This is a genomic window from Paenibacillus sp. FSL H8-0282 (assembly GCF_037963825.1).
Taxonomy (GTDB): domain Bacteria; phylum Bacillota; class Bacilli; order Paenibacillales; family Paenibacillaceae; genus Paenibacillus_AQ; species Paenibacillus_AQ odorifer.
Genome location: NZ_CP150146.1, coordinates 3,690,970 through 3,748,640, shown reverse-complemented (window position 1 = coordinate 3,748,640; position 57,671 = coordinate 3,690,970). Strand labels below are relative to the sequence as shown.

61 protein-coding genes and 2 riboswitches (2 of these 63 only partly in view) are annotated in these 57,671 nt (G+C 43.3%); of the genes, 49 read left to right on the top strand and 12 right to left on the bottom strand.

Annotated features, from left to right (window positions below; genetic code table 11):
* Positions 1-53: the 5' portion of a hypothetical protein gene (locus tag NST94_RS16105; protein WP_175618918.1), read on the bottom strand. It extends 115 nt beyond the left edge of the window; the window shows 53 of its 168 coding nt (coding positions 1-53); the start codon lies at positions 51-53; its stop codon lies beyond the left edge, outside the window.
* Positions 54-273: 220 nt separating this feature from the next.
* Positions 274-732 carry an Hsp20/alpha crystallin family protein gene (locus NST94_RS16100; protein ID WP_076126722.1) on the bottom strand — a complete coding sequence of 153 codons (459 nt, stop codon included), beginning with the start codon at positions 730-732 and terminating at the stop codon, positions 274-276.
* Between the two features lie 114 nt (positions 733-846).
* Here NST94_RS16100 and NST94_RS16095 point away from each other — a divergent pair, with 114 nt between their 5' ends.
* Genes NST94_RS16095 through NST94_RS16075 form a run of 5 tightly spaced genes read left to right on the top strand, consistent with a single transcriptional unit; the run spans position 847 to position 2,510 of the window.
* Positions 847-1,071 (top strand): spore germination protein, encoded by a 225-nt coding sequence (locus NST94_RS16095; RefSeq protein WP_036687577.1) that lies wholly within the window; start codon positions 847-849, stop codon positions 1,069-1,071.
* 13 nt (positions 1,072-1,084) lie between these two features.
* Complete coding sequence (locus NST94_RS16090; RefSeq protein ID WP_076126721.1) at positions 1,085-1,312, top strand: spore germination protein GerPB; 228 nt, start codon at positions 1,085-1,087, stop codon at positions 1,310-1,312.
* A 42-nt stretch (positions 1,313-1,354) separates the two neighbouring features.
* The gene (gene gerPC / locus NST94_RS16085; protein WP_339281076.1) at positions 1,355-1,969 is read left to right on the top strand and encodes a spore germination protein GerPC; all 615 of its coding nucleotides are present in this window, start codon (positions 1,355-1,357) and stop codon (positions 1,967-1,969) included.
* Positions 1,947-2,123, top strand: a complete 177-nt coding sequence (locus NST94_RS16080) for a spore gernimation protein GerPD (protein WP_111504304.1) — start codon at positions 1,947-1,949, stop codon at positions 2,121-2,123. Before gerPC ends, NST94_RS16080 begins: the two co-directional genes overlap by 23 nt.
* 3 nt (positions 2,124-2,126) lie before the next feature.
* Complete coding sequence (locus NST94_RS16075; RefSeq protein WP_076126717.1) at positions 2,127-2,510, top strand: hypothetical protein; 384 nt, start codon at positions 2,127-2,129, stop codon at positions 2,508-2,510.
* A 6-nt stretch (positions 2,511-2,516) separates the two neighbouring features.
* Here NST94_RS16075 and NST94_RS16070 read toward each other — a convergent pair whose 3' ends face one another.
* The 3 genes from NST94_RS16070 to NST94_RS16060 all read right to left on the bottom strand — a co-directional run bounded on the left by NST94_RS16070 (position 2,517) and on the right by NST94_RS16060 (position 6,497).
* Positions 2,517-3,830: a PQQ-binding-like beta-propeller repeat protein gene (locus NST94_RS16070; protein WP_339281075.1), complete on the bottom strand. Its 1,314-nt coding sequence runs from the start codon at positions 3,828-3,830 to the stop codon at positions 2,517-2,519.
* Positions 3,831-4,019: 189 nt separating this feature from the next.
* Positions 4,020-4,976 (bottom strand): alpha/beta hydrolase, encoded by a 957-nt coding sequence (locus NST94_RS16065; protein WP_339281074.1) that lies wholly within the window; start codon positions 4,974-4,976, stop codon positions 4,020-4,022.
* A gap of 198 nt (positions 4,977-5,174) precedes the next feature.
* Complete coding sequence (locus tag NST94_RS16060) at positions 5,175-6,497, bottom strand: amino acid permease (protein ID WP_339281073.1); 1,323 nt, start codon at positions 6,495-6,497, stop codon at positions 5,175-5,177.
* Between the two features lie 128 nt (positions 6,498-6,625).
* Here NST94_RS16060 and NST94_RS16055 point away from each other — a divergent pair, with 128 nt between their 5' ends.
* The 3 genes from NST94_RS16055 (at position 6,626) to NST94_RS16045 (ending at position 9,546) form a co-directional block, all read left to right on the top strand.
* Complete coding sequence (locus NST94_RS16055) at positions 6,626-7,528, top strand: LysR family transcriptional regulator (RefSeq protein WP_339281072.1); 903 nt, start codon at positions 6,626-6,628, stop codon at positions 7,526-7,528.
* A gap of 28 nt (positions 7,529-7,556) precedes the next feature.
* Entirely contained in the window at positions 7,557-8,462 is a 906-nt protein-coding gene (locus tag NST94_RS16050; protein WP_339281071.1) for a tyrosine-type recombinase/integrase, read from the top strand.
* Positions 8,463-8,574: 112 nt separating this feature from the next.
* Entirely contained in the window at positions 8,575-9,546 is a 972-nt protein-coding gene (locus NST94_RS16045; RefSeq protein WP_339281070.1) for a glycosyl hydrolase family 53, read from the top strand.
* Between the two features lie 191 nt (positions 9,547-9,737).
* Here the strand turns inward: NST94_RS16045 and NST94_RS16040 are convergent, their stop codons facing one another.
* Positions 9,738-10,661 carry an L-lactate dehydrogenase gene (locus NST94_RS16040; RefSeq protein WP_036687562.1) on the bottom strand — a complete coding sequence of 308 codons (924 nt, stop codon included), beginning with the start codon at positions 10,659-10,661 and terminating at the stop codon, positions 9,738-9,740.
* A 172-nt stretch (positions 10,662-10,833) separates the two neighbouring features.
* On the opposite strand from NST94_RS16040, the gene NST94_RS16035 reads away from it, so the two are divergent.
* From NST94_RS16035 to murB, 15 genes are all read left to right on the top strand, one after another.
* Positions 10,834-12,216, top strand: coding sequence for an amino acid permease (locus NST94_RS16035; RefSeq protein WP_076190230.1), 1,383 nt, complete (start codon positions 10,834-10,836; stop codon positions 12,214-12,216).
* Between the two features lie 30 nt (positions 12,217-12,246).
* Positions 12,247-13,536: a hypothetical protein gene (locus tag NST94_RS16030; RefSeq protein ID WP_081387523.1), complete on the top strand. Its 1,290-nt coding sequence runs from the start codon at positions 12,247-12,249 to the stop codon at positions 13,534-13,536.
* Between the two features lie 223 nt (positions 13,537-13,759).
* Positions 13,760-13,936 carry a hypothetical protein gene (locus tag NST94_RS16025; protein WP_169744776.1) on the top strand — a complete coding sequence of 59 codons (177 nt, stop codon included), beginning with the start codon at positions 13,760-13,762 and terminating at the stop codon, positions 13,934-13,936.
* Between the two features lie 193 nt (positions 13,937-14,129).
* Complete coding sequence (locus NST94_RS16020) at positions 14,130-14,522, top strand: DUF2500 domain-containing protein (protein WP_076190442.1); 393 nt, start codon at positions 14,130-14,132, stop codon at positions 14,520-14,522.
* Between the two features lie 835 nt (positions 14,523-15,357).
* A complete protein-coding gene (locus tag NST94_RS16015) occupies positions 15,358-15,789 on the top strand; it encodes a cell wall hydrolase (RefSeq protein ID WP_076126705.1) in 432 nt (143 codons plus the stop codon).
* 144 nt (positions 15,790-15,933) lie between these two features.
* Entirely contained in the window at positions 15,934-16,398 is a 465-nt protein-coding gene (gene gerQ / locus NST94_RS16010; RefSeq protein WP_036687556.1) for a spore coat protein GerQ, read from the top strand.
* Positions 16,399-16,711: 313 nt separating this feature from the next.
* On the top strand, positions 16,712-18,028 hold the full coding sequence (locus NST94_RS16005; RefSeq protein ID WP_036687555.1) for a hemolysin family protein: 1,317 nt from the start codon (positions 16,712-16,714) through the stop codon (positions 18,026-18,028).
* Positions 18,029-18,225: 197 nt separating this feature from the next.
* The gene (locus tag NST94_RS16000) at positions 18,226-18,942 is read left to right on the top strand and encodes a DsbA family protein (RefSeq protein ID WP_076302645.1); all 717 of its coding nucleotides are present in this window, start codon (positions 18,226-18,228) and stop codon (positions 18,940-18,942) included.
* The gene (locus NST94_RS15995) at positions 18,939-19,403 is read left to right on the top strand and encodes a disulfide oxidoreductase (RefSeq protein WP_076126701.1); all 465 of its coding nucleotides are present in this window, start codon (positions 18,939-18,941) and stop codon (positions 19,401-19,403) included. The genes NST94_RS16000 and NST94_RS15995 overlap by 4 nt, the downstream gene beginning before the upstream one ends.
* A 194-nt stretch (positions 19,404-19,597) precedes the next feature.
* A riboswitch (cyclic di-AMP (ydaO/yuaA leader) is annotated at positions 19,598-19,757 on the top strand.
* Positions 19,758-19,881: 124 nt separating this feature from the next.
* The gene (locus tag NST94_RS15990) at positions 19,882-21,699 is read left to right on the top strand and encodes an APC family permease (RefSeq protein WP_076126699.1); all 1,818 of its coding nucleotides are present in this window, start codon (positions 19,882-19,884) and stop codon (positions 21,697-21,699) included.
* A 203-nt stretch (positions 21,700-21,902) separates the two neighbouring features.
* Entirely contained in the window at positions 21,903-22,910 is a 1,008-nt protein-coding gene (locus NST94_RS15985; RefSeq protein WP_081383366.1) for an iron-hydroxamate ABC transporter substrate-binding protein, read from the top strand.
* Positions 22,911-23,130: 220 nt separating this feature from the next.
* Complete coding sequence (locus tag NST94_RS15980) at positions 23,131-24,186, top strand: iron ABC transporter permease (protein ID WP_076217749.1); 1,056 nt, start codon at positions 23,131-23,133, stop codon at positions 24,184-24,186.
* Positions 24,186-25,220 (top strand): iron ABC transporter permease, encoded by a 1,035-nt coding sequence (locus NST94_RS15975; RefSeq protein WP_076302575.1) that lies wholly within the window; start codon positions 24,186-24,188, stop codon positions 25,218-25,220. The genes NST94_RS15980 and NST94_RS15975 overlap by 1 nt, the downstream gene beginning before the upstream one ends.
* A 55-nt stretch (positions 25,221-25,275) precedes the next feature.
* Positions 25,276-26,076, top strand: coding sequence for an ABC transporter ATP-binding protein (locus NST94_RS15970; RefSeq protein WP_280753136.1), 801 nt, complete (start codon positions 25,276-25,278; stop codon positions 26,074-26,076).
* Positions 26,077-26,226: 150 nt separating this feature from the next.
* Positions 26,227-27,138, top strand: a complete 912-nt coding sequence (gene murB / locus NST94_RS15965) for a UDP-N-acetylmuramate dehydrogenase (protein WP_036687548.1) — start codon at positions 26,227-26,229, stop codon at positions 27,136-27,138.
* A 64-nt stretch (positions 27,139-27,202) separates the two neighbouring features.
* On the opposite strand, the gene NST94_RS15960 is transcribed toward murB, so the two are convergent.
* Positions 27,203-27,538: a hypothetical protein gene (locus NST94_RS15960; protein WP_036687547.1), complete on the bottom strand. Its 336-nt coding sequence runs from the start codon at positions 27,536-27,538 to the stop codon at positions 27,203-27,205.
* 312 nt (positions 27,539-27,850) lie between these two features.
* Positions 27,851-27,894: riboswitch (PreQ1 riboswitch) on the top strand.
* A gap of 163 nt (positions 27,895-28,057) precedes the next feature.
* On the opposite strand from NST94_RS15960, the gene queF reads away from it, so the two are divergent.
* The 15 genes from queF to NST94_RS15885 all read left to right on the top strand — a co-directional run bounded on the left by queF (position 28,058) and on the right by NST94_RS15885 (position 43,298).
* Positions 28,058-28,531: a preQ(1) synthase gene (queF, locus tag NST94_RS15955; RefSeq protein WP_036687775.1), complete on the top strand. Its 474-nt coding sequence runs from the start codon at positions 28,058-28,060 to the stop codon at positions 28,529-28,531.
* A gap of 29 nt (positions 28,532-28,560) precedes the next feature.
* A complete protein-coding gene (gene queC / locus NST94_RS15950; RefSeq protein ID WP_280753137.1) occupies positions 28,561-29,223 on the top strand; it encodes a 7-cyano-7-deazaguanine synthase QueC in 663 nt (220 codons plus the stop codon).
* Complete coding sequence (locus tag NST94_RS15945; protein ID WP_280753138.1) at positions 29,223-29,705, top strand: 6-carboxytetrahydropterin synthase; 483 nt, start codon at positions 29,223-29,225, stop codon at positions 29,703-29,705. Before queC ends, NST94_RS15945 begins: the two co-directional genes overlap by 1 nt.
* Positions 29,698-30,420 carry a 7-carboxy-7-deazaguanine synthase QueE gene (gene queE, locus NST94_RS15940; RefSeq protein WP_280753139.1) on the top strand — a complete coding sequence of 241 codons (723 nt, stop codon included), beginning with the start codon at positions 29,698-29,700 and terminating at the stop codon, positions 30,418-30,420. Before NST94_RS15945 ends, queE begins: the two co-directional genes overlap by 8 nt.
* Before the next feature lie 135 nt (positions 30,421-30,555).
* Positions 30,556-31,077, top strand: coding sequence for a cysteine hydrolase family protein (locus NST94_RS15935; RefSeq protein WP_076184376.1), 522 nt, complete (start codon positions 30,556-30,558; stop codon positions 31,075-31,077).
* A complete protein-coding gene (locus NST94_RS15930) occupies positions 31,078-31,896 on the top strand; it encodes a VanW family protein (RefSeq protein WP_339281068.1) in 819 nt (272 codons plus the stop codon).
* An 81-nt stretch (positions 31,897-31,977) separates the two neighbouring features.
* The gene (locus NST94_RS15925; RefSeq protein ID WP_076274581.1) at positions 31,978-33,114 is read left to right on the top strand and encodes a zinc-dependent alcohol dehydrogenase; all 1,137 of its coding nucleotides are present in this window, start codon (positions 31,978-31,980) and stop codon (positions 33,112-33,114) included.
* 142 nt (positions 33,115-33,256) lie between these two features.
* The gene (locus NST94_RS15920) at positions 33,257-34,171 is read left to right on the top strand and encodes a DMT family transporter (RefSeq protein ID WP_175618917.1); all 915 of its coding nucleotides are present in this window, start codon (positions 33,257-33,259) and stop codon (positions 34,169-34,171) included.
* Positions 34,172-34,203: 32 nt separating this feature from the next.
* Positions 34,204-35,049: a class I SAM-dependent methyltransferase gene (locus NST94_RS15915; RefSeq protein WP_076217755.1), complete on the top strand. Its 846-nt coding sequence runs from the start codon at positions 34,204-34,206 to the stop codon at positions 35,047-35,049.
* Positions 35,050-35,274: 225 nt separating this feature from the next.
* Positions 35,275-36,774 carry a sugar ABC transporter ATP-binding protein gene (locus NST94_RS15910; protein WP_280753141.1) on the top strand — a complete coding sequence of 500 codons (1,500 nt, stop codon included), beginning with the start codon at positions 35,275-35,277 and terminating at the stop codon, positions 36,772-36,774.
* Between the two features lie 71 nt (positions 36,775-36,845).
* Entirely contained in the window at positions 36,846-37,799 is a 954-nt protein-coding gene (locus NST94_RS15905) for an ABC transporter permease (RefSeq protein WP_143762388.1), read from the top strand.
* Between the two features lie 60 nt (positions 37,800-37,859).
* A complete protein-coding gene (locus NST94_RS15900; protein ID WP_076184371.1) occupies positions 37,860-38,840 on the top strand; it encodes an ABC transporter substrate-binding protein in 981 nt (326 codons plus the stop codon).
* Positions 38,841-38,920: 80 nt separating this feature from the next.
* Positions 38,921-40,531, top strand: coding sequence for a response regulator (locus tag NST94_RS15895; protein ID WP_339281067.1), 1,611 nt, complete (start codon positions 38,921-38,923; stop codon positions 40,529-40,531).
* The gene (locus NST94_RS15890) at positions 40,528-42,312 is read left to right on the top strand and encodes a sensor histidine kinase (RefSeq protein WP_339281066.1); all 1,785 of its coding nucleotides are present in this window, start codon (positions 40,528-40,530) and stop codon (positions 42,310-42,312) included. The genes NST94_RS15895 and NST94_RS15890 overlap by 4 nt, the downstream gene beginning before the upstream one ends.
* Positions 42,309-43,298 carry a substrate-binding domain-containing protein gene (locus NST94_RS15885; protein WP_339281065.1) on the top strand — a complete coding sequence of 330 codons (990 nt, stop codon included), beginning with the start codon at positions 42,309-42,311 and terminating at the stop codon, positions 43,296-43,298. The genes NST94_RS15890 and NST94_RS15885 overlap by 4 nt, the downstream gene beginning before the upstream one ends.
* A gap of 54 nt (positions 43,299-43,352) precedes the next feature.
* On the opposite strand, the gene NST94_RS15880 is transcribed toward NST94_RS15885, so the two are convergent.
* Positions 43,353-44,243, bottom strand: a complete 891-nt coding sequence (locus NST94_RS15880; protein ID WP_076306014.1) for a LysR family transcriptional regulator — start codon at positions 44,241-44,243, stop codon at positions 43,353-43,355.
* A gap of 328 nt (positions 44,244-44,571) precedes the next feature.
* Between NST94_RS15880 and NST94_RS15875 the strand changes: the two genes are divergently transcribed.
* The 10 genes from NST94_RS15875 (at position 44,572) to NST94_RS15830 (ending at position 53,330) form a co-directional block, all read left to right on the top strand.
* On the top strand, positions 44,572-45,507 hold the full coding sequence (locus tag NST94_RS15875) for a phosphate ABC transporter substrate-binding protein PstS family protein (RefSeq protein ID WP_076126671.1): 936 nt from the start codon (positions 44,572-44,574) through the stop codon (positions 45,505-45,507).
* A 90-nt stretch (positions 45,508-45,597) separates the two neighbouring features.
* Complete coding sequence (pstC, locus tag NST94_RS15870) at positions 45,598-46,500, top strand: phosphate ABC transporter permease subunit PstC (RefSeq protein WP_036687519.1); 903 nt, start codon at positions 45,598-45,600, stop codon at positions 46,498-46,500.
* On the top strand, positions 46,497-47,393 hold the full coding sequence (pstA, locus tag NST94_RS15865) for a phosphate ABC transporter permease PstA (RefSeq protein WP_076184366.1): 897 nt from the start codon (positions 46,497-46,499) through the stop codon (positions 47,391-47,393). Before pstC ends, pstA begins: the two co-directional genes overlap by 4 nt.
* 38 nt (positions 47,394-47,431) lie before the next feature.
* Positions 47,432-48,208: a phosphate ABC transporter ATP-binding protein PstB gene (pstB, locus tag NST94_RS15860; protein ID WP_036687516.1), complete on the top strand. Its 777-nt coding sequence runs from the start codon at positions 47,432-47,434 to the stop codon at positions 48,206-48,208.
* Positions 48,209-48,431: 223 nt separating this feature from the next.
* Positions 48,432-49,034: a nitroreductase gene (locus tag NST94_RS15855; RefSeq protein WP_076099095.1), complete on the top strand. Its 603-nt coding sequence runs from the start codon at positions 48,432-48,434 to the stop codon at positions 49,032-49,034.
* 1,516 nt (positions 49,035-50,550) lie between these two features.
* The gene (locus tag NST94_RS15850; RefSeq protein WP_036676881.1) at positions 50,551-50,754 is read left to right on the top strand and encodes a helix-turn-helix transcriptional regulator; all 204 of its coding nucleotides are present in this window, start codon (positions 50,551-50,553) and stop codon (positions 50,752-50,754) included.
* A gap of 2 nt (positions 50,755-50,756) precedes the next feature.
* Positions 50,757-51,224, top strand: a complete 468-nt coding sequence (locus NST94_RS15845; protein WP_339168009.1) for a DUF6773 family protein — start codon at positions 50,757-50,759, stop codon at positions 51,222-51,224.
* Positions 51,225-51,322: 98 nt separating this feature from the next.
* A complete protein-coding gene (locus tag NST94_RS15840; protein WP_339168008.1) occupies positions 51,323-52,039 on the top strand; it encodes an MBL fold metallo-hydrolase in 717 nt (238 codons plus the stop codon).
* Positions 52,040-52,612 (top strand): TetR/AcrR family transcriptional regulator, encoded by a 573-nt coding sequence (locus NST94_RS15835; RefSeq protein WP_076190237.1) that lies wholly within the window; start codon positions 52,040-52,042, stop codon positions 52,610-52,612.
* Between the two features lie 25 nt (positions 52,613-52,637).
* Positions 52,638-53,330, top strand: a complete 693-nt coding sequence (locus tag NST94_RS15830) for a hypothetical protein (protein ID WP_339281064.1) — start codon at positions 52,638-52,640, stop codon at positions 53,328-53,330.
* Between the two features lie 74 nt (positions 53,331-53,404).
* Here the strand turns inward: NST94_RS15830 and NST94_RS15825 are convergent, their stop codons facing one another.
* From NST94_RS15825 to NST94_RS15815, 3 genes are all read right to left on the bottom strand, one after another.
* Entirely contained in the window at positions 53,405-53,587 is a 183-nt protein-coding gene (locus NST94_RS15825; RefSeq protein ID WP_076126661.1) for a hypothetical protein, read from the bottom strand.
* Between the two features lie 227 nt (positions 53,588-53,814).
* On the bottom strand, positions 53,815-55,044 hold the full coding sequence (locus NST94_RS15820; protein WP_076126659.1) for an aminopeptidase: 1,230 nt from the start codon (positions 55,042-55,044) through the stop codon (positions 53,815-53,817).
* A gap of 44 nt (positions 55,045-55,088) precedes the next feature.
* A complete protein-coding gene (locus NST94_RS15815; protein ID WP_036676902.1) occupies positions 55,089-56,321 on the bottom strand; it encodes an aminopeptidase in 1,233 nt (410 codons plus the stop codon).
* A gap of 178 nt (positions 56,322-56,499) precedes the next feature.
* Between NST94_RS15815 and NST94_RS15810 the strand changes: the two genes are divergently transcribed.
* On the top strand, positions 56,500-56,775 hold the full coding sequence (locus tag NST94_RS15810; protein WP_076280402.1) for a hypothetical protein: 276 nt from the start codon (positions 56,500-56,502) through the stop codon (positions 56,773-56,775).
* Between the two features lie 57 nt (positions 56,776-56,832).
* Here NST94_RS15810 and NST94_RS15805 read toward each other — a convergent pair whose 3' ends face one another.
* On the bottom strand, positions 56,833-57,671 hold the 3' portion of the coding sequence (locus NST94_RS15805) for a TrkH family potassium uptake protein (RefSeq protein ID WP_076184980.1). Its footprint extends 478 nt past the window's final position; 839 of the gene's 1,317 nt are visible here — the last part of the coding sequence; its start codon lies off the right edge, out of view — the gene reads right to left on this strand; it ends in the stop codon at positions 56,833-56,835.

Here is a 57,671-nt window from a genome sequence, read left to right as displayed (position 1 = left end):
CTGGCCCGGGATGGAATGCGCCAAAGTGCTTTGCCACGTTTGTTTTTAGACATGATTTGCCCCCACCTTTACTCTGGATACTCCATCTTATGACCAAGAGGAACTTAAAGTTCGAAGAGCGAAAAGAATAGAAAATCGGATGAAAAAGGGGCAAAAAACACCCTCAAAAAACAGCGTATAACTTAAATTATACGCTGTTTTGATTTTAAGACGTTTTTTTAGGGGGAATGGGGCACTTGGACGAGTAAAACAGGTGGATTTTAAAGGAATATTTTATAAATATCGGATGTCGATATCTTTGAATCTTCCCGCTGACATTTTAGGCATTCTGAATTGCAGGGAACCTTGTTTATAAGTGCCTCTGCTCTGATCTGGAATGACGGGAACTGGCAACTGAATAATCTCGCTATGATCTTTTCCTAAACCTGTTAATTTAATTTGTGTGCGATTGATTTGTGCCCATATACTTTCGGGGTGAATTCCGTTCGGAATACGAATTTTGGTAATCAGGTGATTATGAGTGTCGATATGCTCAAAACTTAAACTTGTGGTTTCGTTCATAAATGAAGAGGAGGTCGCTGCAGTTGCTTCACGGATTACTTTTTCGACATACCCGTCAATTTGGTTAGGATCCAACTTCCACTGTTCTTCAAGAGCTTTCAAGGATAACTTTTTCTTAAAAAAGGGATCTTCATTCATCCAATCTAAAGGGTTCGTCTTATTGGGACTCATAGCTCTGCGCCTCCTACGGTTTTTATCCATTGTATGGGCGTTTGACTTATTCAGTGACATCTGGGCGAATATCTACATAGAATAGCTTATCATTCCGAAAGGAGGAGTGGTTTGGTGGTTTCAATCATCGGCAATATTAAAATCAATAGCGTAGGCCCCAGCTCCACAGTCTTAGTAGGAAATACGGCATCCGTTATCCTGAGCAGCAACTCTAAAATTTATGCCGGTGCCAACTCCTTCTCCATAGGTGACTCCATAGGTACGAATATAACGAATAATGCGGCCAGCAGTACAAATACGATGGATTCAGATGTGGTGGATCAAGTATCACCTCCTTAAGGGTGGGGTTTAAATGAACATTACGGTATATCAATGCATATCGATCTATAATCTAAAAATCGGCACTATCTCTAATTCCTCGGTACTTCAGATTGGTACATCGGGACGAATCAATACTTTGTCTCATAATTATGAGACCTCTGGAGCTCCATCATCGGCTCCAACGACTCCAGTGGAAAAAATGGCTTCACCCCTTGTATCCTTACCGCCAGCGGCGGAACTATATGCACATCTGAATTAGGCTCTTTGTCCCCGCATACAATAAACCATAGGAGGGGGTTGTATGCATCCGTATTACGCTCAGCAGGTTTTTAATACACTCAGATTGCAAGCGGAGAAGATTCAACAGTTAGAGAAGCAGCTTCGCGATTTGCAAGGCGATGTAGACAGCATAAAGAACAATAAATCTGCAAGTATAGGACCTATCAATTATCATTTTGAACAATTAAAAATCGAAAAGCTGGAAGGCACTTTAAATATAGGTATTACACCGAATGAGGGAAACAATCTGGATGAAGCGATGATCAACGGTAAACCTATTGGGGAGCGGGAGGTAGGTACAACTGATTTATCGGATCAGATTCGCCCACAGATTTTGAAGTATGTGCAAGAAGAGGTTCCCTCGCAATTTTCACGTTTAGAAAAAGAGAAGAATTTAAGCATTGATGAGCAATATATCCAAATGGTGACTCAGGATCTGCTGAATCAAATGGATGGACGGATTAACGAGTATGTAAACCAACTCCCTGCCACAGAAGAAGGGCGTGGATACACTGATGAGGAATGCGCTTCTATTGTAGAGCAAATCAAACGAGATATCGTTATGGCAGTAGAGCGGCATTTGGAAATAAATATAACCGGAAGGCGGGAGACGAATGAAGATAACGGTGATCAATAGAGATATTAGTGTCAATGCAGTGAAAGTCGTTTCGATCTCAGGTTCATCAGTATTTTTAGTAGGGGATACTCAATCCATTCATTGCTCCTCGGCGTTTGACAGCGTAATAGAATATACTCAGAGCGCTCCAGATCAAGTCAAAAAAGGCAGTTAACCCATGCACACCTCACGCATACAAGATGTTTATATCAATAATCTGTCCGACAGTTCTATTTTTATTTGTGGATCTGTAGACCGGGTTCAATCTAAATTCCTGGGAAGCAAGGAGAATTATCTTTTTAACATAAGGGAGATTAATAATCACCCGAAAGATACTACACTCATAGACATCCCTATCCCTGTATGGACAAAGCAAGGGAATGAAGCGGATGAATTTGTGATATTAAAGGATTCCGCAGAATCAATGATTAATATACAATATATAAAAATTCTGTCGATTGGGTCTGGCACGACCTTCCAGATTGGAAACAGCGGGTCAGTTCATCTGGAGAGTCGAACCAGTGAGTTTAAACGAGAAGTGGCTGCAAAAGATGAGGAGTAACAACAACTATTTTAATTCTTTTGGCAGGGAAATCGCGAATATATCATGCTCCGTCTGGATGTAGAGAATACCATTCGCACTAAATAGTGTGCCGTATTGTTGTGCTCCGGTCTTTACTTTGCCAAGCGCTTTGCCTGTTTCTGCATTTATGATATAGAAGTAGCCATTCTCATAGCCAGTGTAAATCCCCTTACCGATCAATTGAACACTAAGCGCTGGACTGTCCGGTCCGTTGAAGCTTATAATGCGATTATCGTTCATTTGAACGCCAGTGATCTGTGCACCCTTTTGGAAAAAAGCCATGTTATTTACTGGTCCAGCCACCCAATTTCCGTACTCCTGATAACTTTTGGGTTCACTCGTTGTTTCTTGACCTAAGGTAAAGCGGTATAGTGGATGACCACCCCATTGGTCTAAACCTCCATCGACTGTATATAGATACGAGCCTTGAAGTGATGTGAAATAATTACCGAGTCTACTGACATCTTCGAGCGGTTTATAGTTCTTTTTGGTCTTCGCTTTTCCAGTTTTAACATCAACATGTACCAGGGTCAACTGATAGCCTTTAAGAGGCACGTTAGAGGCATCATTTGCAGCATTGGCTTGTTCGCGGAGTAATAATTCACCATCCCGGTAAGCAACAAAGCTATAAAATCCCTGAATTCTCCATAACTTCTTGCCTGTAGCCGGATCGAGACCGAAAAACTGTGTGCGTCTATTATCAACGGTACTGGATACTACCAATACCCCGTTATAAAGGCCGTCGATACTTCCTACATACATAGGGATGTCTTTATTCTCCCAGATCTTTTTACCAGTGACCGGATGATAAGCTGCAATTCCACCATGCTCGTTCCGGAAGTATATCACTCCGTTAACTAACTCCGCGAAAGCACCGATCTCGATCGGATCTTTGGCAGCCTTAACCTTCCAAAGCAATTTCCCCGTTTGAGCCTTAACTTTTACAAGATAACCCTCATAAGTGATAAAGAAAACCGAGTTATTCGTTATAATCTCAGGATTTGTTCCGTTTTTGTAGGACCATTTAACTTTGCCTGTAGTGAGATCGGCGGCCTTTAGTGTCCCGCCTGATGAATAATAGAATAATCCATTTGCAATAGGAGCCAGTTGGCTATAAATTCCTTGACCATCTGCCTTGTCGTGCCATAAGGGTTTAATTGTGGTGATAGAGTCGACGGTTGTTGAAGAGGAGGCAGGAGTTGTTACTGCTGCTTGAGCACTAGACAAATATATACCAGCTCCAGATACGAGCAAGGAGGAAGATATAACGGTCTTTAGGATAAACGGTACATATTTCACGATTTTTGCTCCTTATACATCATTTATAATATATTGACGCAGAGAATGGATATTTGTTTCTCAATTGTAAAAATACACTTGTTAACATAATAAATATTATGTTAACAATAAAAGGCGAATCAGTTTCGCACAAGAATTCTTGTGGGAACCAATTCGCCTAGTAAAGGAATATGTCAATAGTTGATTTGTTTAGAAACCTTCACGAAGCCATGTTGTCGCTAACTTGATAGCTCCTTTTTTAGCATGAGTCTCGGCTAAAGGATTCAGCATGACAAAATCATGAATGATGCCTTGGAAGCGGACAGCCGTAACATTCACGCCAGCTTCCCGCAATTTGGCGGCATAAGCTTCACCCTCATCCCGTAGCACATCTGCTTCACCAGTAATGACCAGTGCATCTGGTAAATTCCGTAGCTGTTCTAGGCTAGCCCGAAGAGGGGAGGCCGTGATTTGATTACGTTCCTCAGGGTCAGTAGTATATTGATCCCAGAACCATTTCATGCCGTCCCGCTGCAAGAAATAGCCTTTGGCGAACTCATGATAGGATTCAGTATCAAACGAGGCATCCGTTACCGGATAGAATAATAGTTGTTTCGCTATCTTCGGCCCACTCCGTTCTTTAGCCATTAGAGTAATAGCAGCGGCCATATTCCCACCAACACTGTCTCCGGCTATAGAAAGCTTGCTAGTATCTAATCCGTGCTCGCTTCCTTTTTCAGCTGTCCACTGGAGTACTGCATAGATTTCTTCAATAGCTGTAGGATATTTAGCTTCTGGAGAGAGGCTGTAATTTGGGAAAATAATTGCTGCCTCCGCTCCGACAGCTAGTTCACGGATCAGGCGATCATGGGTATGAGCATTCCCAAACACCCAGCCTGCGCCATGAATGTACAGGATAACAGGCAGCGACGCTGATGAGGAGCTTGGGGGACGAACGATTCTTATGGAAACATCACCGTTAGGTCCACCTGGCACCATTAGATCTTCAATATCAACTTCAGGTTTATATATCTCACTGGATTGTACGCTATCTACCGTTTCACGGCCTTTTTCTGGCCCAAGGTCAGGTAGAAAGGGAGGTTTCGCATTATCATCAGCAAATTTTTGAGCAGCTGGCTCAAGAATGATCTTAGTTTTGTTTGGCATGATTTATCGTCTCCTTTGACTGGTCATAGTCTAGTATACCCTCTTCATTCCATAACCATCTAAGCAGCTGCTGAAACGAATGCCAGTTTAGGAGTAGTTAGAGATTTGACGCTATTTGCACATTTATCGCCTATTGAGCACGGTTTCGGACACTAGTACAACTATTCCTTAGGGAGAGGTTCAAACGCAGTTAGAGCCTTACAACACCTTTTGTTGTTCCTCATGCATTTCAGGACCAATCTCTTCAGTGACACGCATCCTCTGTTTACGCTTATTACGGATAATCCAAACGAATACCAAAGTAATGAGTAGCGGATAGCCTATTGCCCAGCCCGTAAAAGGAAACACAGCAGCTGTTGCTAAAAAGGAAATCCAACTTATCGTCACACCTAAGCGACTTCCTTTGAGCAGACGTATTCCTGCAGCACAACCTCCGATATAAGTCAGGATAAAAGTAGCATTCGGAAACTGGATCAGAGTGGTGATGGAGAGGGACCCGCTGCCATACAGCGTCATCACCGATACAAAACAGAGCAGAAGAAAAGCTATGCCACCGATAGGGGTATGATACTGTTTGGATATTTTACCCATCCATTTCGGCGCAGAGCCTTGGCGGGATAAAGCATAAGCCACACGTGAGGCAGCTCCTGCATAGGCAATAATTGTGGCTGTACAGATGAACAGACCGGTAAGTCCGGCAATAAATCCTCCCCAGCGCCCAAGAGGCTGACTAATAATCCAGACGAGTGAAGTGCTTGATCCACCTTTGAGGTAGCTTTGTGTACCAACAGTTGCTAGTGCGGAGAGAAAATATAGAATCCCTACTATAATAGCGGCGATAGTTACTCCTTTAACGGCGGCACGCTGTGGGTCCTTGAACTCCTCAGATAGGTGTGAGACAGCCTCCCAGCCAATAAAACACCAGAATAAGATTGCAGCAGCCTGGCCAATGCTCATCCATCCATGTGGGATAAAGGGAGTGAAGTGTTCGACTTCCATACGGGGCAGTGCAGTAGCAAAGGAGAAGACCAGCACAGCAACAATCGCTATAACTACCGCTATTTGTACCTTTCCAGCCACCTGCATACCAATCCAGTTCGTAATCAGGCCAATGACCAACATAATAGCGGCAATAGTAATTCTTGCAGATTCTTCCCAACCCATAGCGGCGGTCATATAACCAGCTCCAGTCAGTGCAGCAACAGGTGCGCCAATCGGAACGGACATCAGAAAGAACCATCCTACCAGTGAGCCAGCTTTTGGACCAAAAGCAAGCGTTACAAAATGGGACACGCCTCCAGCGTTAGGGAATTTAGCAGAGAGCAGACCCATTGATAAGGCCATCGGCAAAATCAGCAACGACATAAATCCCCACGCCAGTAATGAAGCGGGACCCGCCATTTCTGCAGCTAAACCAGGAACAATTAAGACCCCAGAACCCAACACAGCCCCGATGTAAAGGGCAATAGCCTGAGGCATGCCAATGTTTTTTTGTAAAGTGTTTGAACCGGATTCCTTCATGTTTTTTTATCCTGCTTTCCTTGTCTTTTGTTCTAGAGTAGCAGATAATAGATCCATTGGAAAAACAGAATTTTTGAATAGTATCCATTCGATATTCCGATGGTTCATTTTCATTTAGGGGGAAATTCATGGAGTCACGTCATCTTTTTACCTTTTTAGTGGTAGTGGAGACGGGCAGTTTTACTAGAGCAGCACAGAAGCTTGATTATGCACAGTCCAGTATTACTGCACAAATCCAAGCACTAGAGTCTGAAATTGGCCAGCCATTGTTTGATCGGATCAGTAAAAAGATTATCCTAACCGACGCAGGGCGTCGGTTGCTCCCGTTCGCTCAAGAAATATCCAGAATGCACACTTTAGCAGAGGACGCGTTACGCTCGGATAGTGAGCTTACGGGTTCTTTACGGATTGGGGCTCCTGAATCTCTCGCTGCTTTTCGCTTACCAGGTATTATTAAGGAGTTTCGCGCTAAATATCCGAAGGTGCAAATTCTTCTGAAGCCTGGAGCTTGCTGGGAACTATCAGATTTTGTCCGTTCGGGTGAACTGGATTTAGCGTTCTTGTTGCAACCTGAGACGGAAGATAAAGATTTAAATATAGAAACATTAATACATGAGCCGATGACGCTGATCGCAGCGCCAGATCATCCCTTATTAAACCTTGCTGAGGTAGAACCCCTTCATTTAAAAGGAGTGACCATACTTCATACCGAAACGGGCTGTTCCTACCGGACTTTATTTGAACGGCATTTGAACAGTTACGGTGTTTTTCCTGACCCCACGTTAGAGTTTTGGAGCATCGAGGCGATAAAGCAATGTGTGATGGCTGATCTTGGCATTGCCTTTCTTCCATTAATTACTGTGAAAAATGAACTCTCCGAAGGCAAACTTGCCAGGTTGAATTGGAATGATGAATCACAGCGTGTGGCGACGCAGATCGCCTATCATCATAAGAAATGGAAATCGCCCGTACTGACGGAGTTCTTACTTGCGATACAAAAACATGCTGAGCAATGGAGAAGTCTAATATAGATCAACGTTAACAAGGAGGCTCTAAGGCATGAATGAGTGGTGTGAAGACTACGAAGAAGGGCTGGAGGCCTTTCTCATCTGGATGAAGGATGCCGGGTACACTCCCTATACGCAAAAATCCTATTTAGTAGATGTGAAACAATTTTTAGACAGCCTGAATGGTAAAAAGCTTGAGACGGTGAAGAAGCTGCATGTCATTTCTTTTTTGACCTCTGTCCGCGAACGTGGAGTGAGTGATGCGACCCGTAACCGGAAGCATGCTGCGATTAACTGTTTTTTCAAGGCATTGATCGAGCTGGAATTACTTCAGAACAACCCGGCAGCCGGGATTAAGAAATCCAAAACGGAGATCAATCGTGAGCCGGTCTACTTAGATGAAAGTGATCTGGGGCGGTTTTTATCTTCTATAGATGGTAAATACAAAAAGCGCAATTTAGCAGTTTTTTTGTTGATGTCCTATATGGGGCTTCGGGTGGGGGAAGTCCACACACTGAATTTGAGTGATTATAATGTAGAAAGACATTCCCTCCGTGTGTTTGGGAAGGGGCGTAAATGGCGTAATGTGCCGGTTCCCGAGGATGTAGTGCCTTTTCTGGACTCTGCGTTAGCAGAAAGGTTAGATCCTTGGCGCAGTAAAGAGGAAGCGATGTTCATTTCACAAAAAGGACGCAGGTTGTCGATCCGCGGCATTCAGCAAATTGCAGCAGATACCTTTGATCGTTTCCAAAGGGATGTGCCAGTAGCACAGCGACGTCCGTATTCAAGTCATAAGCTCCGACATTCCTTTGCAACCATGCTGCTGAGAAAAGGGGCAGATCTGCGCACTGTACAGGAACTGCTTGGTCACTCCTCGATCCAGACTACAACCGTATACACACATATTACCAGTCGTGAGAAGGAAGAGGCTATGTCTAAATTGCAAATCCAGCTGTGATAGAAAAGAAAGAAACCTCCTCAGAAAATTGATAACAAAAAATAACTTGTTATTATAACGGTATTGATTTATTCTAACAGTTATTAAGAGTTTTTTATAGGAGGTCCTAATCGTGAAGGATGTATTTCTAAAAGGGATGACTTATGGCTGGGGATCAAAACGAGGTGAATACCGTACAGAATATGCAGAAGATTCGATGAGAAAGCTGGCGGAGACAGGAAGTGAATGGATCGCCTTATCTTTTTGGACATGGCAAGACACAGTGCATTCAACAGAAATTCATTATGATTACGGTTACACGGTGACAGATCGTGATCTCGCACATGCGGTACAACAGGCAAAACAGCTTGGTCTTAAAGTTTGTCTTAAACCTGTTGTGAATTCGAGGGATGGCATTTGGAGAGCTAGGATTGGATTTCCGGAAGAGGGAGAGGTTTATTGGGCTGCATGGTTCCGTTCTTATACAAATTTCATTAAACACTATGCAGAGTTGGCGGAAGAGCTTGAATGTGAGATGTTCTGTATCGGCTGCGAAATGGTAGGCACAGAGTCTAGAACTGCGGAATGGAGACAATTAATTCAAGAGGTCACCAATCTTTATACAGGGCCGATCATTTATAATGCCAATCATGGCAAAGAAGAAGGAATCGAGTGGCTGGATGAGGTGGATTTTATCGGAACCAGCGCTTATTATCCGGTAGCTTCCGTGCCGGGAGATTCTTATGAGAATATGCTGGCTGGTTGGGAGCGGCAGAAACCGCGGCTTAAGTCACTTTCTGAGCGATTTGGCAAGCCTCTCGTATTCATCGAGATTGGATGCCGAAGTGCGCATGGATGTGCCACCATGCCATGGGACTTTACATACACAGACTTACCGTATTCAGAAGATGAACAAGCCAACTTCTATCGGTCAGCGCTGGAAGCATTCTGGAATGAACCTTGGTTTGCCGGTTACTTCTGGTGGGACTGGAGCACGAAATTATATGCCTTGGAAGAGGCTTCCATTGACCGTGGTTTTGATATTTATGGCAAAAAAGCCGAACAAGTTCTCAAAGAATATTACAAGCAACCTATCACTAAATAAATTGATAAAAAAGATCCGGAATTTCAGGTGAGCCTGATCTGCTATAGGATCTTTTTGTCATTGGCAGGCTAAGTTAATTCGTGTTATATTAAAAACCGTCCTTTTCATAGTGGAGGCAACGCTCCACGTATAAAAAGGACGGTTTCTTGTGTCTTTTGTAGTCAAAAAAGGCTGAATCCAGCCATATACGCTTACAATTCTAGCTTAGCTATTTCTGCTTTTAGCTTCTCAGCGGATTTCTGGAATAAAGCCTGTTCGGTTTCATTGAGTGGGAGGTCCAGTACCTGTCGAACACCCGAGCGATCTACTACGCAAGGTGCACCGAGATAGACATCCGAAACCCCGTTATAGTTATTTAATAAAGTAGAAACATTCAACACGGCGCCTTCATTATGAAGAATGGAGACTACAATTCGGTCCAGTGCAAGAGCTATTGCATAAGAGGTTGAGCCTTTGGCATCAATAATTTCATAGGCTGCATTCTTGGTATCTTGGAAGATTTCTTCGCGTTCTGCTTCGTCAAAACCAAGATCAATCCCAGCTACATTCGCAAGACTCCAAACCGGAAGCTCTGAATCTCCATGTTCACCGATGATCTGTCCGTGAATACTGCGAGGATCGATTTCTTTGTGAAGACCGATCAAATAACGAAAACGAGCACTATCAAGTACCGTACCAGAACCAATTACACGTCTGCGGTCAAACCCACTTATTTTCAAAGTCGCGTAAGACAGAATATCTACAGGGTTAGTTGCAATAAGTAGAATGGCATGTTGGTTATACTTTGTTATTTTTTCAATGATATCTTTAAAAATCGAAATATTTTTACGAAGCAGATCTATCCGGGTTTCTCCCGGTTTTTGTGATGCACCGGCAGTGACTATAATGATATCTGCTTCACGGCAGTCTTCATAAGTACCAGCCCATAACTTCACACCGCCGACAAAAGGCATGCCGTGATTCATATCCAGTGCTTCGCCAAGTGCTTTCTGATGATTAACGTCAATAAGTACGAGTTCGGGCATACGTCTACGTAACAATAATGTATAGGCTGTAGTTGTACCAACTGCTCCAGTACCGATAACTACGACCCGATTGGGTTTTGGGGGGGCCATGTCTCCATCTCCTTAATATTTCAAATTTTTGGTTTCAATCTTGTCCATCATAATCGTTAACGGTAGTGTTTTCAAGCTGATCTTATTTAATGCATTACCCTAATTAAGGCCATACTAAAATGTGATTTTTATTTCATTATCTTAGCAAGACTAGACAGGAGAGAATGTACGGATGGATTTATTTCGTAAAAAGGCTCTACACATACCCACAATTTCTGAGGGGACGCAGTTAAACAAGACGTTGGGTGCCCTGGATCTAACAATGCTTGGGGTAGGAGCCATTATCGGCACAGGTATTTTTGTAATGACAGGAGTTGCCGCAGCAGAACATGCAGGTCCTGGTCTTATAATTTCTTTTTTACTAGCGGCGTTTGCCTGTGTGCTCTCGGCATTATGTTATTCGGAATTTGCTTCGACCATTCCTGTTTCCGGGAGTGCTTATGCTTATAGTTATGTAGCCTTTGGAGAACTATTAGCTTGGATCTTAGGCTGGGATCTTGTCTTGGAATACGGAGTTGCCGCAGCGGCTGTAAGCAGTGGCTGGTCAGGGTATTTTCAGGGGTTATTAGAGGGCTTTGGGATACATCTCCCAACCGCACTATCGGGGGCTTATAATGCACAAGCGGGTACAATAATAAATCTGCCTGCAGTAATTATCATTTTGTTGATTTCCTATTTACTGACTCGGGGAACCAAGGAAACGGCACGCTTTAACGCAATCATGGTTTTTATCAAAATAGCAGTGGTGCTTCTATTTATCGTAACAGGATTTTTCTATGTGAAGCCAGAGAACTGGACTCCGTTTCTCCCTTTTGGGTACCATGGCGTGATCAATGGCGCGGCCACAGTGTTTTTTGCCTACATAGGTTTTGATGCGCTAGCAACCGCTGCTGAAGAGGTGAAAAGACCCCAACGCGATTTGCCGATTGGAATTATTTCATCCCTTGCTATCTGTACTGTCTTGTACGTTCTTGTCTCACTCGTATTAACGGGTATTGTTCCATATACTGATCTCAATGTTAGTGATCCTGTATCTTATGCGCTTCGCTTTGTAAATCAGGATATGATTGCCGGTCTGATCTCTGTTGGAGCCATTGCGGGAATGACTACGGTACTGCTCGTGATGTTATTCGGTCAAACTCGGCTGTTATTTGCCATCTCACGTGATGGCCTACTGCCCATAAGTTTATCTAAGATTAATGCTAAAACACAGGTACCTGTACGAAGCACATGGATGGTAGGTATCTTAATAGCTGTGTTAACGGGTTTCATCCCACTGGACCGGTTGGCAAATCTGACAAGCATAGGAACATTGTTTGCCTTTTTTGTAGTGTCTTTAGGGGTAATCGCGCTTAGATATATTCATCCGGATTTAAAAAGAGGGTTCAGAGTTCCTTGGGTACCTTTCATTCCGCTGTTAAGTGCGGCAACTTGTGGTATTTTGATGTATAATCTAGGAAGTGAGACTTGGATTGGTTTTCTAATTTGGACAGTTGTTGGACTTCTAATCTATGCACTATATGGCTATCGTAATAGTAATTTGAATCATAAATAAGATTCAATCCATCCGAGAGGAGAGAGGTTATTGGCATCTAAGATTGCTGGATTGAAGGGAATAAGATTAATATTGATGCTGATTTTGTTAGCGTGGGTGGTCACGGCTTGTTCATCTCCTCCCCCTGAACCTACTCAGCAGCCCCAGCCGACAGAGGCACCTGAAGAAGGACAGACGATAACCCTGATTACTCCAGACGCCAATCATATTGACAATGATAGCGCTCCGAAATATCAAATTCAGACTCGTCTTACAGATTTTCAGCTGCTTAGTGAAAGTGAGGGTCTGGCCTGGGGGGTTACCAAAAACGAACTCCGGTTGTACTTGACCCGGGATAACGGAGCAACTTGGGCTAATATTTCACCAGCACCAAATGTGCAGTTCCTCTCCAATCCTGTGTATGGGAAGGGGATTTTCTTCACGGATCCATCTCATGGTTGGATTATAAGAAGTGCTTTTGGCTCGACAGAAACGATTGTGCTGCGAACCACAGATGGTGGCCAAAGCTGGAAAATCTCATCTTTAGGAGATGTGAATACAGTATCCTCTGTATATTTCAACTCACCCAGAAAGGGTTGGCTGATGACCTCATGGAACGCTTCTTCCAATAAAGAGAACAAGGCACTTTTTTCAACGACAGACGGTGGGGCCACTTGGGAAGAAGTGATGCAGAATGAGCAATACAATCCGAATTTCCCAAATGATTCGATACCGTTTGCCGGGGTCACCACTGGAATGATTTTTCGCAATAGTACACATGGATTTGTGACACTACAGACAGGTGCTCTTCCCAAAATCTTTATGACAAAAGATGGCGGTAAGAGCTGGAGCCTCGGGCCAGCTTTTCTAGTTAACGAACGTTTAGAAGATTGTGACCGAGTAATTACTGGCAAACCGGAGTTCTTCGATGCTAGTAAGTCTACTGGTTGGATGTCTGTTGGCTGTCAAAAGGATAAAGAAAAAACGATCACTTACCATGGATATTTTACAGCTAACGGCGGTGCTAATTGGAAATTCGCTTCCTTTGGATTGAACGCACAAGCTGGTGTTAATCGTCTAATTGCTCCGACTTTTTTGAATTCACAGATCGGTTGGACCATACTCGGCGACACCCTTTACCATACGATTGATCAAGGAGCGACCTGGTTACCTCTTAAAGAGAGCAGTGTACTGCGATCTAAGCTTTTGGAATATCCGGAGATTGTAAAGCTACAGTTTTTTTCCACTGAGGTGGGGTGGCTTTTGATTGAGAAAAAAGAGGACAAGCGCTCGATACTGTTACAGACTACGAATGGTGGTATCAGCTGGCGCGTAATGTAATAAGGAATAAGAACCTGCCTGATGGTAGGTTCTTTTGTTGTTAGCAGAGTGGGGGTTTATTGTTGTTTGTGAATGATTGAATATAAGGAAAAAACTTATTTAAAATTTTCTTTATAAATGTGAAAAAAATCACATGACATTTAAAGAATCCTGTGATATATTTAACACATAGAAAACAAGTTCAAATTTTCACAAACTCAGACATCGAATAGGAGAGATTACAATGAAAACATTCGAAACAGATTATATGACAAGAAACCTTTTGCAACTTTGCTACAACTGTGATGACGCTCATCTTTGTGAAACTGAAGAACAATGCAGAGCTTGCTGGGCTGAAAATGGAATGTTAGATGATCAGACAGACGAAACTAAGAAATTGCTAGACCTAGTTCATGCTTAATTTAATAACTGAAAACTCTGTATAGAGACCACTCGAATTCTTGATTTCTAAGAAAACGAAGTGGTCTTTTTTGCATCTAGTCTCACTTATTTAATGCTTTCTGGACTAGATGAGGCATATACATGTACAGAAGTACCCAGAACGCAGCAATTAGGCTGAATTCAAGAGGAAGAAGGGGGAAACTGTCATGGGAATGGGCCCGGATCTTTCATGGATGTTTGATTTTGCCGGAACGGTGATGCCGATCTTTATCGTTGTTATGATTGGTATTCTTGCTATATCAGCAGGCAGGGGCTTGCTTCAATGGGGCAGGAACAATGGCTCCCCCATACTAACAATCCCTGCACATATCGTTAGCAAACGGACTGAAGTACGACAGCAGCAGCTTCAGGAAGAGAATGGCTCAACTCGTACAAGTACAACTTACTATTTAACGTACGAGCTGGAGGGCGGTAGTCGCATGGAATTTAAAGTAGATGGCCATGAATATGGCTTGAGTGCAGAAGGCGATAGAGGAATGCTTACTTATCAAGGAACCAGATATCATGGATTCCAACGACAGGCACAATACTCAACTGCGGAGTAGTCATTTGTATTAAATCAAAACAGCGATCCTCATGCTCATGGTGGATCGCTGTTTTGCGTTTTGGTTATGTACCATTCAAGCTCATTGATCCTGTAGCTCTCAAAGCTCACTGATCCCGTAGCTCTCAAAGCTAACTGTAGGTGCGATCATCTATTAAGTGTCAGATCTTCATTACCCTCTCACCTTGCGGACCCAGATGACGTTATTTGCAAATTCACAGTCTTTTGAGCCTAGTTTCGGACTCCAATGCAGCTATTCATTAGAAAGAGGCTTATAATCGGTGCTTTGCGGGCCAATAGGGGCTTTAGGGTCCGATAGAATCTCAAAAGTGGATTAATATCGCGAATAAGGTCAGCTGTGTCCGATAGCGCCTTTTGAGCGGGTGCTGACATTGACATCGATATCAGCACCGATTCGACGCTGCCACCGACGTGGACTCTGATGCTAAAGCTGTCGTTAACAAGAACATCGATGCTGACGTAGATAATTGTGGCTAGCACCGACACCGATGCTAAAGCTGTTGTTAACAAGGACATCGACGCTGACGTTGACAATTGTGACTAACACTGACACCGATGCCAGCACTGATTCGACGCTAACCTCGACGTCGACTCTGATGCTGCCACCGACCCCGACTCAGACGCTGCAGCGCAAATGTAATTGGACATACGCAGCTTAGAGTGTAGATAATGGGGATTTGCTGAGTGGTTAAAAGGAAAGATCCCTACTCTAAAAAATAGGCGGGAACTGTCACCTCTTAGGCGAATGCACATACTATACAGCATGCAGTTAAGAACGAGGTTGCTACAAGAAGTGACCCCAAGGAGGAGACAGCGTGGCCGTCATCAAAACGAACTCGGAAGATGTGAAGGTGCTGGCGCGGTTGATGAGAGCGGAAGCTGAGGAAGATGGAGATCTCGGCATGCTCATGGTCGGCAATGTTGGCGTCAACCGGATTCTTGGCAATTGCTTGGACTTTAATAACATTCGGAATGTGAATGATATGGTCTATCAAAGTCCTGGAGGTTTCGAAGCGCCGCAGAAGGGATACTTCTACCAGCGAGCCAGAGAAGCAGATATCCGTCTAGCCAAACGTGTAATTGCTGGTGAAAGAACCTGGCCAGCTACCAATGCTTTGTGGTTCTTCAGACCCGCAGGTGATTGTCCTGCAACCTGGTATAACCAACAAAACACAGGCCGCTTTAAAGCCCATTGCTTCTTTACTCCGACCGGAGAAGATTGCCCGACTGTATTTATCGGCAATTAGCATGGTAACTGTGCAAAGAGAATTACTCAATAAAATGAGTAATTCTCACAGAAAGTTAGTGTGATTTCAATTGTGTCCAAATGTAAGTTTCATTAGTGTCCAAAGGAGCTCATGCTCTGATAAACATTTAGGAGGTTTCAGTAAATGATCGTTCAACCTTACCGCCCCGTAACTTATACCATCGGTAGTGTCTCTTCTTCAGGTATGCCAATGTCTTCCGGAATGCCGATGTCATCAGGAATGCAAGGCATGGGCAGCATGCCACCCCAAGTAAGCAGTGGTAGTCCAATGACTCCAGGGGGAGTAGTAGTTCAGAATCCACCACAAACGTTCGAACAATCCTACATTGAGAATATTTTCCGCCTGAATTTAGGAAAAGTAGGTACGTTTTATTTTACTTATGAGAACAATAAAGACTGGAATGCCAAAGTTTACAAGGGTGTGCTGGAAGCGGCAGGCCGTGACCACATTATTATCAGTGACCCTGCGACTGGCCAACGCACCGTCTTACTTATGATTTATTTTGATTATGCTACCTTCGATGAGCCCCTTACTTACCAATACCCAGGTGTAATTGGCAATCCTCCAACGATGAGAAATTGTCGCTAAATTTAACCTATCTTCGATGAGAAGAACTCCAACGCCAAACGGTTAGGAGTTCTTTTTTTTGTGATGAATTTATGGAATAATCTTGATAATCATCGCCCATTTTTTTTCAAAAGGACACGCATGCTTGCGGTTTGCCCCAATATATTAATATAATAAAGTATATATTCAAAAACGTGATTCTAGACTGGAGATGAAACCATTGGGAAATTGATACTGAAAGGAACAACCGGCAAGCATTTTGCCAATACTCTGAAAAAACGAAGGAGGTGGGCCTATCCATCCATGTACGGAAAATGGTGGATAGGAGTATAAATTGAGCGACCCTTTACCCGGTATATTACATGTTGGTCTTATTATTTTGTTGGTATTGTTAAACGGATTTTTTGTTTCAGTCGAATATGCAATGGTGAAAGTACGAAGTGGTAGAATTGATACCCTGATTGAAGAAGGTAGTAAAAAAGCTTTTAATGCAAAAAGCATTGTCAGCAACCTGGATGGCTATCTCTCAGCCTGTCAGCTCGGCATTACATTGGCTTCGCTTGCATTAGGCTGGCTGGGTCAACCAGCTATAGCTAATCTTATCGGGCCTTTATTAGGAAGCATAGGTTTAGGAGAAACTGCTGTTAATGTTGTATCTTTGGTTATTGCTCTTATGTTCATTACTATCTTGCATATCGTATTAGGTGAGCTTGCACCTAAGACCATTGCTGTTAACAAGGCTGAATCTGTCCTTTTACTAACAGCAGGACCGATGAATGTATTTTACAAAATCATGTATCCAGTGATATGGATCGTTAATGGGCTGGCGCGTGGTTTACTGCAAATTTTCCGATTAGCCCCGGCTTCAGAGCTGGGAACGGCGCATACGGAAGAAGAAATTCGTATTATCATGCAGGAAAGTAACAAAAGCGGCTTTATCGATAATACTGAAATGGCGTTAGTTGACAATATTTTTGAATTTGTGGATACCATGGCTCGGGAGATCATGATTCCGCGGACAGAGATGATCTGTCTGAATAATCATGTTTCTGCTGAGGAGAACCTTGAGATTGCCTATGATGGCATGAGGACACGTTATCCCGTCTGTGACGGTGATAAGGATCATATTTTAGGCTTCATCCATATAAAGGACTTAATTAAGGATCGTCCACAAAGTTATCAGAAATTAATTCGTCCAATATTGACCGTGCCGGAATCCATTCAGATTAGTGCTTTGCTGAAAGTTATGCAGCGTGCGAAGACACAAATCGCCATATTGATCGATGAGTATGGGGGTACTTCAGGAATGGTGACACTGGAAGATATCATGGAGGAAATTGTTGGAGAAATTCAGGATGAATTTGATGAGGAACGTCCCGGTGTTGAGAAGCTTGGCGAGGATGAACACTCCATTGACGGTTTGATGCTTATTGAAGAGATTAATGATCTTTTAGGTCTTCATATGGAGACTGAGGATTACGATACGATAGGCGGCTGGCTGTATTCTAAATTGGAGGTTAATCCACCTCAAAAAGGGCAATCCGTAGAATTTGATGATCATCTATTTATTGTAGAAGAGACTGAGAATAAGCGAATTTCTCGAATTAAGCTATTGCGGTTACAGTTATTGAATGAAGAAGCTGGAGCTTGATGGAATTTTATATTTTTAAAATAAGAGCAGCGTTTCTCCTTTTGGAGTCACGCTGTTTTTTTTGACCATACTGTTTGCCAAAAAGAGATTAATAATTATATAATTTTAAATGTATATGATAAAAACTACATTAGTCCCTAGAGGACAGAAAGGAATTCTCCTTGAGTAAACCTAAAAAAAGTCCAAATGTTCCCCAGTTGAGCAAACAAGAGAAACGACGGGTAGAACAGGAGCAACAGAAGCAGAAAACGAGAATTTTAGTTATTAGTTCAATAGCTGTAGTAGTTATCATTTTTGTTGGATTGTTTATGTTAGCTTCGAAAGATGCAGCAAAGAATGTCTCTACAGGAGAACCGGTAGAATTCAATTACAGTGAGCTACCTAGGATTGGTAATGAGGATGCACCTGTTAAGCTTGTTGAATTTGGTGATTTCAAATGTCCAGCTTGTTCCCAGTTTGCTGGCTCCATGAAACCGAAAATTGTTCAAGATTTTGTCAACGAGGGAAAAGCAGCTCTTTACTTTGTAAATATGGCTTTCGTTGGTCCTGACTCTGAGACAGCTTCACTAGCTGCATTGTCTGTATACCATCAGAATAAGGATGAATTCTGGAAGTTCTATGATGCTGTGTATGCGCAGCAAGGGGATGAGAGCGTGGAATGGGCGACTGAGGATTTCTTGGTAAGCCTTGCTGAAAAAGAGAAATTAGCGATCGATTACGATCTGTTGCGTAAAGACATCCAAGAGAAAACTTATGCAGATGAGCTGAAGAAAGACATTCAGTTGGCAACTGACTCAGGCGTGACAACTACGCCTTCGCTCTACATTAATGGAGTGAAAACGGCTGAACCTTTCGATATTGAAGCGATTACATCTGAAATTAACGCCGCCGCAAAAGCAGTGGAGGCAAAGTGACAAAATTCCTATCTTTTTGCAAGCGTAACTGCCTCTATCTGGCCTGGTTCGTCTCTTTGGTTGCTGTAGCTGGTAGCTTGTATTTAAGTGAAGTCTTGAAGTATGAACCTTGTAAGCTTTGCTGGTTTCAGCGGATTTTTATGTATCCGCAGTTATTTTTGTTGGGAATTGCCACTTTCCGTGGAGATAAGCGCATCATTCCTTATGTGCTTCCATTAAGTTTGATTGGTGGCAGTATCTCAATCTATCATTATGCGGAACAGAAGATTCCAGCGTTAAGTAAAGTTCTACCTTGTACAGTTGGTGTTCCTTGTAATAAAGATTACTTGAACTACTTCGGATTTATAACGATTCCTTTGTTAGCTTTAATAGCGTTTGCTCTAATAAGTCTCCTTCTTTGGTATGGACGTAGGGAAGAAGAAGTGATTGAAGTAGATGCTGAGGAGAGCTTAGGATTTTAGTTTTTACTTTGGAAGGTACAAAAAAGCTGAAAAGGTATTAAAATCACGGGCTAGAGGGATAATTGAAGATAATGAAAGAGAGCATCCAATAAGACGCTATATTTGAGCTTATTGGATGTTTTTTCATTCTTTTTTCATTTTTTTCAACGCTTTACTGTAGGCACTTTGTAGACTAATATTAGACCTTGTGAGAAGTTGAATATGCGCTGAATTTTCTTAGGAAAAACGGGGGAACCAAACTTGGCATTCATGCCAATGGGGTGAATCGGAACCGGGTCGAACAGACCTCTACCGTAGGGCTATAACCACAGCCCGAATCCGCCAGCTAACCTCGTAAGCAAGGTGGGAAAATGACCATGCATAAGCATGCGGATCATTTCCGTATGCTTATTTTTGTGTCTGCATTTATGAAATCCACCGATGAAAACAGCGCACGGAAATTCCGTTTCAGCTCCCAAAGAAAGGAACTGTATCCACCATGGTAAGCAAGGTAAAACGACTATTGATCGGACGTCCGATGAAGTCGAATGAACTCGATCATGAAAAGTTATCCAAGGTTAAAGCACTGGCTGTTCTGTCTTCTGATGCGCTCTCGTCTGTAGCCTACGGAACGGAACAAATTCTGATTGTACTAGTGGCTGCCGGGTTTACTGCCATCTGGTATTCCCTGCCAATTGCATTAGCCGTATTGGGCCTGCTGGCCATCCTGATTTTATCCTATCGGCAGACGATTTTTGCTTATCCGCAAGGAGGCGGAGCTTATATCGTAGCCAAGAGTAATCTTGGTATTCCGACAGGGCTGCTCGCTGGGGGTTCATTATTGGTGGATTACATTCTTACCGTAGCGGTTAGTGCCTCGGCAGGGACGGATGCGATCACATCGGCTTTTCCAAGTCTTCATAATCATACTGTTCTCATCGCTGTATCTGTTATCGTTTTATTAACAATCATTAATCTTCGCGGAGTGACTGAATCGGCTTCATTTATCGCAATTCCAGTGTATTTGTTTGTGGTTTCGATTGTTGTTCTGATTATCTCCGGTATCGTTAAATATGCAATGGGTGGCGCGCATGCGAATGTTCCTGAAATAGGCAGCGCCGTATCTAATGTAAGTTTGTTTCTACTATTAAAAGCGTTTAGCTCTGGTTGTTCAGCCCTAACGGGGGTTGAGGCCGTATCTAATGCGATCCCAAACTTTAAGGCACCGGCTGAGAAAAATGCAGCCAAGACGCTAATGATCATGGGACTTATCCTTGGCTTTATGTTTACCGGAATCACTGTGCTGGCATATTGGTATGGTATTGTGCCAGATGAAAAGGCTACGGTTGTCTCTCAGATCGCTGAATCGACCTTTGGCCGTGGCGGATTGTACTTTTTCATTCAAGGGATTACAGCAGTGATTTTGTTCTTGGCAGCTAATACAGCATATTCAGCGTTTCCGCTGCTCGCCTTTATGTTTGCAAAAGATAAATATCTGCCACATGCATTTATGGTCCGTGGTGACCGCCTGGGCTTCTCAAACGGCATTATTTTTCTAGGAGTTATGTCTATCATACTTGTGACTGCATTCCATGGGAATACGGAAGGTTTGATTCCACTATATGCGGTAGGCGTGTTCATTCCTTTTACCTTATCCCAACTGGGGATGATGGTGCATTGGATCAAAACAAGACCCGCTGGATGGGTGAAAAGATTTGTAGTAAATACCATCGGTATGCTGACTACATTGACGATTACGCTTATATTTATCATTACTAAATTCTCGAGCGTATGGATGGCATTCATTTTCTTACCTGCTGTAATGTTCGTGTTCCACCGTATTCATAAGCATTATTTGAATACTGCGGATCAACTGCGTATATGTCCGGCTACTGATAAACCTGTAATTAAAGGAAGTACTGTAGTTGTTCCTGTTGCAGGGGTTACACGTGCTGTATTACATTCCATCAGCTATGCGAAGTCTCTAACAGATAATGTTGTTGCTGTGTATGTAGGCTTTGATGAAGAAGACATTCATAAGATGGAGCAACGGTGGGAGGAATGGAATCCAGGTGTACGCCTGATTGTTCTTCGTTCCAGATATCGTAGTATCATTCGTCCGTTAGTGAAGTTTATCGATACGGTAGAGTGGAAGACCGCTGCGACGGATCACATCACGATTTTGATTCCACAGTTTATTACCAAACATTGGTGGCAAGCCGTGCTTCATAATCAGACCAGCTTTTTAATCCGCTCGTATCTAATGAATCAAAAGGACGTTGTAGTAGCGACTGTCCCGTATCATTTAAATAAATAAGTAGAAGATTAAAGATGAGGTTATATCCGGAACGTTCGGAATATAACCTCTTTTGTATTTTATATGAAGGAAATTGTTGCAAATCCACAGAATTTGAAATTTATATGTTGACACAGAGAATGAGAATCAATATCATTTAAAAGTGAAGCAGAGGTAAAGGTCACCTTTGAATATCAAAGCAGTTACATATAGGAGGGTTTTTAATGTTTTGGCTTAACAGAAAAAGATCAGGAAGCATGAAAGTGACGATGAGCGGACTAATAGTGATGACGCTAATACTTTCCGCTTGTGGTAATAATAATGCTGAAAGCTCATCAAATGCAGGAACAGCGCCTACAACAGCGCCTACAGCAGAATCTACAGAGGCACCTGCTGCACCTAAGACGTTAACAGATGCAATGGGTCATAAAGTAACGATTCCGGCTAATCCACAGCGCGTTCTGGGTTCATATTTGGAAGACTCTTTGGTAACTCTGGGTGTAACTCCAGTAGCTCAATGGTCAGTTACAAACGGCGTTCAGGATTATCTGGCCACTGAATTGAAGGATGTTCCTACAATTAGTTACGACCTTCCGTTAGAGGCTGTAACCAGTTTTGCTCCGGATCTTATTATCATCCCATCGGAGTCTTCTGTTCAGAACGGGATTTACGATCAGTTGAATAAGATTGCACCCACTTATGTAATTGGGGATGAACTAAATCAAGATTGGCGCAAATCGTTGCTCAAGATGGGTGAGATTTTGAACAAAACCCCTGAAGCAGAAAAAGCCATTAAAGATTATGATGTTAAAGCAGCGGCTGCGAAAGAACAGCTTGCAGGAGCTATTGGACAAGAGTCCGCGGCTATTTTATGGTTGGTGCAAAAAAACTTCTATATTGTAGACGAAACCCGCAGCAGTGGAGCTGTATTATATACAGACCTTGGCGTAACGCTGCCTAACTTAGTAACAGAGATCCCAGTAGGAACAAGAGCAACTTGGAATCCGATCTCACTAGAGAAGCTTTCTGAGCTGACCGCAGATCATATTTTCCTTGTAAATAGTGATAAGACTGAGGGTTCGGAGATCCTAGATAGTGCAATCTGGAAGGGCATCCCAGCTGTAAAAGCTGGAAATGTGCATGAAATGAGCTCAACAAGCAGCTGGCTTTACAGTGGTGCGAACGCTGGCAGAAAAATCATTGACGATGTGCTAAAAAGTCTTGTGAAATAAAAGTCGTAATTCACCATGAATGAGACTGATCATTTCGGTGGGGAAGGGCGTGCAGATCAAGTATCTCGGGATACAAAGATCTGCACCATTTTTTTATAAACCAATCCCATAGTACGGAAAAATCGTTCCTGCAATTGTACAACATAAATATTTTTGCGATAATGAGAATGATTGTTGTTATCATATAAACCATTGTAACTATTGAATAAGGAGACGACTCATGGTTTCACCCTCAGATTTCGCAAATCGTATTAAAAATGAACCCAAAAAAGCTCTACATACCCGACCGGCAGCTGCCATTGGTATTCTTATTTTTGGACTTGCTGCTATTGCCTTCGGATTGGCACTTTCGGTCTCAGTGGGGGCGGCAGATATCAAGTTAGCTACGGTATGGGAAGCTATATTTCATTTCAATCCAGATTTACAAAAACATCAGGTGATTAGAGAACTGCGATTTCCACGTGCTATTGCTGGCGCCTTAGTTGGTGCTTGCTTCGCAGTAGCAGGGGCTATCATGCAGGGGATGACAAGAAACCCGCTTGCGGATTCAGGGCTGTTAGGCTTGAATGCAGGAGCAGGGGTAGCGCTGGCCATAGTATTTGCTTTTGCACCCTCACTCTCATTCACTTCACTAATGTTGTATTGCTTTATCGGTGCCGCTGTGGCCTCTTTTATCGTATTCGGAATCGGTTCGCTTTCTTTTAATGGCCTGACCCCCTTGCGATTGACATTAGCAGGTTCGGCAGTTAGTGCTTTATTGGTTGCTATTAGTCAGGGAGTAGCTATTCTTTTCAACTTATCTCAGGACATAGCCTTCTGGTTAGCTGGTGGGATGGGTGGAGCTAGCTGGACTCAGATCAAGATTATATTCCCTTGGGTGGCCGTAGCCTTAATTGCAGCAATGATGTTATCACGATCCGTCACATTGCTCAGCTTAGGAAGAGAAGTTGCGGTTGGCCTGGGGCAGCGGACAAGGTTAGTTCAATTGGCATGTATGATTGTTGTGGTTATCTTAGCTGGAAGTGCGGTTTCAACGGTTGGCCCGATTGCTTTTATAGGACTAATTATTCCACATGTTACTCGTTATTTCGTTGGAGTGGACTACCGCTGGATTATCCCTTGCTCCGCAGTTCTAGGGAGCTTATTGATTATCTTTGCAGATATTGCCGCAAGAATGATAAATGCACCGTATGAGACACCGCTAGGAGCCTTAATTGCCATCATCGGCGTACCGTTCTTTATTTATTTAGCGAGTAAGCGGAAGGGGGAGCTGTAATGCCCAAATTAACCCTTACTCCAGATGAAAAAGAACGCCGCACACGCGCCTTAACGGTGTTAGTGCTCCTTGCTATACTGATCGTCGTTGTGTTTATAGTCAGTATGAATACAGGGTTTATGCGTCTATCCCCACTAGAGGTATTACATACACTCATGGGTGATGGAACACATCAGCAAAAGCTTATTTTATTTGATTTCAGATTACCCCGCATCGTAATTTCATTGTTAGTTGGAGCGGGCTTTGCAGTATCGGGCTGTATTCTACAAAGTCTCGCACGTAATGCACTCGCAGAACCGGCTACGCTGGGCATAAGTGCTGGTGCAGGTTTTGCGGTAATCATTTTTATCTCGTTTTTTCCGGCTACAACAGCAGCTCCGGTATTTGTCTTGCCTCTCCTAGCGCTTGGTGGGGCTGGCCTGACCGCAGCTTTAATCTATATTCTTGCCTACCGGAAGGCAGATGGTCTGTCTCCTACAAGGCTGATCCTTATCGGGATTGCGGTCGCTGCAGGAATCAATGCTTGCCAGCTTGTATTGGCACTTAGGCTTGATCCTAATAATTATCAATTTGTAGCTACTTGGATCGCCGGGAAAATATGGGGTGGGGATTGGAGATTCGTCCTTGCTTTGCTGCCTTGGATCGCGATTCTGTTACCGTTCGCCTTCTATAAAGCCCGGGTTCTAAATGTATTGAATCTAGGGGACCACACTTCATTAGGTCTAGGAATGCGTGTGGAGAAGGAACGTATTCTCCTTCTGGTAACAGCCGTAGCGCTTGCCGGCTCCTGCGTCGCGGTAAGCGGAGGTATTGGCTTCGTCGGCCTGATAGCACCACACCTGGCTCGCAGGCTCGTGGGACCCCGCCATCAAGTGTTATTACCTGCTAGTGCTTTGACAGGGGCGCTTCTTATGATTACCGCTGATACCATCGGCAGATGGGTGCTGCAACCTGCGGAAGTTCCGACTGGCATTGTGGTTGCGATTATTGGCGCACCTTACTTTTTATATTTACTCGCCAAGTCTAAAGCGTAAATTAGTTCATACTTAGGAGCATAGCTCCATAAAACTTTTAAGGGAGTTGTAGATCATGTCAGAACGTTTGAATACAGAAGAATTAAGTATTGGGTATGCAGAGGCTACTATAGTTAAAGGATTGAACTTATCTATCCCTACGGGAAAAATCACCGCACTAGTGGGCGCTAACGGCTCCGGTAAATCTACAATCCTCAAAACGATGGCCCGGATTATGAAGCCGAAGAGTGGCACCGTAATGCTGGACGGCAAATCGATTCATAACTTTTCAACTAAAGAGGTTGCTCGTCAGTTAGCGATTCTACCGCAGAACCCAACGGCTCCTGACGGTCTGACGGTATCTGAGCTGGTCAGTTACGGTCGTTTCCCTCATCAAAAGGGATTTGGCACGATGACCGCAGAGGATCGCAACATCATCTCCAACGCCATCGCTGTTACGGGCATGGAATCTTTTCATGATCGCCCTATTGACCGTCTCTCTGGTGGACAACGTCAACGCGCTTGGATCGCTATGGCGTTAGCTCAAGAAACAGATATTTTATTCCTTGACGAGCCTACAACGTTCCTAGATATGGCGCATCAGCTCGAAGTTCTTCAGCTTTTGCAAAAGCTGAATGAGGAAGAAGGCCGTACCATCATCATGGTCGTGCATGATTTGAATCATGCTACTCGTTATGCGCAGCATATGGTAGCGATTAAGTCCGGTACTGTAGTTAGCGAAGGCTCACCTACTGAGGTTATGACACCAGATGTATTGCGGGAAGTGTTTGGAATTGAAGCGGATATCGTTCCGGATCCACGTACGGGTGTGCCACTGTGTCTTCCTTACGAGCTTGCTGCCTATAAAGCTGTGTAATTATCATCTAAAATCATACAACGAACAGGCTCCCGTCATTGACAAGGGAGCCTGTTCGTTGTTACAGTTGTGGTTGCCTACAATTTCATAATAACTCTTTAAAATAGATCAAGGACCATCATTTATACATGGTTAAAGGAGCATGAAAACATGAATATTGACAAAATTCAAGATGACCTAGAGCAGCTAATGACTGCAGGAAAAGTGAAAAGTCATGAGAATTTAAAAGATCACGTGTACACTAAAATGGGCGGCAAAGCTGATATTTTGGCTGCACCAGCTACTTATGATGAAATTCAAAAGATCGTTACATATGCAGAACAAAATGGGATAACCCTTACGGTACTTGGGAATGGCTCCAATGTGATTATCCGTGATGGAGGTGTACGTGGGATCGTTCTGCAAACGGCAGGACTGACCGAAATGGGGATTCGCGACAATCTCTTATATGCACAATGTGGTGCCAAAATAATTGATGTTTCCAGATATGCGCTTGATAAGGAGCTTACGGGTCTTGAGTTCGCCTGTGGCATTCCAGGAACAGTTGGTGGAGCGCTCTATATGAACGCAGGTGCGTATGGCGGTGAGATCAAAGATGTCCTGCATAGTGCACTAGCTATAAATAAGAACGGGCAATTGGTAACTCTGCAAGGTGATGAGCTGCAATGGGGTTACAGAAAAAGCGTGTTCGCAAGCGGTGAGTACATTGTACTTGAGGCCAAATTTGCTATGACTTCCGGTGATGTTTTAACGATCAAGGCAAAAATGGATGAACTAACTTATTTACGTGAATCGAAGCAACCGCTTGAGTATCCATCCTGTGGGAGTGTATTTAAGCGGCCTCCAGGCCGTTTTGCAGGTCAGTTAATTCAAGAGAGCGGCTTACAGGGTACAAGAATCGGCGGTGCTGAGGTATCCAAGAAGCATGCGGGATTTATTGTGAATGCAGATAATGCAACAGCCAGTGATTACATCGGGCTAATCCACCATGTAAGAGCGACTGTGAAGGATAAATTCGGTGTAGAGCTGGAAACTGAAGTGGAGATCATTGGAGAAGAATAAACGATAAGCAAAAAGAGCCCGCAGATCGCTGTGGGCTCTTTTTGCTTATCATAATCATGTTCGTTTAATCTACTGAAAGGGTGTAATTAGCTCTGTCCGTAGTTATTTCTGCCTTGCGGTCGGCTAAGTCTACGATTTGAAGACCTTCAACAGCTAAATCATAAGTGGATTGTGGCAGGGATACCAGTTCACCATCGGCGTTAAGTGTGCTGCCGAAACCTCTTAATATCAGTGCACTTCCAAGATATTCATCAATTACGTCGTCTGCACTCCGGAAATCTACGGACTCTAAATTGAAATGAACTTTATCCAAATCACGAAGTTCTTTCTTTTCAATAGCGATTGTTTCATTCAAATGATTGTTAAGCCAATCCATAAGCTGCTGTATACTTTGTTCCATAAAATGCTCCCACCCTTAGCTCGAAGATTATTATGAATAAGTTACCCCTTTCTTAGGATCTGAATCCTTTTTTTTGCCACATCTTAATTAACCATATGAATAGTTCATGTGATTAAAAAGAAATCCGCGATCAAATTGCCGTGGTTTTTGAGCTTCCTAATCTCTACATACGCAGGTCTATCCACGTTAACCTGGAGTTATTTGCTGATCTATATAAGGTAACAGTAAAGAGTAGAACTTGTCAGGAGCGGGCTACCCATGGTATAGTTCAAGACGCAATATGCTTTAAGAAGAAGTCTGCGCTAAAGTTGTGCAGGAGAGGTTCGCGAACTCCCTCTATAAAAAACTAAGAATATATTAAACAGTACAAGCGGTTGCTGTCCTTTATCCGGACGTTGCTTCCGTTTCTTCTTAGTGGAGCCAAGTTTTCGAAATCTCGTTCTTCTTTCCATTACCGGCCAAGGCCGAAGGAAAAGAGAGGGGTTTTTTGTCGTGTCAGAAGGAAGATTGAAAGAGGAAATGCAGGAAGTTACTTTGCTTGGTAATCAGGGAACACAGTACAAGTTTGGTTATGATCCAGACATTCTGGAGGTGTTTGATAACAAACATCCCGGGCGTGATTATTTTGTTAAATTCAACTGCCCTGAGTTCACTAGCTTGTGTCCTGTAACGGGTCAGCCGGATTTTGCCACGCTGTATATTTCGTATATTCCTGAACAAAAAATGGTGGAATCCAAATCATTAAAGCTGTATCTGTTTAGCTTCCGCAACCATGGTGATTTTCATGAGGACTGTGTCAACATTATTATGAATGATCTGATCTCTCTGATGGATCCGCGTTACATTGAGGTATGGGGCAAGTTCACTCCGCGCGGAGGCATTTCAATTGATCCTTATTGCAACTATGGAAGACCGGGTACGAAGTATGAGGCGATGGCGGAACACCGCTTAATCAATCACGACCTCTATCCAGAAAAAGTGGACAACCGCTAAATTCCAACTTGTGATAAGGAGAGATTCATATGAACAAAAAAGCACTCGTCGTATTCAGCGGCGGACAAGATAGCACCACTTGCCTGGTTTGGGCATTGCAGCAGTATGAGGAAGTGCAGGTAGTTACCTTCAACTATAATCAACGTCATGCGGCTGAAATCGAAGTTGCAACAGAGATAGCAGCTAAGTTTAATGTAAAACAGCATATTCTTGATCTGGGGCTGCTCAATCAGCTGGCACCCAATGCACTTACCCGTCAGGATATAGATATCGTGGCTGGTGAAGGAGATGAGCTTCCAAGTACTTTCGTCGATGGACGGAATTTGTTGTTTTTATCTTTTGCCGCAATATTAGCTAAACAACTGGGGTACTCCCATATCGTCACTGGGGTTTGCCAAACGGACTTTAGCGGTTATCCGGACTGCCGTGATGTTTTTGTGAAATCATTGAATGTTACGCTGAACTTATCTATGGACTATGAGTTTGCGATCCACACTCCCCTAATGTGGCTGGATAAAAAAGAAACGTGGAAAATGGCCGATGCACTGGGGTATTTTGATTATGTTCGCGAACACACACTGACCTGTTACAACGGTATTATTGGCAGTGGCTGCGGTACTTGTCCAGCCTGTCTATTGCGTCAGCGTGGTCTTGAGCAATATGAGGCGGAGAGAATGGAGGCCGGTTCTTAATGCTTAACGAGGTTTCAGTCTGCAAAATATTTACGTTCGATGCGGCACACCAGTTAGTGGGACACAAAGGGAAATGCAGCAATCTGCACGGACATACTTATAAGCTCGAAGTAGTGCTTAAGGGCAAACCTATGGCCGCGGAAGGCCACTCGGATGAAGGCTTCGTCATTGATTTCAGCGATATCAAAATGACAGTACAACAAAGCCTTGTAGATCGTTTAGATCACGCTTTTCTTGCCATGGGAAATGAACCTGTGTTAGAGACGTTAACGAATACGGGCTCCAAAGTAGCCTTGTTGTCTTTCCGCACCACAGTAGAGAATATGTCTTCATATATTGCCTACAAGCTTAAGCAAGCAGGGTTGCCTTTGTACTCGGTAAAGCTATGGGAGACTCCAACCTCTTGGGCAGAGGTGCTGGCTGAAGATGTTCCGTATGAAGGGCCATCCTACCGTTTGTATGGAGGCTGTGACTGTGAGTAAGATTCCTGTAATTGAAATGTTCGGTCCAACTATTCAAGGCGAAGGTGCGGTAATTGGAGTGAAGACAATGTTTGTCCGCACCTATGGCTGCGATTATCGCTGCGGCTGGTGTGACTCCGCTTTTACTTGGGATGGTACGGCTAAGAATAAGGTTCGCATGATGGAAGCAGAAGAAATCATAAATGAATTATTGGCGTTAGCTGGAGATAATTTCGACTGTGTTACGATTTCAGGCGGTAATCCTGCCTTGATTGGTGAAGGAATGGGTACCTTCATCAATCTGCTTCATGAGCGTGGAATAATAGCAGCGATAGAAACTCAGGGGAGTAAATGGCAGGATTGGTTCAATGACGTGGATGTGCTGACAATTAGTCCTAAACCCCCAAGCTCAGGAATGACAACGAATTGGGAAATGCTAGATAACATCATGAGTAAGATGGAGAAACTGGGTCGTTCTACGCATAGCTTGAAGGTCGTAGTGTTTGATGATAAGGATTTTGATTATGCGAAAAACGTTCACCAGCGATATCCGAATGTGCAGCTCTTTCTGCAGCCTGGTAATGATGATGTCACGGAAGAGGGCAACATTTCTGCTCGGCTTCTGGGAAGGCTGGAGTGGTTGTTTAATAAAGTAATCGCGGATTCGGATATGAACAAGGTTCGTGTACTTCCACAGCTGCATGCATTGATCTGGCATAATAAGCGTGGCAAATAAATGATTGATGAAATCGTCCGGGTATCTGCTTACAGATACTCGGTTTTTAGTTTTAACATTTGTAACTTCTAGTAGGTAGATAGTCTGTCCCAGTTTCTGGTATGATTTTAAAAAAAGCTCTTGGAGGTTATTCATTTGGAACAATCAACAGCATTATTAATTATCGATGTTCAAGAAGCCATGTTCTCCTATGATCTAAAGCTGTACGATGAAGAGGGTGTGATGGACAGGATTGTCTCCCTTCAGCAAAAAGCTCGATTAGCAGGTACTCCTATTGTGTATATTCAACATACCGAAGATGAGGAGTACACAAAAGGTACACCCACTTGGCAGATCAGTCACCGCATCACACCGCAGGAAGGCGAAGTTATCGTTGAGAAGCCTACTTGGGATGCTTTTCACCGAACGGAACTGCAAGATGAACTCCAAAAGCTCGGGATCACGGATCTGGTGATCTGTGGGATGCAAAGTGAATTCTGTCTGGATACGACAATAAGACGCGCATACAGCATGGGATATAAAAGTGTACTGGTCTCAGACGCTCATAGCACCTTTGATAATGGGGTTCTGAGTAGTAGGGAGATCGTTAAGCATCATAATGCGATAATTGGAGGTAGATTCGCCCAGTTACGAGCTGAAAGCGAGGTTCAGTTCTAGATGAATACACCCCAGGCTGCCATGAAGCCTATTCAGCGTTCTCGCCTTAGATTGTTTGCTGGCAAACGATATTTTATTTGGAAAAGATATTTGAAATGGTGCACTGGACGAAGCAAAATAGCGAGGCAGCGTACGGATGAAACATTATCTTATGCAGCTATGACTCATGCTACCCCGTTATTAAGAAGTCTTCGGAATGTAGATATGGTGCTTCAATACAATAAAATAACTAACTTACGGCTGGCAATTGCGAAGCTGGATGGACTTGTTGTGCAGCCGGGGGAGACTTTTTCCTACTGGAGAAGTATTGGTAAGCCCACTAAGCGAAAAGGGTATCTGGAGGGTATGGTGCTGCATTATGGTGGTTTTCATTCCGGGGTTGGAGGAGGCTTATGCCAGTTGTCTAATCTGATCTATTGGATGGCACTGCATACGCCACTTACCGTTATGGAACGGCATCGTCACAGTTATGATGTATTTCCAGATGAACAACGTACACAACCTTTTGGAAGCGGGGCGACCTGTTCTTATAACTATTTGGATCTTCAATTAAAAAATAACACCGCTCAAACGTATCAACTAAAGCTCTGGCTGGACGATAGCCATTTACACGGGGAGTGGAGATGCAATGAGCAGGCGTTTTATGATTATGAAGTATACGAAAGTGATCATAGGATTAGTCTAGAGCCTTGGGGCGGATATATACGCAGTAACAAGATCAGTCGAAAAGTATATACACGCTCTGGAGATCTAATTGGAGATGAAGCTGTAACTGATAATTACGCACTAATGATGTATTCTCCGCTTCTTCATGGATAAGAGGGTAGGGCTTAGGGATATAACATAGAAAGGCATGAAAATTATATCTCTAGACCATCTCCAAAGGAGCGGATTAACAGCATGAAAGCACTAACCTACCAAGGGAAGAAAAAAGTGAAAGTTAAAGAAGTAGCTGATCCGACGCTTGAGAAAAAAGATGACATCCTTGTTCGGATTACCACTACGGCGATTTGTGGCTCGGATCTGCACATTTATAACGGGGAAATACCAGGTATGCATGATGATTATGTTATTGGTCATGAGCCGATGGGGATTGTTGAGGAAGTGGGTCCTGACGTAACTAAAGTCAAAAAAGGTGACCGAGTCATCATCCCCTTTAATGTCGCCTGTGGGCAGTGTTTTTTCTGCCAGCATGAGATGGAGAGCCAATGCGACAATGCTAATGACGCCAAGGACACAGGCGGTTATCTTGGTTATTCCGATACTTATGGCGGTTTTGCAGGCGGACAAGCTGAATTGCTACGGGTACCTTATGGTAACTTTGGCCCTTTTGTAGTTCCGGAGGATGCAGAAATGGAAGATGAGAAAATTCTTTTCATATCTGATATTGTGCCTACTGCTTGGTGGGGAGTAGAAAGCGGCGGAGTGAAGCCAGGGGATACAGTCATTGTTCTCGGCTGCGGTCCTGTTGGACTGCTTACTCAGAAGTTTGCCTGGATCAAAGGTGCCTCAAGAGTCATTGCGGTTGATCATATTGGCTATCGTCTGCAGCATGCGAAGCTGACCAATAATGTCGAAATTTACAACTTTGAAGAGATTAAGGATATTGAAGCTCATTTGAAGGAGATAACACATGGGGGCGCAGATGTAGTTATTGACTGTGTAGGTTTAGATGCCAAAATATCTGCTTTGGAGAAAGTGGAAACCACTCTGAAGCTACAGGGAGGCTCACTCAGTGCATTTAGAATGGCCTCGGATATCGTACGTAAATTCGGAACTATTCAGCTTGTGGGAGTTTATGGGCTTAATTACAATATGTTCCCTTTGGGTCATCTATTTGAACGCAACATTACTTTAAAAATGGGACAAGCGCCGGTGATTCACTATATGCCGTTGCTGTATAAGATGATTAAAGAAAATAAATTTGATCCTACAGATATCATTACGCATCGCCTGCCAATTAGTAAAGCGGAGCATGGCTATGACGTTTTTAGTGAGAAAAAAGAGGATTGCATCAAGGTTGTTCTGAAGCCGTAGCCTTTTAAGAAGCATGAGCTTTCGTCAGAAATGACATTGCTTGTGCTTTTTTTAGTGAAATCTTATGAAAATAGATGCATTTTTTCACGGTCTGCGTTAAATTAACATAAGTGACTTAAGATATTGAAAGGACGCGTAACATGTGAAACTTAAAAAACCGCCACTTCCGATTCCACTATTAATGTTGATAGGGATTGTGGCCATCTCCTTTTCCGCCATTTTTATTAAATGGTCTGATGCACCTGCATCTATACAAGGCATGTACAGATTATTATTTACCTCACTGCTGATGCTACCTTTTGCAAGACCCTATAGTGGAGCTGCTTTTGCTCTTCGTAAAAAAGACTGGCTAATGCTCATCCTCTCAGGCGCAATGCTTGCGCTGCACTTTTTGCTATGGATGGGATCATTGAAGTATACTTCGGTAGCTAGTTCAACAATGATCATGGCGCTGGAGCCTGTATTTATTATGTTGGGTGTTTATTTTTTGTATAAGGAAAAGACAGCTCTGTCCGCTATTCTAGGGCTTGGCATTGCGATTGGCGGTGTCGTGTTTATCGGCTGGGGTGATATCGGCATCTCTGCGGATAATCTAAAAGGTGATCTATTATCGGTCGGAGGTACTGTCGCGGTAGCTGTACATATGCTGATCGGTCAAAAGCTAGTGGTGCGCATGCCCTCTTACTTATATAGCTTGATTGTCTTCTTATCAGCCGCTGGCGTGTTTGCCGTATACAATCTGTTCATGGGGATTTCCTTTTTTAATTATCCGGCCAAGGAATGGGGAATCTTTGTATTGTTAGCAGTGGTGCCAACGGTGTTTGGCCATATTTTGTTTAATTGGTTACTACAATATGTATCCGCGACTACGGTTTCAATGAACATTTTAGGAGAACCAGTGGGTGCCAGTATCTTAGCGTATTTACTCTTGGGTGAGCAGCTAACAACCTTACAATGGGCAGGTGGGCTGCTCGTTATGATTGGCCTCGCAGTATATTTGTACGCGGGAAGAAGGAAAACTATCCGGATGGCTGATGCCATTCAGAATGCTTCATAACAGATATTTTACACATAAAGGGGTAGCAATGGATGGAAGAGCAGAATCAATATTCAAATAATCAGGCAGAAAAAAACGCTGTGCCAACAAGCGAAGAGCTTTGGAACGAAGATACTTATACCGCTTGGGTAACTCGGTTTGGTACACCGTCAGAAGCAGCTGCAAAATTAATAAAGGAACCAAGTGCAAAGCTTCACCCGCTCCTTTCTTTTTTTGGAGAGGTGAAGAGTAAGAAAATGATGAATTTAATGGGCTCAAACGGGATGAAGGCCGTGGCACTCTCATTACTAGGTGCGGAAGTAACGGTTGCTGACTTCTCGGAAGCCAATGCGCGATATGCGGCTGATCTTGCCCAAGAAGCAGGGGTACCACTAACCTATATCGTCTCAGATATTCTTAAGCTGCCAGAAGACGTCCTTGATGGTTCATATGACATCGTCTTTGCAGAGTTAGGAATTGTTCATTACTTTACCAACCTTACACTATTCATGGAAACAGCTCGCCGATTGCTATCTCCTGGAGGCGTATTTGTACTCCGCGATTTTCATCCAGTAACGACCAAGCTTATTTCCTCGAAGGGATCTACTGCGAAGGTACGCAAACACAAAGTAAACGGAGATTATTTTGACTCATCATTGGAAGAGAAGAAGGTATCCTATTCCAAGTATTTGCCTTCCACAGGTAAACCAGCAGGTGAACAAGAGCATAGTGTTGTGTATTGGCGCCGCTGGACACTCGGAGAAATTGTAACCGCAGCAGCTAATAGCGGACTAGTGATCCGCCAATTAGTAGAAGAACCTAATCTATCTTCCGACGTGTATGATAAGGGAATTCCTAAGACCTTCACATTGGTGGCTGGAAATGGCGCAAGCCTTTAGGAGGGTTCGCTGACATGTGATTTTTAGGGTATAACATTTGTGCTGAACTGAGGTGCTCTCGGTTCAGCTTTTTTTGTATGTAAAACATAAAATTTTAAACTTTTTTACGGAGATTATTCCATTACAATGGCAACTTATAGGGAATAGAATGATTTTACATTCCGGATTGAAAGCGATTACTTTAAGGGTTAAGGCATTCTCAAAGAATTTGAGGTGGATATCAAAATGAACGAAGTGTTGCTTCGTATGGAGGGAATCAACAAGTTTTTCCCAGGTGTTCATGCTTTGAATGAATGTCAATTTGAGCTGAAGCGTGGGGAAGTTCATGCGTTAGTAGGAGAAAATGGCGCTGGCAAGTCTACCCTTATGAAGATTGCGACAGGTGTCTATTCCAAGGATGCTGGTCAAATGTGGTACAAGGGAAATGAAGTGGAGATTGTTAATACCCGTGAAGCACAGGAGCTTGGAATTAGTATCATCCATCAGGAATTGAATTTAATGCCTCATCTTACGGTCGCCCAGAACATTTACATTGGACGAGAGCCGCGTAAAGCTCTGAAATGGTTCGTTGATGATGTGGAGATGAATCGCAGGGTACAGGTACTGTTTGATCAAATGAATCTGAAGCTGGATCCCAGAGTTTTGGTATCAGACCTGACCGTTGCTAATCAGCAAATGGTTGAAATCGCTAAAGCCTTGTCTTTCCAAGCCGAGGTATTGATCATGGATGAACCAACCGCCGCGTTAACAGATACAGAAATTAACGAGTTATTTCGAATGATTGAGCAGCTACGAGATAAAGGTGTGGGAATTATTTATATCTCTCACCGCATGGATGAATTGAAGCGAATTACAGACCGCATTACAGTTATGCGTGATGGTTGTTATGTAGATACCGTTCGTACCGATTCAATAACGATTGATCAGATCATCAGCATGATGGTTGGACGTGAATTATATCAAACGTCGAAACCAACGATTGCAAAACAGACTCAGCAAGTTGTCTTAGAAGTTCGGAAGCTTTCTAGAGGGCATGCGTTCAAGGATATTAGCTTTCATCTGTATAAAGGTGAGATTTTGGGCTTCGCTGGTTTAATGGGAGCTGGACGTACCGAGGTTTTACGTGCCGTATTTGGTGCGGATCCCATCGATGAGGGTGAAATTATGCTCCATGGAAAATCGGTTCGGATACGTCAGCCACATCAAGCGGTACAGCATGGTATTGGGTATTTGTCCGAAGACCGCAAACGTTTCGGATTGCTTGTGGATATGGATATCAGCATGAATAATGCGATTGCCTCCTTTTATAAATTCCGTAATTCATTTGGCTGGATGAAGGAGCGGGAGATGCGAAGCTCAGCGGAGCAGCATGTTGAAGCGCTAGCCACCAAAACTCCAAGTGTAGGTCAAAAGGTTAAGTTTCTGTCCGGAGGTAATCAACAGAAAGTGGTCATCGGCAAGTGGTTGACTAGAGACTGTGATGTACTCATCTTCGATGAGCCCACACGAGGTATTGATGTAGGCGCGAAAAGTGAAATTTATAAGCTGCTGGATCAGCTTGCGAGTCAAGGGAAGGCGATCATTATCATTTCTTCAGATCTTCCTGAGATTCTAAGAATGAGCCACCGGATTATCATTATGTGTGAAGGGCGTATAACAGGAGAACTCCCCGCAGAAGAAGCATCGCAGGAGGCGATTATGAAATATGCGACGAAGCGTTCATAACTGTTCAAGAGTTAACCGGAGGTGTCAGGACTATGAAGATCGCGGATAAAGAGATTAGTCAGCCAGCGGGTATGAAGCAATCGGGAGGGCAATCCGGATTCAAACAAAAAATATTGGCATTTGCCAGTCTGATCATATTGGTCATCGTATTTTCTTTATCCTCCAGCAACTTTTTTCAATTCTCAAATCTTGTCGGAATTCTAGTTTCTACAGCTGTAATCGGAGTATTAGCGCTTGGAGCTACCTTTGTTATTATTACGGGCGGCATCGACCTTGCTCTCGGTACTGTAATGACATTCTCATCTGTTATGGTTGGAGTCATTATTACCTTCTGGGGTCTGCCCGTCCCGTTAGGCATTGTAGGTGGGATTCTGGCTGGAGCACTGTGCGGCTTTATCAGCGGTTTGATGGTGGCGAAGATGAACATTCCACCCTTCATCGCCACTCTGGCGATTATGATGGTGACCAAAGGCTTGTCGCTTGTCATCACCGGAGCCAAACCTATTTATTTCAACGATGATCCGATCTTCGCCAAGATCGCCATGGGTAAAATGATCCCTGGTATACCCAACACCATCGTTATCTTCTTATTACTCGGTATGATCGCAAGCATAATCTTGTCTAAGACGATTATTGGGCGTTACAACTTCGCGCTTGGCAGTAATGAAGAAGCTACTCGCTTATCAGGTGTGAACACAGTCAAATGGAAGATTATTATCTATTCCATTACAGGGATTTTTAGTGGAATCGCAGGTATCCTGATGGCATCACGTCTGAATTCAGCTCAGCCATCACTGGGCACTGGCTATGAACTAGAGGCTATTGCGGCAGTGGTCATTGGCGGAACTTCCTTAAGTGGAGGTGTAGGTTCTATTCTAGGCACGATTATTGGCGCACTGATTATGAGTGTGCTGACGAATGGCTTACAGATTATGTCCGTGGCTCAGGAATGGCGGACGGTCATTGTCGGTGTTGTAATCATCATTGCGGTTTACGCTGATATTCTACGCCGCCGTAAGCAATAAACTTGGTATGATCTCCATCCGGAGTGATATACAAAGCAAATGACGAGGGGGAAGATTCAAATGAAACTGCGTCGTAGAGGGTTTATTATGCTTGCCAGTCTATTGTTAGTCACTACTTTGCTGAGTGCATGTAACAACAATGATAGTAACAAGAGTGCATCCGGTTCAGACAAACCATACATTCCAGTCATATCAAAAGGGTTCCAGCATCAATTCTGGCAAGCGGTGAAGCAAGGAGCGGAGAAAGCTGCTAAGGAATTTGATGTTGAGATTACCTTCGAAGGTCCAGAAAATGAGAGTCAGGTGGATAAACAAATTGAGATGCTGCAAACCGCTCTCGACAAGAAGCCAGCTGCAATTGCGCTTGCCGCACTGGACAGCAAAGCTGCGATTCCTTATCTAGAAAAGGCAAAGGAAAATAAGATTCCGGTCATCGGCTTTGACTCTGGTGTAGACAGTGATATCCCTGTAGCAACGGCAGCGACTAACAATAAAGCAGCAGCGGCGTTGGCCGCAGATAAAATGGCTGAACTGATTGGTAAGAAAGGTAAAGTGGGTCTTGTCATACATGACCAAACAAGCAGCACGGGGCAACAGCGTCGCGATGGCTTCTTAGAACAAATGAAAGAAAAATATCCGGATATTCAAGTGTTAGAGCCGCAATATGGGGGTGGAGATCAGTTAAAGTCCACAGACCTTGCGAAAGCGATGATGCAGGCAAATCCGGATCTGAAAGGAATCTATGGCTCTAATGAAGGCTCTGCTGTAGGTGTGGCTAATGCAGTAAATGAATTGCAAATGAATGGTAAGATCGTAGTCGTCGGCTTTGACTCTGGCAAGCAGTTGATGGATGCTATCCGCAGTGGTGTTGTGGCTGGTGCTGTTACACAAGACCCCATTGGTATTGGCTATCAAGCTGTGAAGGCAGCTGTGCAAGCGATTAAAGGGGAAGCGGTTGAAAAGAACATCGACACGGGGTTCCACTGGTATGATAAAAACAATATGGATTCCGATGAGATCAAACCTCTACTATACGAATAGAGTTTAATAATAGAGGTTGCCTCCCGCAGGCGGCCTCTATTATGCTTATGCTGATAAGTTCAAAGTTGTGGAGGTGTTGGATGTATAAGATAATTCTGGTTGATGATGAAGATGAGGTTCGTGAAGGGATCAAACAAAAGATCTCATGGAGTAAATATGGGTTTGAGCTGGTTGGTGATTTTGATAATGGCAGAGATGCACTGGAAGCAATCGAGCAGCATCGTCCTGACGTAATTATTACTGATATTTGTATGCCTTTTATGGATGGACTGGGATTGGCCAGAGCTGTGATGGATAGGTACCGGGATATGAAGGTCATTATCGTCACTGGATATGAAGACTTCGAATATGCGAAGCAGGCCATAACACTGAAGGTGACTGAGTACTTATTAAAACCGATTAATGCACGTGAGTTTGCTGAATTTCTAAGTAAGATGAAGCAGGATTTAGATGAAGAGCATCTACAAAAAGCGAATTTAGTTAAGCTTCGTATGCAACTTAATCAGAGTCTTCCATTGCTGCGGGAACGATTCTTGGAGCAGCTGGTAACTACTCGAATGAAAAGCGAAGAAATCGAGAATAAATTGAGTTATTTTCATATTCCGTTGCAGGGTCAAGTGTACCTTGCGCTCGTTATAGATATAGAACTGGAGAAACGAAGCCAGGACCTAGCTTTTGATGCAGAGCTACTGCGTTTCGGCGCCTTTAACATTGTTCAAGAGCAGCTGGAGAAAGAGCAAGACGGAGTGGTATTCCAGACGAGAGATGGAAAAATCGCTGCGATATTATCCGGCAATTCAGAGACGGTAGAAGTAGCAACGCAGCATCTTGCAGAGCAAGTCCAGGGTAGCTTAAATAAATATTTGAAGCTGTCATCCACCATAGGCATCGGTAGAAAATATAATACTTTGCAACAAATTCCACAATCCTTCCAAGAAGCGATCTCCTCCATAGAATATCGTTACCTTTTAGGCATAGATAAAGTTATCTCCATACAGGATCTTGAGTTTGGGAAGGGATTGGATCAGGCGCATTTCACCTCATGGGAAAAGCAATTTATATCCGCTTTAAAGACAGGTAAAGCTTCTGCTGTATCGGAAATTCTGTTGAAGTGGTTTCAGGAGCTTAAAAGTAATACCTCCTCTATAGAAGGCTGCCGTAGCAGCATCTATCAGCTGCTGGTTTCTTTGATGAACTATGTGGTCGACATCGGCTTCCCAAATACAGTAGTTGTTTCGCATAATATGTTTGCAGAGGTTGCTGCGCTTAAGACTTTAGATGAAGCAAGGAATTATCTGGAGAGGACTTGCCATGCGCTGATATTTAAACTATCGGAACAAAGAACAACGGTTCGGACTTCTCAGATGCAAGCCGCAGAAGCTTATATTCGCGAGAATTATTGTAATGACAGCTTTTCACTCAATGAGCTGTGTAGCCATATTTTTATGAGCATCAGTTATTTCAGTGCAACTTTTAAACAGCACACCGGTGAAACATTTATAGAGTATCTGACTCGACTCCGTTTGGAAAAAGCAAAAGAACTCCTTACGGTCACACAGTTGAAGACATATGATATCGCTGCCAGAGTTGGTTATGCTGATCCACAGTATTTTAGTGTTATTTTTAAACGTAATGTAGGAAGCACACCGAAGGAATATCGACACCGGCAGAAGGAGAATCTCTCTCTATGAGATCACAGCGCTTTTTCCGCAGCCGAAGTATTCATACTAATATTGCTATCTCCTTTTCACTTCTTATCCTCTGCACAACTATTGTCCTGAGTTATACTTCCTATCGCCTGTCCTCAGCCGCGGTCAAGGGCAATTCTGTAGCCTATACTTCACAGTTAATAGAACAAGTAAAACTGAATATCGAGAATTACATTGGCAATATGGAGAGCATAGCTGCTCTGGTGTTAACTAGCAGTGATCTAGAGAAGTATATAAAAGGCTCGAATTTAGATAAAGAAGAGGCACTTAAGAATAAACTGCTTGCCAGTCATTATCTCCGGTCAGTCGTTCAGTCCCGCTCGGATATTTCCTCTATATTATATGCAGGCTCAGATGGCATGACCGTTTCGGATCGACAGCATGCTGTTTTGAAACCGCTTCCTGAACTAATAGCTCAAGATTGGTATCAAAAAGCTATGAATCAATTAGACGTTGCAGTTTCTTCTTCTCATGTGCAGCACATCTTTCAAGATGAATACCGGTGGGTAGTCTCGATCAGCCGAAAACTCTCGAATGCGAATGCTATGACGGAAGCGGATCAACAAGGTGTACTGCTCGTAGATCTCAATTACAGTGTAATTAATAATCTATGTAAACAAATCGAACTGGGAAAACGAGGTTATGTTTTTATCGTCGATCCCGCAGGTAGCCTTGTCTATCATCCACAACAGCAGTTGATCTACTCCCAGCTCAAGTTCGAACAATTAGAGACGGTCCTTGGGATCAAGAGTGGATCTGTTACGGTTAATACGGGGAATGATCAGAAACTGTACACTGTGGACACTACCAGCTTTGGCTGGAAAATAGTTGGAGTCACTTATCCGGATGATTTGGTCGCGAACAAGCAACGTATGCAAGGAACCGCCGCCTTATGGGGAGCAATTAGTTTGATTTTTGCTATGGCTATATCGATATTTCTCTCTTACGCACTGACCAAACCGCTGAAGAATTTGGAGCTGAATATGAAAAAAGCGGAACGTGGAGAGTTCGACATACGCGTGGAGATTGAGAGCACGAATGAAATCGGCAAGCTTGCTCGTACGTTTAATCTTATGATTATGAAGATTAAAGAGTTAATGGGACAGATCGTTCTGGAGCAAGAGATGAAACGTGTGAGTGAACTGAAGGCACTGCAAGCGCAGATTAAACCTCACTTTTTGTACAATACACTTGATTCGATTATTTGGATGGCAGAGACAGGAAAGATGGAGGAAGTGGTTGAGATGACTTCATCTCTATCCAAGCTGCTTCGTTCAACAATTGGTGAGGGTGAGGAATTGATTCCGCTGGCCAAAGAATTAGAGCATATTCGGCACTATTTAACGATTCAGAACATGCGTTATCGTAATAAATTCACTTATTCCATAGAGGTACAAGAAGATATCCTAACCTGCAGCATTTTAAAAATGGTACTTCAGCCTTTGGTTGAAAATGCGATCTATCACGGCATAAAACATAATCCTGAGCAAGGGTACATTCTGATCCGAGCAAGACAAGAACAGAACGATATTATCGTACAGGTCATTGATGACGGTATTGGGATGGATGAAGAGCAGATGGGTAAGGTACTGCTGCAAAAATCAGATTTCAAGACTGGCAGCGGTGTAGGTGTCGCGAATGTGAACCATCGTGTCCAGCTGTATTTCGGTGTGAAATACGGTTTGTCTTTTGCAAGCGAGATGGAGGAAGGAACGACGGCCACTTTACGAATACCTGTGATTTATGAGGAGGAGAGTCAATGAGCGCTTTACGGTCAAAAATTGGCCTGTATACTCTGCTACTGCTCTTCATTGTTACTTTGGGTTCATTAGCCTATCGTATGTTTACAAATGAGCTTGACGCAAAGGTTAGGACCATTATTTATGTGCCCAAGACTATCGATAGCAGTATTGAATTCTGGGAAGTGATGAAACAAGGTGTGGCAACTGCGGCTAAGGAGTTCGGCGCAGAGGTTCGCACGATTGGAACGGATACAGAGCTTGATGTAGATCAACAGATAGAACTGCTGGAGCAAGCAATTAAGGAAAAGCCTGACGCCATTATTTTATCTGCTACGGATTATTATCGCCTCATTCCAATCGCGGAAAAGATCAAATCAGCTGGCATTACGCTTATTACTGTAGATTCGGGCTTAAGCGGTGGTGTATCAGAGAGCTTTATTGCTACAGACAATTATGAAGCAGGACGTAAGGCAGGACAGGAGTTAAGAAAATATATCGATCCAGAGGATAAAGTCGCTATCGTTAACTTTGTACAAGGCTCTGCCACCGCAATTGAGAGGGAAAGAGGGGCTCGTGATGCCCTTTTAGAGAATGGAGTTCATGATGTGCAGCCTACATTATACAGTGATGGTTCCGTGCGAAAAGCGTACCAGTTAACTGTTGGTTTACTAAAGGACGAGCCAAATCTAAAGGGGATAATAGGTCTTAATGAACCTTCTACACTAGGTGCTGGGCAGGCGATTATGGATATGGGATTTCAAGACAAAGTGAAATTATTTGGGTTCGACAATTCTAGCAATGAGGTGAAGCTCCTCGAAAAAGGGATCTTGCTTGGCACGGTTATGCAGAAGCCTTTTAATATGGGGTACTTAGCTGTGAAGACGGCGATTGAAGCTGTTGAGGGTGAGAAAGTGGAACGGATAATAGATACAGGCTCCGTGATCATCACGAAGGAGAATATGTATTTAAGTGAAAATGAGAAATTAATGTTTCCTTTTATAGAATAAATGAACAAGGTAGCTTTTAAAACCGTTTGCGGCTTTAGAAGCTACCTTGCTTTTTTAAAGATCAAGAGTCGTTACTATATCAACAAAGGATTGCTGCAACGGTGTTAAAATATGATCTTTACGCCAGCCGAGCACAAACCCGCCGCTTTCAGGCAGAATCCCTGGCAGGTTGGCATAGCTAAGCTTGCCTAGCTCAATCTCAGCTTTAACAGCCGCTTTAGAACATATGCCAACACAGTCACTCCCGCTAACTAGCTGCTTAATCACTTCTGGAGAATTCAACTCGGATCGGTTCCATAAACGGATTTGATTGAATTGTGCCCATTGATCGGCATACCCTCGTAAACAAGATCCTTGCTCATGCTGAATCCACGGCTCATTGGCAATTAGTTCAGGTGTTAATTTCTCTAGGCCTTCAAATGGATGACCAGTTGCAAAAATTAGGACAGGTTCATCACGGACAATAAGCTGAAAATCAAAAGATTCGTCCTGCCAATCCGCAGTATGTAAAATGGCCATCTGAATATCCCGACTACGGAGACGCTCACGTAACAAAGCATCGCTTTGAACAGTCAAAGAGTTGTTAATCCCCGGATAGAGTTTCATGAATTGGATTAACACATTAGGTAAAATATAAGTTGCAGGAATAAAACTGGCTTCCAGCTCTAATATTCCTTTTGAGGGGGAAGAAAATTGTTTAACTGTGCGCTCAGCTTCTGCTGTGAGAGAGACGATTTTGAGGGCGTATTGATAAAGGGCTCGTCCAGCATCCGTAAGCAGCACTCTTCCGCTTCGGTAAAGAAATAGAGGGGTTCCGAGCTCAGCCTCCAGATTCTTCATATGAAAAGAAACAGTTGGCTGTTTAAGGCCTAATTCTGCGGCTACATCGGTTACTTTTTTATATTTTTCAATTAGAACTACGATGTTCAATTTCATAATATTCATGACTTTCCTCCACATAATGCTAAGTTGGATTATAAATTATATCTCCATTATAGATTATATCTATATAGATATACACTTTATATTGGTATTTTTTTCGTTCGCTTTACAAAGATAAGAAGTTTCTCTAACGAACGAGCTCTAGAATAAGAAGAGTCAGAGGGGCCAAGAAGTCCCGGACAACATATAACATATGCGTTTGATGAACTTTTACAGTAACCATGCATATGGGGGCCAAGCTCCACAACACCATGTTAAAGCTTTCGAAGCCAGTTTGGTATGAACTGATCAGGGAGCCATGCTAACAAACCATTTAGGAGGAGACAAAACAATGCAATTCAAAAAATCATGGATCATGACTTTGGCTTTAACAAGCGTACTGGCACTATCGGCTTGCGGTAACGGCGGGGCAAACAACACAGGAGGAAACGCTGCAGCAACTAACGAAGGAAGCGGCGGCGCTGAAATAAGTGGTTCGATTCTGGCTTCAGGTTCAACAGCATTACAACCCTTGGTTGAGCTGGTAGCAGAGAATTTCATGGATAAAAACACTGGCGTGGACATTCAAGTTCAAGGCGGTGGCAGTGGTACTGGTCTTACTCAAGTAGCTGAGAAACAAGTAGATATCGGAAACTCTGACGTATTCGCAGAAGAAAAATTAAAAGATGCAGATGCAGAAAAAGCAGCAGCACTCGTAGATCATCAAGTAGCAGTAGTAGCGATCGCAGCAGTATCTCATCCTGATGCTGGTGTGGATAGCTTGACTAAACAACAACTGGTGGACATTTTCACTGGTAAAATCACTAACTGGTCTGAAGTAGGCGGAGCGGATCAAAAAATCCAAATCATCAACCGTCCAGGCAGCTCCGGTACTCGTGCAACCTTTGAAAGCTTTGCACTTGGAACCAAAACAGAAGATATCCCAGGTTCGATTCAAGAAGATTCCTCCGGTACGGTTAAGAAAATGATCGGTGAAACTCCAGGGGCAATCGGATACCTTGCTCTTTCTTACCTGGATGATTCCATTAAAACACTTAGTCTTGACGGTGTAGAAGCATCTGTTGACAATGTTGTTTCTGGTAAATACCCAGTATGGGCTTACGAGCATATGTACACAAATGGTGAACCTAATGCAACAGTAAAAGCATTCCTCGACTTTTTCTTAACTGACGAAGTGCAAACAGGTGAAGTTGTTGAACTTGGATACATCCCAGCTGTTAAAATGCAAGTTGTTCGCGACGTTGCAGGAACTGTTACCGCTAAGTAATTTAATTCTAGGCAATGTTATTGATTAGAATCTCAAGTGATTAGAGGCGGATACATCTGCCTCTCTTTTCACTTTAGAAAGAGGGAGCAATTGAGGGTGAAACTAAAGAACTCACGATTCGAAAAACATCATATTGAAGATTTTGTTGGACGTACTTATATGTCCTTCTGTGTATTACTGTTGATAACAATCATTGTATCGATGGTATATTTTGTAGCGTCTAAAGGAATTTCAACCTTCACAAGTGGCAATGCTACAGTTTCTGAATTTCTCTTCGGTACAAAGTGGTCGCCTGAAGCGGATACGCCTTCCTTCGGAGCTTTTCCATTTATCTCGGGCTCCTTCCTGGTTACTTTGCTTGCCGCATTGATTGCTAGTCCACTTAGCTTATGCGCTGCGTTATTTATGACTGAGATTGTTCCAGGGTGGGGCAAAAAATTACTTCAACCTGTTATTGAGCTTTTGGCAGGGATTCCTTCGGTAGTATATGGTTTCATCGGATTAAGTGTAATTGTACCGTTTCTACGCAACAACCTGCCGGGCCAAGGCATCGGGGTAGCTGCAGGCGCGCTTGTGCTCTCGGTAATGATTCTTCCGACGATTACAAGCGTGGCTGCAGACGCGCTGGCTTCATTGCCGCAAAACTTAAAAGAATCTTCCTATGCGCTTGGTGCCACCCGGTGGCAGACGATTTCGCGGGTGATTATTCCAACAACCTTTCCTGCCATTATGACAGGGATTGTATTGGGAATGGCTCGTGCTTTCGGTGAAGCACTCGCTGTACAAATGGTTATCGGGAACGCGCCATTCGTACCAAAATCACTCTTTGAGTCAGCTTCTACCTTGACCAGTGTGATCACACTCGGTATGGGGAACACGACCATGGGCTCACCTCACAATAATGCACTGTGGAGTATGGCACTGGTTCTCATGCTGATGACTTTCGTATTTGTCTTCTTTGTGAGAATGCTTGAAAGGAGAAATAAAATTTGAAGCCGAGAACCGTAAATAAAATTGCCACCAGTCTTATTGTATTTTTCGCGATGCTCATCGTTGTCATTCTACTTGGACTTTTGGGATATATCCTCTTTAGAGGCTTAAGCCATATCAGTTGGGATTTTCTTTTCTCCGCACCGCAAAAGATTCGTGCAGGTGGAGGGATCGGACCGCAGCTATTTAACTCCTTATTCCTGTTAGTACTGACACTTATTATTACAGTTCCGCTTGGACTGGGTGCCGGTATTTATATGGCGGAATATGCTCGTCCCGGTAAGATTACCGGCTTTATTCGCTTGATTGTTGAAGTATTGTCATCTTTCCCTTCCATCGTAGTCGGCTTGTTTGGTCTATTGCTGATTGTTAACTATTTCAATCTAGGCTTCTCCTTAATCTCCGGTGCGCTGGCATTGACGGTCTTTAATCTACCGCTGATGGTGCGGATTACGGAGCAAGCTTTCCGTAGTGTTCCAAAACAACAAAAAGAGGCCGGTTTTGCACTAGGATTGTCCAAGTGGAAAATTGTTACCTCGGTGTTGTTTCCGGTAGCATTACCTACAATTATTACAGGTACTATCTTGTCCGCTGGTCGTGTCTTTGGGGAAGCAGCTGCGTTGATGTTCACAGCAGGGATGAGTAGTCCAAGATTGGATTTCACCAACTGGAATCCACTTAGTGCGAATTCACCACTGAATCCCTTCCGTCCAGCGGAAACGCTGGCTGTCCACATTTGGAAGGTCAACAGTGAAGGTCTAGCTCCAGACGCTGCACAAATTGCTGCGGGAGCTTCGGCGGTGCTTGTAATTATGGTGTTAATCTTCAATCTGGCAGCACGTTATTTCGGAAGATTTATTTATCGTAAGCTTACAGCTTCAAAAAGAATGAACTAATCATACAAATTAAAGTAGAGATGTAGGAGGAGTAATCGATGGGAACGTCGGCAACAGCAGTGCGTGAATCTTTTCAAACCGAAGACCTGAGTATTTTTTACGGAACATATGAGGCAGTAAAGGGGATAAGCCTTCCATTTGCTGAAAATACGGTTACTGCACTGATCGGCCCCTCCGGCTGCGGTAAATCAACCTTTCTTCGTTCTTTGAACCGGATGAATGACGAAATTTCTGGCTCAAAAACAAAAGGAAGCATCTGGATTGATGGAGTGGATATTAATGCTCCGGGTACGGATGTGATTAAGCTGCGTCAGAAGATCGGGATGGTATGGCAAAAGCCAAATCCGTTCTATAAATCGATTTACGATAACATCGCTTTTGGACCTAAGTATCATGGCATTAAAGGTAAAAAGGCTCTTGATGAGATTGTTGAGAGCAGTCTTCGCAAAGCAGCATTGTGGGATGAGGTAAAGGATCGTTTAAAAGATTCAGCGCTTGCACTTTCCGGTGGACAACAGCAGCGTCTTTGTATTGCTAGAGCGTTGTCGGTTAACCCGCAAATTCTGCTCTTGGACGAACCAGCATCAGCTCTAGACCCGGTCTCCACAGGTAAAGTAGAGGAGCTAATCAAGGAGTTAAAAGAAGAGCTTCGCATCGTTATTGTGACACATAATATGCAGCAGGCAGCTCGGATCTCTGATTATACTGCATACTTTTATCTTGGCTCCCTTGTCGAATATGATAAGACGGATAAAGTCTTTACCAATCCAGAGAATCAAATGACGCAAGAATATATCATGGGCCGATTCGGCTGAAGCTGTGAACATCGTTCCTTCAGGAACGGTGTTATTTTTGTGAATTCAAAAGTTAATATGCAGAGAAACAATAACATCCGAAAGTTTCTGCGAAGTATATCAGTTGTTTTTATATGAAATTAACTGTGATTCGAAAGGTTACCTGTTATTTGCAAAAGGTAGAAAGATGCTGTATCATTTGTGATAATGATTATCATTATTACTATAATAGGGAGTGGATCTTATGACGCAATCTCAACAGACTCAACAGAATAGTGTGGCCGAAATAATAAAAGAACGACGCTCGATTAAGCTTTTTAAAAAAGATCCACTTCCACAAGGCCTTTTAGAGGAATTATTAAATGTAGCGGTATGGGCACCGAATCATGGTGTGCGTGAGCCGTGGAGATTTATTGCTTTTCAAGGGGAAGGTTCGAAATTCCTAGCTGAATCTGCATTTGCTTTTGTGAAACGTGCTATAGCTGATCCAGAAGTGGCTGCTAAACGTAAAGAATATATCTCGAATATTCCATTAACAGTAATCGTAGTGATGCCTGAAGATCCTCGGCAGAGAGAGTGGGACGAGGATTTTGCAGCAGCGTCTGCACTTGTACAGAATTTCCAGCTCGCAGCTTGGGAGCAAGGTGTAGGAACGATTTGGAAGACTGATCCCTACATCAACAACCCTGAATTCCGCACTAAAATTGGTGTGAAGCCCGGCGAAAAAATTGTAGCCATGATCCATGCCGGATATCCGGAGACTGTACCTGACAGCCGTCCACGCACAGACGCTTCGGAGCTGCTGAAGATCGTAGACTTCTATCCAGAGAATGGCGTAGTGGAATAAGGAAAGTCGAAGGCATTCGTATATTAAAAGCGGCGAAAGATCAAAAATATCGAAAAAGCGTCGAAAGATCAAAAAGATCAAAAACATCGATAGATCATTAGCATCGAAAGATCAAAAGTATCGAAAGATCATAAGCGTCGAATTATCAAAAGTATCCTTAGGGATGCTTTTTTTTGTTGCTTAGACTAGCGAAAGTAGGGGGAGGGCTACTGGGTGCTGATCACGTTTCGCTGCCGGTCCTCTGCTTATGTGGCTCAACCTTCTACTTACTTCATAGTATCTCCTATTGACCTTCTGCGGGCTTCCTACTGATCTCCGTATCGGACTGTATTGCAGCTATTTGAGCTTTTTGAGTCACTTTGCCGATCTATCGGACCGCATAGCTCTTATTACCATGTAACTGTGCAGAATTGGTGTGGTTATGAGTAAATAGCTGCAACTAGGTCCGATAGCACGTCAATTAGCTACAAATCTACGAAATAAGGACTCCTCAGTCCGATGCAACGGCGAATAAGTGAACTAACTCCAAACTAACCCAAACTAACTAAAGACCCTCAGTATGTTACGGACTGTATAGCAGCTATTTGAGCTTTTTGAATCACTTTGCCGATCTATCGGACCACATAGCTCTTATTAGCATGTAACGGCGCAGAATCTGTGTGGTTATGAGTAAATAGCTGCAACTGAGTCCGATAGCTCGCCTAAAACGTTTGAAATGGTGAAATAAGATCAACTGAGTCCGAACCATCGGCAAAAGTGTGTTCACAAGCATGGGGGATAGTTCAAATCGCGCAAGAACCCAAAGTAACCTAAGAACCAAACCAATGATGTCTAGTTACCGAATTAACCCAAGTAAGCAAAGAAGCTCAAGTCACAAAAGTAGTCAAAAAAGTAAAAAGAGCCAAGATAACCTCAAGAATCTGATGAAGCTAATGAAGCTATTGAAGCTCAAGTAGGCTCAAGTAGGCGAATAACCCAAACTAACTAAAGACCCTCAGTATGTAACGGACCGTATTGCAGCTATTTGAGCTTTTTGAGTCATTTTGCAGATGTATCGGACCGCATAGCTCTTATTACCTTGTAACGGCGCAGAATCTGTGTGGTTTTGAGTAAATAGCTGCAATTGAGTCCGATGCCCCGCAGAAAACACTCGAATTTGCATAATAAGGTCATCTGAGTCCGAAATATTGGCAAAAGTGTACTTACATACTAGCAAAGGCGGCGAGTTAGGCATCGCAGCTGACTGGCTATGGACTCAGTTACAATCACTCTTCACCATTTGATCCAACGGTGGGGAGAAAGTATTTCCTGACGGAGAGGGAATGGAAAATGAAGTCTGGATCCTAATATGAAACGTTGATCTTAATATGAAACGTTGCCCCTAATATGACACGTCGATCCTAAAGTCAAACGTTGATCCCACCAATTAAATGCAATATATAATGTACATAATGACCGATATAGATTACAATGGTGGAAAATGGAATGCATGACAAACATTAAAAGGGGTTATGGAGTGGGAGAGAACAAAAACATCAAGTTGAAGCTGGCTAGGATCCAAAAGAATCTTTCCCAAGAACAGTTAGCGGAAGTTGTAGGGGTTACACGGCAGACGATCGGCTTGATTGAAGCTGGTAACTATAACCCGACGATTAAGCTGTGCATAGCCATCTGCAAGGCGTTGGATACGTCATTAAACGATATTTTTTGGGAGGATTAGTTGTGAAAGGGCCAAAGATTAAAGACGAACGAATTATCACAGAAATTCAGAAGTTTAGTACGCACGGATTGTTGATTGTGTTAGTGGGATTTATGATTAGCCTTTTGGTAAAAGTATTTATCCTGGAGTGGGACATCAAATACTGGGTTGATACTTTTGGGATTATGCTGTTAGGTTGCTTGTATGTTACCGTTCGTTGTGTCAAAGATGGGATATACCTGCTGCCGAGTAAGGATGGAGAACTCAGACGGTTTAAGAAGATTCATTTAATATCGGGAGTTATCAGCACGATTATTTGGGCCACGCTAACATTTTTGCTTGATTTTAGAGAAGCGGGAGAAGTGGATATTAGAAAAAATATATCGAGTACTCTCGTGGGGGCGGTTGTTTTTTTCATAGGGGTCACTTGGGCGATGTGGTACATAATTAATAAATCCAACAAAAATGCTGACAAGAACATTGAGAATTAAAGATTAAAGATTAAATATTAAAGATAACCACTTCTTGCAAAACTAATGTCATTAGTTTATATTTAAGCTAATACCATTAGTTTATCGGAGGGGTAAGGATGAGAGTAACACGTGAAGGTCATTTATTGCAATTGACTTGGATGCCTAATTTTTTTCCAGTGAATTGTTACATTATTGAGGAAAACGATGGATTGACTTTAATAGATGCCGCTATGCCATTTAGTCTAAAAGGAATTATGGAGACTGAAGCGAAGCTAAATAAGAAGCTTACACGCATAATCTTAACGCATGCGCATGATGATCATATTGGGGCACTGGATGGACTGAAAAAGCAACGTCCAGAGGCTCAGGTGTACATCTCTGAGCGAGATTCGGCATTACTTCATGGAGATCGTTCACTTCGGGAAGGAGAACCTCAGACCCCTATTAAGGGAGGCGTGCCGAAGAAGATAGCTACCAAGCCAGACGTCCTTCTCCACGAAGGGGATACCATTGGCTCATTATCAGCGATTCACACTCCAGGACATACCCCCGGCTCTATGTCTTTCCTTGATTCACGCAGCGGTGCTGTAATCGTGGGGGATGCTCTTCAGACCTTCCGGGGAACTGCGGTGGCAGGAACCATCATCCCCCTGTTTCCTTTTCCAGCAATGGCTACATGGAATAAAGCTCAAGCTCTGAATAGTGCGATTAAGCTTCTAGAGTTATCTCCAGCTTTACTTGCTGTGGGTCACGGCAACTTACTTAAAGCGCCAAAGCAAGAGATGGAGAAAGCCATACGTAAGGCACAAATGATTCAGGATAGGAGTAATTAAATGTCACCTAGAGCAGGATTAGATCGTCACACGCTAGTGATTAGAGCAGCAGAAATTGCCGATGCTGAAGGTATAGAAGCTGTTACCTTGGCTGCACTAGCAGCTAAACTAGGTGTTCGTTCCCCGTCACTATATAACCATATAAATGGCCTGCAGGATTTGCGGACTGGGCTCGCCATTTACGGTTTAGAGTTATTATTTACATGCATGTCGAACGCAGCTGAGGGATTAAATGGAGATGCTGCTGTACACGCGATGGGCCGAGCATATGTGGATTTTGCTAGAAGTAGACCAGGTTTGTATGAGACTACACTACGAGCGCCTGAACAGGAGAACACGGAGCTTGAAGCGGCTGGTGAGCATATTTTGCAGTTTATAATTCAGGTGATGAAGAGTTATCAATTAGGTGAAGAAGGAGAACTTCATGCCGTAAGAGGATTACGGAGTATTCTACATGGATTCGCCTCATTGGAGCAAAAGGGTGGATTTGGTATGGCGCTCGATACTAACGAGAGTCTAACCCGCTTGATTAGCACTTTTATAACCGGAATTGGAAATATGAAATCAGATTAAATTAGATCTAGGAGATGATGAACAAATGGGTCAGGAATATGAACAAGGTAGTGTCACCACTTATGGGGAAACAGCAGAGATTATTGCGAAATTGGGGATTTTACCGCTTGCTGCGCTGATTCACGGGCACCCGTCTTTAAACGGCTTAACTAAGCCCGAGAATTGGCATACTGGAACAGATTTAGATCCGTGGTCATGGCGTGCGCAGTTTCCAGGTGAGGGTCTTGCAGGATACGGAAAGTTTATTAAGAAAAAGGCTATTTTGGTCTCAAGGGAGTGGTTCCCGGCATTTGTAGCAGCAGTAGGCAGTACCAAATCTATTGAAGAGCGGTATAAGGATGGGTTGGCTAGTAAAGAAGCTGTGACCTTACTGCAGATTGTTCGTGAACATGAAGGCATTGATACACGTAAACTTCGGGCAGAGGCTGATATGAAGGCAAAAGAAAAGAAAACAGCCTTCGATAACGCGGTTACTGAGCTGCAAGGATCGTTAGATATGGTGATCTCAGGCATCAAGCAACGCCTGAATGATGAAGGTGAAGTAAATGGTTGGAGCAGCACCTCGTTCGAAACGGTCAGTCACTGGATGTCAGATAACGGTTTATCCGCTTTTGAAGGGGATAGAGAAGAGGCCATAGCTTGGATACAAACGAAGATGAACGGGGTATGGTCGCCAACAGCAATAGCTTGGACAAACAAAGCATTCTCATGGAATTAATAAAAACGGTTAATCACTGCTCCATAGAGAGTGATTAACCGTAAGCGTTTTCCAATAAAATTATATCCATCACATTAAGGTTCCAACATAGGCGCCAAGTAAGCAATCAGGAAATACAAGAATCCAAAAAGCAGCATAACATAGGCAGTGTATTTAATAGCATTAGATGCAACAATTCTTGAATCTACCGGTGGTTGAATTTCTAGCTGTTCTTCTTCGAGGCTGTCAACTTCTTTGGATACTGGGTCTCTCAACATGATAATCCCCTCCTTGGAAATTCAATCCTTAACTGTATTGTGACATATTTGTGAACAGAAATCAACAATAGTGTGAACAAATATTGAACATTTATTCAAATTTGGGCATTTTACCACCTGAAATGTTGCTGTTAAAACAAAAACAACCCGCTTACTCTCTAATTAGAGAGCTAAGCGGGTTATTTGAAATTGGTTTTACCTAGGATCTAACGGGTGTTGTTTATGCCTTAAGCCCAATCCCCATTACGGAAGATAGGTACTGTTGTTCCATCATCGTTAATTCCGTCAATATTCATTTCAGGAGAGCCCATCATAAAGTCAACATGGGTATGGCTTTGATTCATTCCTTTTTCCAACAGCTGTTCTTTAGTCATCGTAATTCCTTCTTGAATTGTGAAGGCATAAGCTGCACCTAAAGCCAAATGACAGGAGGCATTCTCATCATACAACGTAGTGTAATAAAGAATACCGCTCTCAGAAATCGGAGAGTGGAAAGGCACCAAAGCAACTTCACCAAGATAGGAAGATCCTTCATCCAGTGCGATTAGTGATGCCAGAGTTTCTGCGCCTTCTTCAGCAGTAAAATCAATCACTTTACCGTTCTCAAAGGTCAGCGTGAAGTTATTGATTAGATTGCCGCCGTAGCTAAGTGGCTTAGTGCTGCTCACTTTACCATTAATACCAGACTTCAGAGGGGCAGTAAACACTTCTTCCGTAGGAATATTGGCTAGGAAAGGGACGCCCTTACCGTTCACAGCTCCTGCCTGACACCAGATGTGTCCTTCCGGCAACTCAATAGTTAAATCTGTACCAGGTGCTGTATAATGCAGCTTGCGAAACTTACTTTCATTCAAGGAAGCGCAACGAGTTTTGAGTCCATCTAAATGGCGGCTCCATGCTTCAATAGGATCTTCCTGATCCGCACGTGTGGCTTTAAAGATGGCGTCCCATAATAGTTCAACCTGCTGCTCTGATGGAGCGTCAGGGAACACTTTTGCCGCCCAAGAGGCTGATGGGAAGGCAAGGCCGCTCCAGCTCGCATGATTCCCCATTAAGTACTCACGATAAGGTGCTAGGGTCTGCCCAGAAATACGTTGATTATCGGCAATTCTTCCCGGTTCAACGCCTTTTAAAAGATCTGGGTCAGCGGAGATAATGGTTAGAAATGCGGCTCCCTTTTTAGCAAGATCCTCTAATTCATCGGCTTGCCACTGCGGCGGCTCCAGGAAGGAATCAGATGGAGCAAGATCATAACGTGTACGTAATACAACTTCATCACTATAATTCACCTTTACAAGTCTCGCGCCGGCTTCATAGGCTTTGCGAACCACAAGTCGCACAAGCTCTGCGGATACAATATCTGCATTCACAACGAGTGTCTGACCCGGTTGAATATTAACGCCAATCTTCACGGCCAGCAATGCGTAATTCTCCAGCTTTTGCTTGAAATCCAACATAGTTTCTATTCCTCCCAATATCCTGTATCTCTTGTGTGCTTAAATTAGAACGCCCAGTTTCCATTCAGGAAGACAGGTTCTTCAGTTCCATCAGCAGTTATCCCGTAAATGTTCATCTCAGCTGACCCGATCATGAAATCCACATGGGTTACACTATTGTTGAGGCCATGCTCAATTAACTGCTCTGGATTCATGTCTTTACCGCCTTCTAAACAGAAGGCATAAGCCATACCTATAGCAAGGTGATTAGAAGCATTTTCGTCAAACAATGTGTTGTAATAAAGAATGTTGGATTCAGAAATAGGGGATTTATGAGGAACCAAGGCAACCTCCCCTAAGTATTTCGCTCCTTCATCCATGCTAATGAGGTGCTCTAGCGCTTCTTGACCTTGCTCAGCAGTAACACTTATAATACGGCCGTTCTCAAAGCTAATAGAGAAGCCATCGATGATGTTGCCGCCATGACTAAGTGGCTTTGTACTTCTTACAGTGCCATTAACACCAGTCTTTAGTGGTGCAGTGAAGACTTCTTCGGTAGGCATATTGGCTACAAAAGAATGACCTTTTGCATTAATGCTGTCTCCTTGTGCCCAGATATGGCCTTCAGGAAGCTCGATGCTAAGGTCAGTGCCAGGTGCTATGTAATGCAGCTTTTTATATTTTTTTGCGTTGAGTACATTCGCTTTTTGCTCCAAGGTGTCAAGATGCTCCTGCCATGCAGCTACTGGATCTTCACGGTCAAGACGCACAGTGTGGAAAATGGCTTCCCAGAGTTTATCTACACGTTCTTCGGCTGGAACCTCAGGGAATACTTTATCCGCCCAAGCTTGACAAGGAACAGCTACAATACTCCAGCTCACTTTGTCGGACATTTGCATTTCACGATATTTGGTGAGGGCAGCTCCTCGTACTTTTTGAAAATTGGAGATACGTACTGGATCAATACCTTTAAGTGCATCAGGATCTTCAGCGATCACGTTAAGGATAGCCGCACCTTTTTCGGCGAATTCAGTCATTTCACCTGCGTACCAAGTAGGAGGCTGAGTGAATACCTCTGGTGCAGCGTGTTCAAACTGTTGGCGTGTAATGCTTGCATCACTCCAGTTCACCTTAACTAAACTTGCTCCGATAGCATATGCCTTAGCGGTAATTAGACGTACGAAATCAGCGGCAAGAATCGGTGCATTCACCACTAGAATTTGCCCGGGTTGAACATTAACACCTATTTGTACAGCTAAATCTGCATATTTACTAAGCTTAGCCTGAAAATCAGTCATTGTAATTTCCTCCATTTACTAATAGTTTAGTACTTTACAAGCATTGTACTAAATTATTAACCGCCGGATGAAAAAAGTCAATTACGTGGAATTTACAGTGCAAAGAGAAGGAATTACATTCATTTCAATGATATACTGAAAGGGTAGCTGATTTGATGATAGGAAGGAAGATAAGTGGATGAATTTAGAGATCGTAAGTGCTGAAATGAGCCGTAAAGAAGATAAAAGTTATGTAGGGAGGACTGTATTCACTCTCGAAAATCATAAGGCTCCATATGAAATTACTTTCTTCAGTACAAGAGGAACGGAATGGGATTACAGTCTAAGCTTTGCGGGTGAGCCTGGGAGCGAGGAACAGTTCTTAGAAACGGATGCATTGCTGGAGAATAACGATGATGTGTACAATCAGTTGCTAGATGCTGCACTTGATCAACAAGAAATCGTGGAAGAATAATACTTTTATTGATATGACGCCAGCGGCATTATCTGGTAGCCGCTGGCCATATCATGACTATCCAATCGTTATCTTACCTTCTGGGTAACGATACAGTTCTTTACTGCCTTTTGGTTTCAAAGCATAAGCAAGTGTAAGTGGTCCGGTCCGGCCCATAAACATCAGGATAATCACTAGAACCTTTCCCGCCGTAGTCAGTTCCGGAGTAAGGCCCATAGATAAGCCTGAGGTTCCAAAAGCAGATACTGCTTCAAAAAGTACAGTTAGAAATTCAGCGCTCTCGGTTAAGGATAATAACATCGTAGCGATGACAAGCAGCATAAGAGACATTAATGTGATAGTAAGGGCTCTATATACATTTTCTTTAGCGATCCGGTGGCGGAACATTACAATATCTTCTTTCCCCCGTAATCGCGCAGCTACTGCAGTAACCAGTACGGCGAATGTAGTGATCTTGATTCCTCCACCCGTCGACCCAGGTGCAGCTCCGATAAACATCAATAGAATCATCAGAAATTGTGTGGATTGCCGTAAAAGTGGAACTTCAATGGTGGTGACACCACCAGATCGCGGAGTTACCGCTTGTAAAAAGGTCGCCCAAAACTTTCCGCTTGCACTCAAGGGCTTCAGCGTAGAATTAAACTCCAGTAAAAAAAACAGCCCCGCACCAATAACAATCAATATAAGAGAAGTCCAAAGAACAACCTTTGAATGAAGAGTGAGTCTTCTGCGTTTAGGAAAGTCCATAAGATCAGAGAGAACGATAAAACCAATCCCTCCAAGAAATATGAGACTCATTGAGGTGAAGTTAACAATGGGATCATTTACAAAACGAGTAAGTCCGCTAAACGGCCCATGAATATCACCGAAGAGATCAAAGCCTGCATTATTAAAGA

Coding starts and splice junctions, on each gene's coding strand:
- NST94_RS16100 (WP_076126722.1), bottom strand. CDS start 732: ATGAGTCCCAATAAGACGAACCCTTTAGATTGGATGAATGAAGATCCC.
- NST94_RS16090 (WP_076126721.1), top strand. CDS start 1,085: ATGAACATTACGGTATATCAATGCATATCGATCTATAATCTAAAAATC.
- gerPC (WP_339281076.1), top strand. CDS start 1,355: ATGCATCCGTATTACGCTCAGCAGGTTTTTAATACACTCAGATTGCAA.
- NST94_RS16080 (WP_111504304.1), top strand. CDS start 1,947: ATGAAGATAACGGTGATCAATAGAGATATTAGTGTCAATGCAGTGAAA.
- NST94_RS16075 (WP_076126717.1), top strand. CDS start 2,127: ATGCACACCTCACGCATACAAGATGTTTATATCAATAATCTGTCCGAC.
- NST94_RS16065 (WP_339281074.1), bottom strand. CDS start 4,976: ATGCCAAACAAAACTAAGATCATTCTTGAGCCAGCTGCTCAAAAATTT.
- NST94_RS16060 (WP_339281073.1), bottom strand. CDS start 6,497: ATGAAGGAATCCGGTTCAAACACTTTACAAAAAAACATTGGCATGCCT.
- NST94_RS16055 (WP_339281072.1), top strand. CDS start 6,626: ATGGAGTCACGTCATCTTTTTACCTTTTTAGTGGTAGTGGAGACGGGC.
- NST94_RS16050 (WP_339281071.1), top strand. CDS start 7,557: ATGAATGAGTGGTGTGAAGACTACGAAGAAGGGCTGGAGGCCTTTCTC.
- NST94_RS16040 (WP_036687562.1), bottom strand. CDS start 10,661: ATGGCCCCCCCAAAACCCAATCGGGTCGTAGTTATCGGTACTGGAGCA.
- NST94_RS16035 (WP_076190230.1), top strand. CDS start 10,834: ATGGATTTATTTCGTAAAAAGGCTCTACACATACCCACAATTTCTGAG.
- NST94_RS16025 (WP_169744776.1), top strand. CDS start 13,760: ATGAAAACATTCGAAACAGATTATATGACAAGAAACCTTTTGCAACTT.
- NST94_RS16020 (WP_076190442.1), top strand. CDS start 14,130: ATGGGCCCGGATCTTTCATGGATGTTTGATTTTGCCGGAACGGTGATG.
- gerQ (WP_036687556.1), top strand. CDS start 15,934: ATGATCGTTCAACCTTACCGCCCCGTAACTTATACCATCGGTAGTGTC.
- NST94_RS15990 (WP_076126699.1), top strand. CDS start 19,882: ATGGTAAGCAAGGTAAAACGACTATTGATCGGACGTCCGATGAAGTCG.
- NST94_RS15985 (WP_081383366.1), top strand. CDS start 21,903: ATGTTTTGGCTTAACAGAAAAAGATCAGGAAGCATGAAAGTGACGATG.
- NST94_RS15980 (WP_076217749.1), top strand. CDS start 23,131: ATGGTTTCACCCTCAGATTTCGCAAATCGTATTAAAAATGAACCCAAA.
- NST94_RS15975 (WP_076302575.1), top strand. CDS start 24,186: ATGCCCAAATTAACCCTTACTCCAGATGAAAAAGAACGCCGCACACGC.
- NST94_RS15970 (WP_280753136.1), top strand. CDS start 25,276: ATGTCAGAACGTTTGAATACAGAAGAATTAAGTATTGGGTATGCAGAG.
- murB (WP_036687548.1), top strand. CDS start 26,227: ATGAATATTGACAAAATTCAAGATGACCTAGAGCAGCTAATGACTGCA.
- NST94_RS15960 (WP_036687547.1), bottom strand. CDS start 27,538: ATGGAACAAAGTATACAGCAGCTTATGGATTGGCTTAACAATCATTTG.
- queF (WP_036687775.1), top strand. CDS start 28,058: ATGCAGGAAGTTACTTTGCTTGGTAATCAGGGAACACAGTACAAGTTT.
- queC (WP_280753137.1), top strand. CDS start 28,561: ATGAACAAAAAAGCACTCGTCGTATTCAGCGGCGGACAAGATAGCACC.
- NST94_RS15945 (WP_280753138.1), top strand. CDS start 29,223: ATGCTTAACGAGGTTTCAGTCTGCAAAATATTTACGTTCGATGCGGCA.
- NST94_RS15930 (WP_339281068.1), top strand. CDS start 31,078: ATGAATACACCCCAGGCTGCCATGAAGCCTATTCAGCGTTCTCGCCTT.
- NST94_RS15925 (WP_076274581.1), top strand. CDS start 31,978: ATGAAAGCACTAACCTACCAAGGGAAGAAAAAAGTGAAAGTTAAAGAA.
- NST94_RS15915 (WP_076217755.1), top strand. CDS start 34,204: ATGGAAGAGCAGAATCAATATTCAAATAATCAGGCAGAAAAAAACGCT.
- NST94_RS15910 (WP_280753141.1), top strand. CDS start 35,275: ATGAACGAAGTGTTGCTTCGTATGGAGGGAATCAACAAGTTTTTCCCA.
- NST94_RS15905 (WP_143762388.1), top strand. CDS start 36,846: ATGAAGCAATCGGGAGGGCAATCCGGATTCAAACAAAAAATATTGGCA.
- NST94_RS15900 (WP_076184371.1), top strand. CDS start 37,860: ATGAAACTGCGTCGTAGAGGGTTTATTATGCTTGCCAGTCTATTGTTA.
- NST94_RS15895 (WP_339281067.1), top strand. CDS start 38,921: ATGTATAAGATAATTCTGGTTGATGATGAAGATGAGGTTCGTGAAGGG.
- NST94_RS15890 (WP_339281066.1), top strand. CDS start 40,528: ATGAGATCACAGCGCTTTTTCCGCAGCCGAAGTATTCATACTAATATT.
- NST94_RS15885 (WP_339281065.1), top strand. CDS start 42,309: ATGAGCGCTTTACGGTCAAAAATTGGCCTGTATACTCTGCTACTGCTC.
- NST94_RS15880 (WP_076306014.1), bottom strand. CDS start 44,243: ATGAATATTATGAAATTGAACATCGTAGTTCTAATTGAAAAATATAAA.
- NST94_RS15875 (WP_076126671.1), top strand. CDS start 44,572: ATGCAATTCAAAAAATCATGGATCATGACTTTGGCTTTAACAAGCGTA.
- pstB (WP_036687516.1), top strand. CDS start 47,432: ATGGGAACGTCGGCAACAGCAGTGCGTGAATCTTTTCAAACCGAAGAC.
- NST94_RS15855 (WP_076099095.1), top strand. CDS start 48,432: ATGACGCAATCTCAACAGACTCAACAGAATAGTGTGGCCGAAATAATA.
- NST94_RS15840 (WP_339168008.1), top strand. CDS start 51,323: ATGAGAGTAACACGTGAAGGTCATTTATTGCAATTGACTTGGATGCCT.
- NST94_RS15835 (WP_076190237.1), top strand. CDS start 52,040: ATGTCACCTAGAGCAGGATTAGATCGTCACACGCTAGTGATTAGAGCA.
- NST94_RS15830 (WP_339281064.1), top strand. CDS start 52,638: ATGGGTCAGGAATATGAACAAGGTAGTGTCACCACTTATGGGGAAACA.
- NST94_RS15825 (WP_076126661.1), bottom strand. CDS start 53,587: ATGTTGAGAGACCCAGTATCCAAAGAAGTTGACAGCCTCGAAGAAGAA.
- NST94_RS15820 (WP_076126659.1), bottom strand. CDS start 55,044: ATGTTGGATTTCAAGCAAAAGCTGGAGAATTACGCATTGCTGGCCGTG.
- NST94_RS15815 (WP_036676902.1), bottom strand. CDS start 56,321: ATGACTGATTTTCAGGCTAAGCTTAGTAAATATGCAGATTTAGCTGTA.
- NST94_RS15810 (WP_076280402.1), top strand. CDS start 56,500: ATGAATTTAGAGATCGTAAGTGCTGAAATGAGCCGTAAAGAAGATAAA.